Source organism: Actinopolyspora sp. BKK2 (genome assembly GCF_011291845.1).
Taxonomy (GTDB): domain Bacteria; phylum Actinomycetota; class Actinomycetes; order Mycobacteriales; family Pseudonocardiaceae; genus Actinopolyspora; species Actinopolyspora saharensis.
Genome location: NZ_JAANTE010000010.1, coordinates 56,980 through 112,954, shown reverse-complemented (window position 1 = coordinate 112,954; position 55,975 = coordinate 56,980). Strand labels below are relative to the sequence as shown.

The 55,975-nt window shown below is 70.1% G+C and carries 53 protein-coding genes (2 of these 53 running past the window's edge); 39 read left to right on the top strand and 14 right to left on the bottom strand.

Going from position 1 to position 55,975, the window contains the following annotated elements:
* Nucleotides 1-357: the 3' portion of a hypothetical protein gene (locus G9Q41_RS18685; protein ID WP_092524066.1), read on the top strand. It extends 291 nt beyond the left edge of the window; only the last 357 of its 648 coding nucleotides appear in the window; its start codon lies off the left edge, out of view; its stop codon occupies nt 355-357.
* 317 nt (nt 358-674) lie between these two features.
* Here the strand turns inward: G9Q41_RS18685 and G9Q41_RS18680 are convergent, their stop codons facing one another.
* Nucleotides 675-1,127: a gamma-glutamylcyclotransferase gene (locus G9Q41_RS18680; RefSeq protein WP_092524064.1), complete on the bottom strand. Its 453-nt coding sequence runs from the start codon at nt 1,125-1,127 to the stop codon at nt 675-677.
* A gap of 375 nt (nt 1,128-1,502) precedes the next feature.
* Here G9Q41_RS18680 and G9Q41_RS18675 point away from each other — a divergent pair, with 375 nt between their 5' ends.
* From G9Q41_RS18675 to G9Q41_RS18660, 4 genes are all read left to right on the top strand, one after another.
* Nucleotides 1,503-2,906: an NAD(P)H-quinone dehydrogenase gene (locus G9Q41_RS18675; protein WP_092524062.1), complete on the top strand. Its 1,404-nt coding sequence runs from the start codon at nt 1,503-1,505 to the stop codon at nt 2,904-2,906.
* Nucleotides 2,907-3,072: 166 nt separating this feature from the next.
* Nucleotides 3,073-3,471, top strand: a complete 399-nt coding sequence (locus tag G9Q41_RS18670; RefSeq protein WP_092524060.1) for a DUF393 domain-containing protein — start codon at nt 3,073-3,075, stop codon at nt 3,469-3,471.
* Between the two features lie 156 nt (nt 3,472-3,627).
* Nucleotides 3,628-4,152 (top strand): neutral zinc metallopeptidase, encoded by a 525-nt coding sequence (locus G9Q41_RS18665; RefSeq protein ID WP_165638175.1) that lies wholly within the window; start codon nt 3,628-3,630, stop codon nt 4,150-4,152.
* A 77-nt stretch (nt 4,153-4,229) separates the two neighbouring features.
* Entirely contained in the window at nt 4,230-5,117 is an 888-nt protein-coding gene (locus G9Q41_RS18660; RefSeq protein ID WP_165633615.1) for an MIP/aquaporin family protein, read from the top strand.
* A 66-nt stretch (nt 5,118-5,183) separates the two neighbouring features.
* Here G9Q41_RS18660 and G9Q41_RS18655 read toward each other — a convergent pair whose 3' ends face one another.
* Nucleotides 5,184-6,488: an aminodeoxychorismate synthase component I gene (locus G9Q41_RS18655; protein WP_165633616.1), complete on the bottom strand. Its 1,305-nt coding sequence runs from the start codon at nt 6,486-6,488 to the stop codon at nt 5,184-5,186.
* Between the two features lie 82 nt (nt 6,489-6,570).
* On the opposite strand from G9Q41_RS18655, the gene G9Q41_RS18650 reads away from it, so the two are divergent.
* The 9 genes from G9Q41_RS18650 (at nt 6,571) to G9Q41_RS18615 (ending at nt 14,933) form a co-directional block, all read left to right on the top strand.
* A complete protein-coding gene (locus G9Q41_RS18650; RefSeq protein WP_165633617.1) occupies nt 6,571-7,209 on the top strand; it encodes a Maf-like protein in 639 nt (212 codons plus the stop codon).
* A gap of 401 nt (nt 7,210-7,610) precedes the next feature.
* Entirely contained in the window at nt 7,611-7,706 is a 96-nt protein-coding gene (locus G9Q41_RS22775) for a putative leader peptide (RefSeq protein ID WP_347567604.1), read from the top strand.
* A gap of 162 nt (nt 7,707-7,868) precedes the next feature.
* Nucleotides 7,869-9,269, top strand: a complete 1,401-nt coding sequence (locus G9Q41_RS18645) for a dicarboxylate/amino acid:cation symporter (RefSeq protein WP_165633618.1) — start codon at nt 7,869-7,871, stop codon at nt 9,267-9,269.
* 268 nt (nt 9,270-9,537) lie between these two features.
* Nucleotides 9,538-11,328 (top strand): acetyl/propionyl/methylcrotonyl-CoA carboxylase subunit alpha, encoded by a 1,791-nt coding sequence (locus G9Q41_RS18640; RefSeq protein ID WP_165633619.1) that lies wholly within the window; start codon nt 9,538-9,540, stop codon nt 11,326-11,328.
* 5 nt (nt 11,329-11,333) lie between these two features.
* Nucleotides 11,334-11,717 carry a DUF1707 domain-containing protein gene (locus G9Q41_RS18635; protein ID WP_165633620.1) on the top strand — a complete coding sequence of 128 codons (384 nt, stop codon included), beginning with the start codon at nt 11,334-11,336 and terminating at the stop codon, nt 11,715-11,717.
* Between the two features lie 45 nt (nt 11,718-11,762).
* Nucleotides 11,763-12,401, top strand: a complete 639-nt coding sequence (locus G9Q41_RS18630) for a DUF3558 domain-containing protein (RefSeq protein ID WP_092527469.1) — start codon at nt 11,763-11,765, stop codon at nt 12,399-12,401.
* A 334-nt stretch (nt 12,402-12,735) separates the two neighbouring features.
* Nucleotides 12,736-13,119, top strand: a complete 384-nt coding sequence (locus tag G9Q41_RS18625; protein ID WP_092524046.1) for a hypothetical protein — start codon at nt 12,736-12,738, stop codon at nt 13,117-13,119.
* A 111-nt stretch (nt 13,120-13,230) separates the two neighbouring features.
* Nucleotides 13,231-14,115, top strand: a complete 885-nt coding sequence (locus tag G9Q41_RS18620; protein ID WP_165633621.1) for a PPE domain-containing protein — start codon at nt 13,231-13,233, stop codon at nt 14,113-14,115.
* Nucleotides 14,112-14,933, top strand: coding sequence for an ESX secretion-associated protein EspG (locus G9Q41_RS18615; RefSeq protein WP_092524043.1), 822 nt, complete (start codon nt 14,112-14,114; stop codon nt 14,931-14,933). Before G9Q41_RS18620 ends, G9Q41_RS18615 begins: the two co-directional genes overlap by 4 nt.
* Nucleotides 14,934-15,139: 206 nt before the next feature.
* Here the strand turns inward: G9Q41_RS18615 and glpD are convergent, their stop codons facing one another.
* Both glpD and G9Q41_RS18605 read right to left on the bottom strand, forming a co-directional pair.
* Nucleotides 15,140-16,879, bottom strand: coding sequence for a glycerol-3-phosphate dehydrogenase (glpD, locus tag G9Q41_RS18610; RefSeq protein WP_092524041.1), 1,740 nt, complete (start codon nt 16,877-16,879; stop codon nt 15,140-15,142).
* A gap of 145 nt (nt 16,880-17,024) precedes the next feature.
* Nucleotides 17,025-17,813 (bottom strand): DeoR/GlpR family DNA-binding transcription regulator, encoded by a 789-nt coding sequence (locus G9Q41_RS18605; RefSeq protein WP_242687642.1) that lies wholly within the window; start codon nt 17,811-17,813, stop codon nt 17,025-17,027.
* A gap of 326 nt (nt 17,814-18,139) precedes the next feature.
* Here G9Q41_RS18605 and G9Q41_RS18600 point away from each other — a divergent pair, with 326 nt between their 5' ends.
* The 3 genes from G9Q41_RS18600 to G9Q41_RS18590 all read left to right on the top strand — a co-directional run bounded on the left by G9Q41_RS18600 (nt 18,140) and on the right by G9Q41_RS18590 (nt 20,831).
* Nucleotides 18,140-18,883: an MIP/aquaporin family protein gene (locus tag G9Q41_RS18600; protein ID WP_092524038.1), complete on the top strand. Its 744-nt coding sequence runs from the start codon at nt 18,140-18,142 to the stop codon at nt 18,881-18,883.
* Between the two features lie 104 nt (nt 18,884-18,987).
* A complete protein-coding gene (gene glpK / locus G9Q41_RS18595; protein WP_092524036.1) occupies nt 18,988-20,493 on the top strand; it encodes a glycerol kinase GlpK in 1,506 nt (501 codons plus the stop codon).
* A 131-nt stretch (nt 20,494-20,624) separates the two neighbouring features.
* Entirely contained in the window at nt 20,625-20,831 is a 207-nt protein-coding gene (locus G9Q41_RS18590) for a hypothetical protein (protein WP_092524034.1), read from the top strand.
* Between the two features lie 332 nt (nt 20,832-21,163).
* On the opposite strand, the gene G9Q41_RS18585 is transcribed toward G9Q41_RS18590, so the two are convergent.
* Both G9Q41_RS18585 and G9Q41_RS18580 read right to left on the bottom strand, forming a co-directional pair.
* Complete coding sequence (locus G9Q41_RS18585) at nt 21,164-21,451, bottom strand: acyl-CoA carboxylase subunit epsilon (RefSeq protein ID WP_092524032.1); 288 nt, start codon at nt 21,449-21,451, stop codon at nt 21,164-21,166.
* Between the two features lie 190 nt (nt 21,452-21,641).
* The gene (locus G9Q41_RS18580) at nt 21,642-23,279 is read right to left on the bottom strand and encodes an acyl-CoA carboxylase subunit beta (protein ID WP_165633622.1); all 1,638 of its coding nucleotides are present in this window, start codon (nt 23,277-23,279) and stop codon (nt 21,642-21,644) included.
* Nucleotides 23,280-23,431: 152 nt separating this feature from the next.
* On the opposite strand from G9Q41_RS18580, the gene G9Q41_RS18575 reads away from it, so the two are divergent.
* From G9Q41_RS18575 to G9Q41_RS18540, 8 genes are all read left to right on the top strand, one after another.
* Nucleotides 23,432-24,265, top strand: a complete 834-nt coding sequence (locus G9Q41_RS18575) for a biotin--[acetyl-CoA-carboxylase] ligase (protein ID WP_165633623.1) — start codon at nt 23,432-23,434, stop codon at nt 24,263-24,265.
* An 89-nt stretch (nt 24,266-24,354) separates the two neighbouring features.
* Nucleotides 24,355-24,861, top strand: coding sequence for a PH domain-containing protein (locus tag G9Q41_RS18570; RefSeq protein ID WP_092524027.1), 507 nt, complete (start codon nt 24,355-24,357; stop codon nt 24,859-24,861).
* A 59-nt stretch (nt 24,862-24,920) separates the two neighbouring features.
* Nucleotides 24,921-25,871 (top strand): hydroxymethylglutaryl-CoA lyase, encoded by a 951-nt coding sequence (locus G9Q41_RS18565; RefSeq protein ID WP_092524025.1) that lies wholly within the window; start codon nt 24,921-24,923, stop codon nt 25,869-25,871.
* Entirely contained in the window at nt 25,868-26,533 is a 666-nt protein-coding gene (locus G9Q41_RS18560; RefSeq protein WP_165633624.1) for an adenosylcobinamide amidohydrolase, read from the top strand. The genes G9Q41_RS18565 and G9Q41_RS18560 overlap by 4 nt, the downstream gene beginning before the upstream one ends.
* Nucleotides 26,534-26,682: 149 nt before the next feature.
* On the top strand, nt 26,683-27,183 hold the full coding sequence (locus G9Q41_RS18555; protein ID WP_165633625.1) for a YbaB/EbfC family nucleoid-associated protein: 501 nt from the start codon (nt 26,683-26,685) through the stop codon (nt 27,181-27,183).
* The gene (locus G9Q41_RS18550) at nt 27,180-27,503 is read left to right on the top strand and encodes a hypothetical protein (RefSeq protein ID WP_165633626.1); all 324 of its coding nucleotides are present in this window, start codon (nt 27,180-27,182) and stop codon (nt 27,501-27,503) included. The genes G9Q41_RS18555 and G9Q41_RS18550 overlap by 4 nt, the downstream gene beginning before the upstream one ends.
* 14 nt (nt 27,504-27,517) lie before the next feature.
* A complete protein-coding gene (locus G9Q41_RS18545) occupies nt 27,518-29,863 on the top strand; it encodes a glycohydrolase toxin TNT-related protein (RefSeq protein WP_165633627.1) in 2,346 nt (781 codons plus the stop codon).
* Nucleotides 29,860-30,174, top strand: coding sequence for a hypothetical protein (locus tag G9Q41_RS18540; RefSeq protein WP_092524017.1), 315 nt, complete (start codon nt 29,860-29,862; stop codon nt 30,172-30,174). Before G9Q41_RS18545 ends, G9Q41_RS18540 begins: the two co-directional genes overlap by 4 nt.
* A 15-nt stretch (nt 30,175-30,189) precedes the next feature.
* On the opposite strand, the gene G9Q41_RS18535 is transcribed toward G9Q41_RS18540, so the two are convergent.
* A complete protein-coding gene (locus G9Q41_RS18535; RefSeq protein ID WP_165633628.1) occupies nt 30,190-30,969 on the bottom strand; it encodes an inositol monophosphatase family protein in 780 nt (259 codons plus the stop codon).
* Nucleotides 30,970-31,506: 537 nt separating this feature from the next.
* Between G9Q41_RS18535 and G9Q41_RS18530 the strand changes: the two genes are divergently transcribed.
* From G9Q41_RS18530 to G9Q41_RS18515, 4 genes are all read left to right on the top strand, one after another.
* Nucleotides 31,507-32,181, top strand: a complete 675-nt coding sequence (locus G9Q41_RS18530; protein ID WP_092524013.1) for a response regulator transcription factor — start codon at nt 31,507-31,509, stop codon at nt 32,179-32,181.
* A gap of 22 nt (nt 32,182-32,203) precedes the next feature.
* Entirely contained in the window at nt 32,204-33,478 is a 1,275-nt protein-coding gene (locus G9Q41_RS18525; RefSeq protein WP_092524011.1) for an ATP-binding protein, read from the top strand.
* 217 nt (nt 33,479-33,695) lie between these two features.
* Nucleotides 33,696-35,738 carry an alpha-L-arabinofuranosidase C-terminal domain-containing protein gene (locus G9Q41_RS18520; protein WP_165633629.1) on the top strand — a complete coding sequence of 681 codons (2,043 nt, stop codon included), beginning with the start codon at nt 33,696-33,698 and terminating at the stop codon, nt 35,736-35,738.
* Nucleotides 35,739-35,764: 26 nt separating this feature from the next.
* The gene (locus G9Q41_RS18515) at nt 35,765-37,252 is read left to right on the top strand and encodes a family 43 glycosylhydrolase (protein ID WP_092524007.1); all 1,488 of its coding nucleotides are present in this window, start codon (nt 35,765-35,767) and stop codon (nt 37,250-37,252) included.
* 408 nt (nt 37,253-37,660) lie between these two features.
* Here G9Q41_RS18515 and G9Q41_RS18510 read toward each other — a convergent pair whose 3' ends face one another.
* Nucleotides 37,661-38,266, bottom strand: a complete 606-nt coding sequence (locus G9Q41_RS18510) for a GtrA family protein (protein WP_165633674.1) — start codon at nt 38,264-38,266, stop codon at nt 37,661-37,663.
* A 142-nt stretch (nt 38,267-38,408) separates the two neighbouring features.
* Nucleotides 38,409-40,895, bottom strand: a complete 2,487-nt coding sequence (locus tag G9Q41_RS18505; protein WP_165633630.1) for a sigma-70 family RNA polymerase sigma factor — start codon at nt 40,893-40,895, stop codon at nt 38,409-38,411.
* 177 nt (nt 40,896-41,072) lie between these two features.
* Here G9Q41_RS18505 and G9Q41_RS18500 point away from each other — a divergent pair, with 177 nt between their 5' ends.
* A complete protein-coding gene (locus G9Q41_RS18500; RefSeq protein ID WP_092524001.1) occupies nt 41,073-41,963 on the top strand; it encodes a hypothetical protein in 891 nt (296 codons plus the stop codon).
* A 155-nt stretch (nt 41,964-42,118) separates the two neighbouring features.
* Entirely contained in the window at nt 42,119-43,303 is a 1,185-nt protein-coding gene (locus G9Q41_RS18495; RefSeq protein WP_092523999.1) for a 5-(carboxyamino)imidazole ribonucleotide synthase, read from the top strand.
* An 80-nt stretch (nt 43,304-43,383) separates the two neighbouring features.
* On the opposite strand, the gene G9Q41_RS18490 is transcribed toward G9Q41_RS18495, so the two are convergent.
* A complete protein-coding gene (locus G9Q41_RS18490; RefSeq protein WP_165633631.1) occupies nt 43,384-43,584 on the bottom strand; it encodes a hypothetical protein in 201 nt (66 codons plus the stop codon).
* Nucleotides 43,585-43,713: 129 nt separating this feature from the next.
* On the opposite strand from G9Q41_RS18490, the gene G9Q41_RS18485 reads away from it, so the two are divergent.
* From G9Q41_RS18485 to G9Q41_RS18455, 7 genes are all read left to right on the top strand, one after another.
* Complete coding sequence (locus G9Q41_RS18485) at nt 43,714-44,577, top strand: helix-turn-helix transcriptional regulator (RefSeq protein WP_165633632.1); 864 nt, start codon at nt 43,714-43,716, stop codon at nt 44,575-44,577.
* Nucleotides 44,561-44,758, top strand: a complete 198-nt coding sequence (locus G9Q41_RS18480; protein ID WP_165633633.1) for a DUF397 domain-containing protein — start codon at nt 44,561-44,563, stop codon at nt 44,756-44,758. Before G9Q41_RS18485 ends, G9Q41_RS18480 begins: the two co-directional genes overlap by 17 nt.
* Before the next feature lie 318 nt (nt 44,759-45,076).
* Nucleotides 45,077-45,538, top strand: coding sequence for a DUF2599 domain-containing protein (locus G9Q41_RS18475; RefSeq protein WP_165633634.1), 462 nt, complete (start codon nt 45,077-45,079; stop codon nt 45,536-45,538).
* Between the two features lie 239 nt (nt 45,539-45,777).
* On the top strand, nt 45,778-46,269 hold the full coding sequence (gene purE, locus G9Q41_RS18470) for a 5-(carboxyamino)imidazole ribonucleotide mutase (protein ID WP_165633675.1): 492 nt from the start codon (nt 45,778-45,780) through the stop codon (nt 46,267-46,269).
* A 137-nt stretch (nt 46,270-46,406) separates the two neighbouring features.
* Nucleotides 46,407-47,585 (top strand): DUF262 domain-containing protein, encoded by a 1,179-nt coding sequence (locus tag G9Q41_RS18465; RefSeq protein ID WP_207631405.1) that lies wholly within the window; start codon nt 46,407-46,409, stop codon nt 47,583-47,585.
* Nucleotides 47,578-48,702 (top strand): DUF3696 domain-containing protein, encoded by a 1,125-nt coding sequence (locus tag G9Q41_RS18460; protein WP_165633636.1) that lies wholly within the window; start codon nt 47,578-47,580, stop codon nt 48,700-48,702. The genes G9Q41_RS18465 and G9Q41_RS18460 overlap by 8 nt, the downstream gene beginning before the upstream one ends.
* 21 nt (nt 48,703-48,723) lie before the next feature.
* Nucleotides 48,724-49,638, top strand: a complete 915-nt coding sequence (locus G9Q41_RS18455) for a hypothetical protein (RefSeq protein WP_165633637.1) — start codon at nt 48,724-48,726, stop codon at nt 49,636-49,638.
* Between the two features lie 91 nt (nt 49,639-49,729).
* Here G9Q41_RS18455 and G9Q41_RS18450 read toward each other — a convergent pair whose 3' ends face one another.
* From G9Q41_RS18450 to G9Q41_RS18435, 4 genes are all read right to left on the bottom strand, one after another.
* A complete protein-coding gene (locus tag G9Q41_RS18450) occupies nt 49,730-50,515 on the bottom strand; it encodes a thioesterase family protein (RefSeq protein WP_165633638.1) in 786 nt (261 codons plus the stop codon).
* A gap of 103 nt (nt 50,516-50,618) precedes the next feature.
* Nucleotides 50,619-51,344, bottom strand: a complete 726-nt coding sequence (locus G9Q41_RS18445) for a TIGR03089 family protein (protein WP_165633639.1) — start codon at nt 51,342-51,344, stop codon at nt 50,619-50,621.
* 75 nt (nt 51,345-51,419) lie between these two features.
* Nucleotides 51,420-52,877, bottom strand: coding sequence for an LCP family protein (locus G9Q41_RS18440; RefSeq protein ID WP_165633640.1), 1,458 nt, complete (start codon nt 52,875-52,877; stop codon nt 51,420-51,422).
* Nucleotides 52,878-53,045: 168 nt separating this feature from the next.
* The gene (locus G9Q41_RS18435; protein WP_165633641.1) at nt 53,046-54,506 is read right to left on the bottom strand and encodes an LCP family protein; all 1,461 of its coding nucleotides are present in this window, start codon (nt 54,504-54,506) and stop codon (nt 53,046-53,048) included.
* 573 nt (nt 54,507-55,079) lie between these two features.
* On the opposite strand from G9Q41_RS18435, the gene rfbB reads away from it, so the two are divergent.
* On the top strand, nt 55,080-55,975 hold the 5' portion of the coding sequence (gene rfbB / locus G9Q41_RS18430) for a dTDP-glucose 4,6-dehydratase (RefSeq protein ID WP_165633642.1). 94 nt of this gene lie beyond the right edge of the window; 896 of the gene's 990 nt are visible here — the first part of the coding sequence; its start codon is at nt 55,080-55,082; its stop codon lies off the right edge, out of view.

Sequence of the window (55,975 nt, the reverse complement as noted above, 5' to 3'; positions counted from 1 at the left end):
GCGGACTCGCGGACCACCCACGTGACCGTCCCTTACCACAGGCAGCTGCGCCGCGAGTCCGGACTGGTGGTCCGGCAGGGCAGGGTGCGCGAGCGGGAGGTGGTGGAACTCGACGGGCTGCGCGCGCAGGTTCTCGACGTGGCGCTGACCGAGGTGCTGTGCACGGCGGAGGAGCAGTTGGCCGTGGCCTGTCTGCGGCAGGCCACGGCCCTGCCCGACGTGGAGCTGGGCCGCGGACTGTGGGCCATGGTCGAGCAGCGGCTCGTCCGCAGGAGCGATCGCCGCGGAACGCGGCGGGCGCGCTCCCTCCTGGAGGCGGTGCGCGCCCCCGGCCGAGTCACGTCCCTGCCCGCTTGACGGGGTTTCGCGGTTCCGGTTCGCGCACTGCCCTGGCACTGGGAGAGGCTGATGGTTATGCGCAGCGTGTTTTGGTTCGCTGTGCATCAGATGTATGCGCACTGCGCTCCGCTTGGACGATGACGTGCTCGCCGCGGTCCAGGAGCGGGCTCGTCGGGGAAACGTTCGGCCGGGCAGGTGCTGTCGGAACTCGCCCGTCAGGCACTCACCCGGTCGGGGCGTCCGAGCGAGACACGGGGGCTCCCCATCACGGTTTCCGTGTCGTGCGGAGGTGGTCAGCCTGCCTGGGGCGCCGCTGGACCGACCGGCGGGAGTGGTCAGGGACCCACGTTGGTGCAGGGCTTTTTGCGCAGTTCGGCCACGTAGTCCTCGGGAGCTCCGGCGGATTCGGCGGCGTCGGCGATCAGCCCGAGATAACGCGCGGAGGGCAGACCGCCCTCGTAGGCGTCCAGCACGTACAACCAGGCGATGGTGGGGCCGTCGAGGGTGTGGATGCGCAGCCGCAGCTTCTTGTGCAGGCCGAGCTCCGAGCCCTCCCAGCGGTCCAGTGCCGTCTCGTCGTCCGGGCTGACGTCGTAGAGCACGGTGAACACGTGCGAGCCGGGCTCCTCGACGACCGTGGCGAGCGAGCCCTCCCAGCCCAGGTCCTCACCACCGAAGGTGAGCCGCCAGTCCATCAACCATCCGGTCCCCGCGACGGGCGAGTGCGGGGCGCGTTCGAGCATTTGAGCCGGGTCCATGTTGGATCCGTAGGCGGCGTATAGCGGCACGAATCACAGGGTAACGACCTGGGGAGCCGTTGTCCCTCCCCGCGACGTGTGGGGATCGGAGGTAGCCGTGGTGTGCGGACTCGCTCCTCGGAACCGGTGGCGCGGTTCGCCCGCTCGGCCGCGTACCGTTGAGCCGGTGGGTGCGAGCCCGAAGGTGAAGGGGTGTGTTAATGGTCTACACCTTGCTTCGGGGCGGTGTGTCCCGCGACCGGGCGACAAGAACGCCGCGGGGCGGGGGAGGTCGGTGCCGCCGCAGCACGTCTCGAGCGTGGACGGCGCGGAACCGAAGAGCGTGATCAGCTGCCGTGCCGCTGTCAGCGGTCGCCCAGCCACCACCTGACCGAACTCCCGGACGGATCCTAGGAGGAGAGCGAAGTGACCCGCATCGTAATCATGGGAGGCGGACCGGCTGGATACGAGGCCGCCCTCGTGGCAGCGCAGAACGGGGCGGACGTCACGCTGGTCGAGGCGGAGGGTCTGGGCGGGGCATGCGTGCTCTACGACTGCGTTCCGTCGAAGACCTTCATAGCCTCCGGCGGTGCGCGCTCCTCCATCCGCGACGTCCAGGAACTGGGAATCCGGGTCAAGGAGGGCTCCACCGAGGTGGACACGGGCGTGGTGCACGGCCGTGTCAAGGGGCTGGCCCTGGCGCAGTCGGCGGACATACGCTCCAGGGTCCACCGCGAGGGAGTTCGGATCCTGGGCGGGCGCGCCCGTTTCGTCGACGAGACCCCCGGGCTGGCCCAGCACCGCATCCGGGTGGATCTCAGCGACGGCGGTCAGGAGGAGCTGGTCGCCGATTCCGTGCTGATCTCCACCGGTGCCACTCCGCGCATCCTCCCCGGGGCTCAGCCGGACGGCGAACGCATCCTGACCTGGCGTCAGCTCTACGACCTGCCGGAGTTGCCCGAGCACCTCGCCGTGGTCGGCTCGGGAGTGACCGGTGTCGAGTTCGCCTCGGCCTACGCCGAGATGGGGGTCAAGGTCACCCTGGTCTCCAGCCGGGACCGGGTGCTGCCGCACGAGGACGCCGACGCGGCCGCCGTGCTGGAGGAGGTCTTCTCCGAACGCGGTGCCAGCGTGGTCAAGCACGCCAGGGCCGACCGGATCGACCGGACCGACTCGGGGGTGTTGATCCACCTGAACGACGGACGGCAGATCGAGGCCAGCCACGCCCTGATGACCGTGGGGTCCGTGCCGAACACCTCGGACATCGGGCTGGATCGCATCGGCGTGGAGGTCGACCGCGGCGGCTACATCCCGGTGGACCGGGTCTCGCGGACCAGCGCGACCGGGGTTTACGCCGCGGGGGACTGCACCGGTGTGCTGCTGCTGGCCTCGGTGGCCGCGATGCAGGGGCGGATCGCCATGTGGCACGCCCTGGGCGAGGGGGTCACCCCGATCAAGCTCAAGACGGTCGCGGCCAACGTGTTCACACACCCGGAGATCGCCACGGTCGGCATCAGCCAGCAGTCCATCGAGTCCGGCGAGGTTCCGGCGCGGAGCGTCGTACTGCCCCTCTCCGGGAACCCGCGCGCGAAGATGGAGGGGGTCCGACGGGGCTTCCTCAAGGTGTTCTGCCGTCCCGCGACCGGTGTCGTGGTCGGCGGCGTCGTGGTCGCGCCGAACGCGAGCGAGCTGATCCTGCCGCTGGCGCTGTCCGTGCAGAACCAGGTGACGGTGGAGGACCTGGCGAACACCTTCTCGGTGTACCCGGCCCTGTCCGGTTCGCTGACCGAAGCGGGCAGGCAGCTGATGCGGCACGACGACCTCGACTGAGCGCGCTCGGGAACCGACCGGGTTCGGGACTGCGCGGTGCGGGCGGCGCGGGCGGTGAACGTCGGGAACGCACCCCCGGCCGCCCGCTCCTCCGGAGAGCTCCGGGCACGCGCCGAGCCGACCGGGCGAGCTGTGCGACCGGAAGCTCCGCGTGCACAGTGAACCCATGAGCGAATCCTGCGTGCTCGTCTACGACGGTGATTGCGGGTTCTGCACCCGCAGCGTCCGCCTGGCCGAACGTCTGCCCGTCCGCGTGCGCGTGGTGCCCTGGCAGGAGGCGGACCTGGCCCGCCTCGGTGCTTCCGAGCAGCGGGCGCGGCGCGAGGTGCTGTTCGTGGAACGCGCGGGTGGCCGGGTGCACGGCGGGGCGGCGGCCGTGGCCGCGCTGCTGCGGAACTGCGCGGGTCCCTGGCGATTCGTGGGCGGGTTTCTCGCGGCCCCCGGAGTGCGCTCCTGCGCGGAGGCGGTCTACCGCGCGGTCGCCCGGAACAGGCACCGGTTTCCCGGCGAGACCCCGGCGTGCAGCCTGCCTCCCGAGCAGCGTCCCGGAGGGAACACCTCGTGATCCGGTTGCTTCGTGGTTACGGTGCGAGGAGTGCTCGACGACGCGGGCATGGAGCACGGGATCCCCGAGATCAGTTTGGGCTCCCGGGCCGGCGAGTGCGCAACAGAGTAAGAGGAGGTCCGGCCGACGGTCTTCCACTGCGAGGGCACCATCCACATGCCCCGGCAGTGGGTGCTGTCCGATCTCGGCGTGAACGAGGAATCCCACCTGGTGCTGCTGGCGCACGAGTACGGGCACCACGTGCAGCGCCTCTCCGGGATTCTGCGGGCCTCCGCGGAGCGCGCCGACGAGTCGGCGGAGTCCTCCCCGGCATCCCTGCGGGTGACCCGCAGGAAGGAGCTGCAGGCCGAGTGCTTCGCCGGGATGTTCGTGGCCCGCGCCGTCGAGGACGGGCTGCTGGATCGCCGGAGGGGTGTGCGCCTCGTCGAGACCCCGGGAAGCGCGAAGATGGCCGACACCCACGGTTCTCCCGCGAATCAGCGCCGGTGGAGGAAGGCCGGGTTCCGGGAGGGGAGCACGAGCGCCTGCGCCACGTGGACGGCCTCGAACGACGCGGTTCGGCGAGCCCGCGCGCACCCCACCCGTCCGGCCGGGCCCGGCCGCTTCGGCCCGCCTGCGCGGGCGTGTCGCCTCCCCGGCGACACCCGGCGTCGTCGGTTACTCTTTGTCCGGAACCAGTGACTTTCCGCGCGCGGCGCCGTGGAGCGGCCGAGCGGCGGCGGAGCGGATCGCGCACGATGTCGGGGCGAGGAGGGGCGATGCCCGAAGGCGCGGCACCCGGACGTGCCCACTGGCGCTACCGCAGGGGACTGGGCGGAGAGCTCCTCGCGGAAGTGCTCGGGACCTTCGTGCTGATTCTGCTCGGATGCGGATCCGTGGCAGTCGCCCTGGCCGCGCTTCCCGAGTCCGGGCGGCAGACGGCGGAGTTCGGCGCGGCCAACTGGCTGATCATCATCTGGGGGTGGGGGTTCGGCGTCGTGTTCGGCGTCTACACGGCCGGAGGGGCCAGCGGCGCCCACATCAACCCCGCCGTGACCCTGGCCTTCGCGGTGCGCAGGGCCTTCCCCCTGCACAAGGTGGTGCCGTACTGGTTCGCCCAGGTGGTCGGGGCCTTCCTCGCGGCCGCGCTCGTCCACGCGGTCTACGCCCCCGCCATCGACGCCTACAACGCCTCGGAGGGGATCACCCGGGCGGAGTCGCTGGACACGTTCTCGATCTTCGCCACCTTCCCCGCCGAGTACTTCGGAGGGGGCTGGTGGGGGCCGCTGCTGGACCAGGTGGTCGGAACGGCGATTCTGGTGGGGCTGATCTGCGCCCTGCTCGACAAGCGCAACATGGCTCCCGGAGTGAACCTCGCGCCCTTCCTGATCGGGATGGTCGTCACCGTGGTCGGGCTGACCTTCGGCCCGAACGCGGGTTACGCGATCAACCCGGCGCGCGACTTCGGGCCCCGGCTGTGGACCTACCTTGCCGGCTGGGGGGACATCGCGCTGCCCGGAAGCTACGAGTGGTTCTCGTGGTACTTCTGGATCCCGATAGTGGGCCCGCTGATCGGGGGTGTGCTCGGCGCGCTCGTCTACGACCTGTTCATCGGCCAGGTGCTCGCGGTCCGGGACGCGCCGGAGTCCGGCCGGGTGCCCGAGTGACCCCGCGGGGCGCGGCCGGTGTCGATCCGCGAAGTTCCGCAGCACCCTTCCCGGCGGGGTCCTCGATCAGCTCGCCCGCCCGAGCAGGGACAGCAGCGGAGCGGCCTTGGTCAGGCACTCCTGCCACTCGGACTCCGCCTCGGAGTCGGCCGTGATGCCCCCGCCCACCCCGAAGGCGACCCGCCCCGCCGCGTACTCCACGGTGCGGATGGCCACGTTGAGCTCTGTTCCGGCGACGGGGGAGGACATTCCCACGGCTCCGCAGTAGACCTCGCGGGGCTCGGCCTCCAGCGCGGCGATGATCTCCAGCGCCCGCGCCTTCGGAGCTCCGGTGACCGAGGCGGGAGGGAACGTCGCCGCCAGCAGCTCGGCGTTCGAGGTGCCGACGGGCAGCTCCGCGCGGACCTCCGAGACGAGGTGCCAGACTCCGGGGTGGGGCTGCACCCGCAGGAGCCGGGGGGTGGTCACACCGCCGGTGTCGGCCACCCGCCCCAGGTCGTTGCGGGCCATATCGACGATCATCACGTTCTCCGCGATGTCCTTGAGCGACTCGCGCAGCACCTGCGCGTTGTGGTCGTCCTGCGGCCCACGCCGAGGGGTGGTCCCCTTGATGGGGCTGCTGTGGACCACATCGCCGTGGCGCGCCAGGAACAACTCGGGGGACAGCGAGGCCACGACCCCCCAGTCCCCGGAGAGGTAGGCGGCCCGCGCGGGGCGGAAGCGGGAACTTCCCGCGGCGAACAGCTCCAGTGGACTGCCCTCGAAGGGGAGGCTGAAGCGGCTGCACACGTTGGCCTGGAAGATCTCGCCCGCGGCTATCTCCTCCACGCAGCGCCGCACCGCCTTGCGGTGCAGCGCCGCGTCCGGAGCGTCGATCGGACCGGCGGCCGGGGCGGACCCGGGCGGCTCCGCGGCGGCGCTGCGCACCAGCTCGGCCAGCTCCGCGCCGAGCTCGCGGGGTTCCTGCCGGGCCAGGGCCTCGAACCACCACTGCCCAGCGGAGTCCAGGCGGAGCACGTGGTCGGCCCAGCCCCAGGCGGTGGCGGGCAGCCGTCGACGTGGCAGGCGCTCCGCGTCCGCCGGGTCGGTCAGGCCGTACCCCAGGTAGCCGAACCAGCCGCCGCCGACGGCCCCGTCCGGCGCTGCGGGGTCCGTGCTCACTGCTGGGTGGTCGTCGAGCTGTTCGAAAGCCGCCTCGGAGGCGCGGCGCTCGACCCGCACGGACGGAGCCAGCACGGCCCCGCCGCCGAACCAGTCCCCGGTCAGCGCGGCGGGGGAGGCGAGCCCGTGGCGGCGTGCCCGTCGGTCGAGGGCGCGCAGCACGTCGGTGGCAGCGGCGTCCCCCTCGACGGGCCGGATGAACAGTCGCACACCGCCAGTATGCAGCCGCGGGGAGGTGCTCCCACCCACTCACCCGATCCGAGTAACTTCGCTCACCGCTACAGTCGTGGACGTGCGTTTCGTGCTCGCTTCCGCGTCCCCCGCCCGTCAGTCCGTGCTGCGCGCAGCCGGGATCGAACCGGTGGTCCGGGTTTCCGGGGTGGATGAGGACGCCGTGCGGACCTCGCTGACGGACCCGGCTCCGGACGAGCTGGTCACCGCGCTGGCCACGGCCAAGGCCGAGGCCGTCGTCGAGCAGGTGGCCGCCGAGTTCGCGGAGGCCGTGGTCGTCGGCTGCGACTCGATGCTGTGGACCGGCGGGCCCGACGGACACCAGCTGGTCGGCAAGCCCCCCACCCCGGAGGAGGCCGCGCGCCGCTGGTCGTGGATGGCGGGCGGAACCGGGGAGCTGCTCACCGGGCACGCGGTGCTGCGGGTGAGCAACGGCGGCGTCGTCGCCCGCAGCAGTGATCACCTCTCCACGACCGTGCGCTTCGGCGAGCCCTCCGATCAGGAGCTGGACAGCTACATCGCCACCGGCGAGCCGCTGCGGGTGGCCGGCGGGTTCACGTTGGACGGCCTCGGGGGCTGGTTCGTTACCGGAGTGGACGGCGATCCCTCCAGCGTGATCGGGATTAGCCTCCCGCTCACCCGCGACCTGCTGGCCCAGGTTGGGGTCGGGGTGGTTTCGATGTGGGAGCACGCGAGCTAGCGGGGCGTGCCCCGTGACGGAGCTCTGCGCGGGTGGCCGGGTAGTCGGTGTCGTTTCCCCGGTGGTCGGGGATGCGCGGTTTCGCGGGCGGGGTCATGGGGTCGGCCGGGTGTGCTGCGGGTGGCGTGGTCCGGTGTTGGTCGCCGTGTCGGGGCGGGATGGCCGCTCCCCTCCGGCTGAGCAGGGGACGGCGGCGGTGCAGCTACTTTCGGTCGAACCGGCCGCGGTCGGTGCTGGGTCGTTCCCGGCGGAGGCCGCGCGGACGGAGCTGTGCCGCTTGCCCGTCGAGGGAGCTCGCCCCCGCGGACGGATTCGCGGGGATAACCACGAGAAGTGAAGCTGTTCACATGTTTCTCGGGTTCGGAACAAAGATCCCCGCGGATCTGTTGATGCTCAGCGCGATGACAGCCCGAAGTGACCGGGGCACCGCCCGGTACCTCACGCAACGCCTGCACGTCGACCTGCGACGGCAGGCCAGCTGTATTTGTCGCCGGTGAATTACCGGGACAGGTAGAGTCCGCCGACCGGAGGCGTGCTGCTTCCGGCGCAGGATCCAGCGGACTCCCGTCACCCGGACCGAATCCGCGTACTCGCATTCCCCGCAAATCGGGGCGCGTGCCAGCGTGCCCCGACGAAACCGTGTTTTCCGGGAGACAACAGTGTCCGAGACACAGGCCGAATCACCACGCCGACGCCCGTCCCTCTTACGTTTTAACCCGAAAGTGTTCGCAGTGGCGGTCCTCGCCTCGTTGCTGCTCGGTGCCCTCCTGGGGTGGCTGGCCGACTCCACCGGCGCGGGATGGCTGGTCACGACGTTGGACACCATCGGATCCACGTTCACCAAGCTGCTCACCTTCACGGTGCTGCCGCTGATCTTCACCGCCATAGTGCTCGGCATCACCAGCCTGCGCTCCATGGGCGGCGGGCGCGCCGCGGCCAGGCTCGGCGGCAAGACCGCCATGTGGTTCGCGATCACCTCGCTGATCTCCGTGCTGATCGGCATCGGGGTGGCCGGGGTGCTGCGGCCGGGTCAGGGGGTCGATATCAGCCCGGACCAGCAGCGCGTGAACGACGTGAACGAGATGAGCTCGGGAACGTGGCTGGACCTCATCCAGGGGCTGGTGCCCGAGCACCTGGTCGGCGCCTTCGCCGAGGGCGAGACGCTGCAGGTCGTGTTCGTCTCCCTGCTGGTCGGTGCTGCCGCCTACAGCCTGGGGGACAAGGCCAAGCCCTTCGTCGAGTTCAACCAGGCGGTCTTCGAGATCATCCAGCGGGTGCTGGGGTGGATCATCCGCCTCGCCCCGCTCGGCACGCTCGGGCTGATCGGCAACGCGGTGGCGACCTACGGCAACGAGTTCTTCGCTCCGCTGCTCAAGCTCACCGGAGCCACCTACCTGGGGTGCGCCCTGGTGCTGTTCGGGGTCTACCCGCTGCTGCTGTGGTTCGTGGCCAGGGTTAGCCCGGTGAAGTTCTTCGGCAAGGCCTGGACGGTGCTGCAGTTCGCCTTCGTCTCCCGCTCCTCGGGAGCCAGCCTGCCGCTGAGCCGTCAGGCCGCGGTCAACCTCGGCGTGGATCGCTCCTACGCGAGCTTCGCCGTCCCGCTCGCGACCACGACGAAGATGGACGGCTGCGCGGCCGTCTACCCGGCTGTCGGTTCGATCTTCATCGCCAACCTGTTCGGCTTCGAGATGGGGATCGCCCAGTACCTGACGATCGTGGCGGTGGCGGTGTTCGGCGCGATCGCCACGGCAGGGGTCACCGGCTGGTTCACCATGCTGACCCTCACCGTGGGTGCGCTGGACTTCCCTCCGGCCATGATCGCCACCGGCATCGCTGTCGCGTACGCGGTCGACCCGATCATGGACATGATGCGCACGATGACCAACGTGGCCGGGCAGATCGCGGTGCCCACGGTGGTCGCCCGCGGCGAGGGGATACTGGACGACGAGGTGCTGAAGGCTCCCAGCTCGCCGCTGCTGATCAACGGTGACGAGGAGGCGGACCAGCCGGAGGAGCGCCGGGACGCCTCGGAGGAGGAGCCCGCCCTGGCGAAGGCCTGATCCCGGGGCCGCCGGAGAACCAGCAGCGGCACGACCGCCCCGGTCACGCGAGAGCGTGCCGCGGGCGGAGCCGACCGCGCCGGTGGACGGCGGGGCTCCCGCGAAGCCACGCCGGGAGCCCCGCCGTCCACGCGAACCGATACGACGAAGTTCCAGCAGCGGTTCGACCGGGGAAGTCGAGAGGGATTCACGACGACCACCTGCCCGGGTGCACTCGCGAGCTCCTAGACTCTCTACCGGTCCACGCTGTCGTGACAGGAGGTACGGGGTGCCCGAGCAGGACTCGACCACGCAGAACCAGTTGCGCAAGGTACTGATAGCGAATCGTGGGGAGATCGCGGTTCGCGTGGTGCGGGCGTGCGCCGATGCGGGGATCGCGAGCGTGGCGGTGTACGCCGAACCGGACGCGCAGGCCCCGTTCGTCCGCCTGGCCGACGAGGCGTTCGCGCTGGGGGGAACCACGGCGGCGGACAGCTACCTCGACATCGGCAAGGTGATCGAGGCGGCCCGGCGCAGCGGAGCGGACGCGGTGCATCCCGGTTACGGCTTCCTGTCCGAGAACGCCGACTTCGCGCAGGCCGTGCTCGACGCGGGGCTGGTGTGGATCGGCCCCACGCCGCGAGCCATCCGCGAGCTCGGGGACAAGGTCACCGCCAGGCATATCGCCACCAAGGCGGGAGCTCCGCTGGTTCCCGGCACGCAGGACCCGGTGTCCGGCTCGGACGAGGTCGTGGAGTTCGCGAAGGAGCACGGGCTGCCCGTGGCGGTCAAGGCCGCGTTCGGCGGTGGTGGCCGTGGTCTGAAGGTCGCCCGCACCATGGAGGAGATCCCGGAGCTGTACGACTCGGCCGTCCGGGAGGCCGAGGGAGCCTTCGGGCGGGGCGAGTGCTTCGTGGAGCGCTATCTGGACCGGCCGCGCCACGTGGAGGCCCAGGTGCTGGCCGACCAGCACGGCACCGTGATCGTGGTCGGGACCAGGGACTGCTCGCTGCAGCGGCGGCACCAGAAGCTGGTCGAGGAGGCCCCCGCGCCGTTCCTGTCCGACGAGCAGCGCGCCCGGATCCACGAGGCGGCCAGGGCGATCTGCTCCGAGGCCGGATATCACGGTGCCGGCACGGTGGAGTTCCTGGTCGGTTCGGACGGGACGATCTCCTTCCTCGAGGTCAACACGCGGTTGCAGGTCGAGCACCCGGTCTCGGAGGAGACCGCAGGCATCGACCTGGTGCGTCAGCAGTTCCTCATCGCGGAGGGCAAGCCGCTGGAGATCACCTCCGATCCGGAGCCGCGCGGTCACTCGATCGAGTTCCGCATCAACGGTGAGGACGCGGGGCGCAACTTCCTGCCCACACCGGGCGCCGTCACCCGTTTCGTTCCCCCGGAGGGCCCCGGTGTCCGCGTCGACGCGGGTGTGGAGACCGACAGCGTCATCGGTGGTCAGTTCGACTCGCTGCTGGCCAAGGTCATCGTGACCGGTGCCGACCGCTCCGAGGCCCTGCAGCGCTCCCGCCGCGCCCTCGACGAGATGACCGTGGAGGGCATCGCCACGGTGCTGCCGTTCCACAGGGTGGTGCTGCGCGACCCGGCTTTCACCGGTGCCGACGGCTTCACCGTGCACACGCGCTGGATCGAGACCGAGTTCGACAACAACATCGAACCGCACACCGGCGGGGCCGCCCCCGCGGAGGAGGAGCAGCGGCAGCGCTTCACCGTGGAGGTCGGCGGCAGGCGCCTGGAGGTCTCCCTGCCCGCCTCGTTCGCCGTTTCCGCGGGTGGTCCGGACAGCTCGGGTGGTTCCCCGAAGCCGCGCAAGCGGCGCGCCACGGGCGGTGGTGCCGCCCCGTCGGGTGACGCCGTCACGGCTCCGATGCAGGGCACGGTGGTCACCGTCGCGGTGGAGGACGGCCAGCAGGTCGAAGCCGGGGAGAAAATCCTGGTGTTGGAGGCCATGAAGATGGAGAATCCGGTTACCGCCCACAAGAGCGGGACCGTCACCGGGTTGAAGGCGCAGCCGGGTGATTCCATAAGCCAGGAAACGACCCTCTGCGAGATCAAGGACTAGCTTTCGTGGCCGGGCAGGGCAGCAGGATCCGCATCGGTGACCGGGACCGTGACCGGGCGGTCGCCCTGCTCGGCGAGCACTTCTCGGCCGGGCGGCTGGAGATCGACGAGTTCGACGAGCGCTGTCGACGGGCCACGGCCGCGCTCTACCGGGCGGACGTCGCCGCGTTGTTCTCCGACCTGCCCGAGCCGCACCCGGAGGTGCTGGCCGCCCCGGTCGAGGTGGGCTCCCGGGGTACCGGGGAACGGGTTCCGCGTCGGGTGCGGGCGAGCGTGGTCGGGATCTCGGTCGTGGTGGCCCTGGTCGCTCTGCTCGTGGTCACCAAGCAGGTCTGGATCGTGCTGCCGATGTTCGGCTTCTGGTTCGCCTGGTTCGCCACGCGGAAGTGAGGCGGTTTTCGTGCGCTGTGTACACGGTTGACTACGGTGTACGGCATGCGCGGCCGAATAACCGCTGCCCGGCACTTGCTACCGGGATTGCTCAGTTTGCTGCTCCTGCTCAGCGGGTGCGCCGTTCTGCCGACCCGCAACGCGACGGACAGCGGCCCGGTTCCGCCCGAACCGGTGCCGCTTCCGGAGGCGAGCTCGTCCTCCTTGCCACCGCGGCCGTTCGATCTGCCGTTGCGGGGAGTGGATCCGTGCGGTGTGCTCACCGAGCGGCAACGCGCCGCACTCGGTTTCGACCGGGATCCGCTTCCCGGGGTCGAGGAGGGGTTCGACGACGCGGGGACCTGCAGCTACCGCAACAGCAGGGCGAAGGTGGGGGCGCGGATAGCCCTGATCACGGAGGAGGGCGTCAACGTCTGGACCAGCGACACCGCCCAGGTGAAGGCGACACCGGTGAAGGTGGAGGGGTTCCCCGCCCTGGTGATCCGCACTCCCGGGCTGCGGTTGGCCTGCAACGTGGCTGTCGACGTCGCCGGGGGGCAGCACCTGAGCGTGCTGTACCGCGACGACGGCGCGCAGTCCCCCGCGTCGCTCGACCAGTTGTGCGCGGGAGCGCGCCGGGTGGCCGCGGAAGCGGTGCGCAGCCTGCAGGAGAAGTCCGGAACCGCCACGGACGAGCCCGGCTGAGCACCGGATCCGTCCGAGGCGCCGCGGGGCTTCCGGTCCGCGGGTCGGAGCTCGCCAAAGCGGCCCGGAGCGCGTTGGCCGATTGTCGATTACTCCAAGTGCTCGCAATGGCCCGCGATCGGAGGACTCCTCACACCTCCGTCGAGTTATTAGAGTGTTGCGGCAGCTGCTCGAACACGGCTGTCCGATGTTCGTGGGGTGGTCGCGTGGCGACACCTCTCGTTGCGGTGCAGGGGCGGAGTGGGCGTTTCCTGTGCTGCCCGCACCGAGGCGACGCCCCCGAACACGGCCGACAGCTCGACCGGAAGAGCTCTATCGGGACTGGAGGGAAATCTTGCCGGAGAGTTCCCAGCGGGAAGACGCGGCCGGTTCGCTCTCGTCCACCGAAGCGGCTTCGTTGAGCGGATCCGTGCGCGTCGAGTCCTCAGCGATCCCGGACCTCGTCGAGGCCCTGCAATCCTCATTGGACCGCGTGGGAAAGCAGATCGAGCACGCGATCACCGAACTCCGCATACGTCCCTGGGCCGGCGACCCCGTCAGCACCGGTACGGCGGAGAAGTTCAACGAGCACTCGGTCGGTGGTGATCGGGCCGCGCTCACGGCGTTGTACGGCTATCGCGACAGACTCCAGGCCGCGTCCGACGCGTTGCGGGACGCCGAGGCCCGTTACCGGGACGACGAGGACGCCAACGTGACGCGCATGCGGACGGGGTGTTGATTCCGAGCCGCGCCTGCGCGGCGCCGCTCGGGGCGCGTGCGGTTCGCGCGAGCCCCCGGCTGGGGGTCACCCCACCAGACCCACCAGGCAAGCCGATCCGGGAACCCTCTTATGAGTGATCACCGTTGGCAGGGCTACACCCACGCCGAGTTGTTCGAGATGCTGCACCAGGGCCCCGGGCCGGAGGCCTCCGATCCCCCAGCTCGCCGGTGGAGCGAACTCGGACGGGCTCTGGAGGACATAGACAGCGGCATGACCGCGGCGCTGCGCGCGGCGGCCGAGGGCTGGGAAGGGCGTGCGTCCGAGAGCGCGCGGGCAGCGCTCTCCCCGCTCGGCGAGTGGGCGGGACGGGCGCGGGAAGCCGCGGAGCGGATGCGGAGCTGTTCGGAGCAGCAGGCCGAGTGCGTGGCCAAGGCCCGTGCGGAGATGCCCCCACCCGTCGAGGTGCGCGCGGAGGAGCCCAGCGGGCTCACTTCCGCGCTGGTCCATCTGTTCGGTGGGCAGACCGATTACGAGCAGCAGGAACGTCAGCAGGACGCCGCCGAGCAGCGGGCCTTCGACGTGATGCGGACCTACCAGGCCTCCTCCGAGGCCAACGCGACCTCCCTGGCCTCCTTCGAGCAACCGCCGCAGCTGGTGGTGGACGTTCCCCGGCAGCCGGGTCCGGCGGGAACGTCGATGCGGGACGTGACCATCTCCTGGGGAGCTCTCCCGTCCGGGGGAACGGCTTCCGCGCCGGGAAGCCCCACCGGAGCGGGTGGGAGCCGCTCCCCGGGGCCCGGCCGGGACCCGGGGACCCACTCCTCCGGTGCGACGCGCGGGGACCCCGCCCACGCGCGTGGCGGGCACGCAGGCGGCCGGGTGTCGAGCGGGCGCGCCGGTGACGAGGAGGACGGCGAACCGGTCGTCGAAGTGACGGAAACGGCGGGTGAGGCCGGGCCGTTCGACGAGCAGCGCACCTACGCGCGTCCGGTGATCGGTGGTGACTCCGGTTGATCGACGCGGTGGAGGCAGCGGGCGGGAACGTGCGGGCCGACCCCGTCGAACTGTCCTTTTCGGAGTTGGACGTGCTGCGGGAACACCTCGGGATGGAGCGCCTCCCGCTCGTGCTCAAGGTCCCCTCGCCGGGCAGGACGCACGCCGAGCGTCGTGAGCTGGTCGAGCTGGTGTGGCGCGGTCTGGAGGAGCGCGGGCTGTGCGGTCCCGGAGGGTTGCACGAACGGCTGGAGCGGATGCTGCGGATGCTGGTGGCACCGCGCCACGAGGTCGACGGGCGTTGCTGGTTCGGGCGCAGCGTCCGGGTGCTCGCGGCCGGGAGCGGACGCTCCGAATCGGACGAGGCGGTCGTGGTGACCAAGAGGGACGAAGCGGTTTCGCTGCGCCCCGCGGCTCCGACCGGGCTGGTGCGGGAAGCCGTCTCCGCCGTGCTGCCCGCGGTGCCCGCGGGGGCTGGACGTTCGGTCACGCTGCCCAGCGAGACGTTGGACGCGGCGGCCGCCGAGGCCGCCGACGACCTCCTGCGGCTGCGTGAGTCGCTGCGCTCGCGGGGACTGCGGGACGAGGACGCGGAGACGCTGGCCCGGATGCTCGAGGGAGCACGTTCCCAGGGGCAGTTCGGCGTCGCCGTGCAGCGGCCGCGCTCCGGTCGGCGGAGGGCGGAGCAGGTGGTCGGCTTCTTCGACGCGGAGCGGGGGCGCTACACCCAGCTGCGCGGCGTCTCCCCCTCCGGTGAGTTGTGGACCACCGTGGCCCCGGCGGACCAGCGCGGCCTGATCGGCAGGCTGGAGAGCCTGCTCGGCGAGCTCGAGCAGTGACGGGTCGGGCCGGTTGACGCGGAGCGCGGAGACGCCGCGACGCCTCACCCGAGCGGTCGGCACCGCCGCGGGGGCTTTCCGCGTTGTTCTCGCGAGGAAGGGCAGGCGTGGCGCAGGTGGTCACTCGGCGTCGGGCACCCGGAGCGAGAGCTCGCGGGAGGTTCCGCCGAGCAACCACCTGCGCGGCAGCAGCAGTGAACTCCGAATCAACCCACCGATTCGACGAGCTCGTCCCGCACCTCCGGTGCCGTGCCCCGCGTGGCGTCGGCGGCCTGGTCGTCGGGCTGGTCCTGCGACTCGCGTTCGGCGCGCACGCGCTCGGAGTACTTCTCGACCTCACTGGTGATGCGCTGCTCGTCCCAGCCCAGCTCCGCGCCGATCAGCCGTGCGACCTGGTCGGCGCAGTCGACGCCCCGGTGGGGGTACTCGAACGAGATCCGGGTGCGCCTGGTCAGGACGTCCTCCAGGTGCAGCGCCGCCTCGTTCCGGACCGCGTAGACCACCTCCGCCTTGAGGTAGTTGGGGGCATCGTCGATGGGCTTCAGCAGCTCGGGGTTCTCGTCGCAGAGGGCGAGCACCTCGTGCACCATCGAGCCGTAGCGGTCGAGCAGGTGCCGGACCCGGTAGGGGTGCAGGCCGTGCGCGGCGGCCAGCTGGTCGGCCTGGTTGACCAGCGCGTGGTAACCGTCCGCGCCGAGCAACGGCACCCGGTCCGTGATGGACGAGGCCATGCGCCCCGAGACGTCGTTGCTGACCGCGTCCACCGCGTCCTTGGCCATCACCCGGTAGGTGGTGTACTTGCCGCCGGCGATCGCGATCATGCCGGGGGCCACCCGCGCCACCGCGTGCTCCCTGGAGAGCTTCGAGGTGTCGTCGTTCTCCCCGGCCAGCAGCGGCCGCAGACCGGCGTAGACGCCTTCGATGTCGGAGTGCTGCAGCGGCGTGGCGAGCACGGTGTTGACGTGGTCGAGTATGTAGTCGATGTCCTTCTTGGTCGCCGCGGGGTGGGCGAGGTCCAGGTACCAGTCGGTGTCGGTGGTCCCGATGATCCAGTGGTTGCCCCACGGGATGACGAACAGCACCGACTTCTCGGTGCGTAGGATCATGCCGCTGTCCGCGACGATGCGATCGCGCGGCACGACCACGTGCACGCCCTTGCTCGCGCGCACGCGGAAGTGGCCGCGGCCCCCGGACAGCCGTTGCAGCTCGTCGGTCCAGACACCGGTGGCGTTGATCACCGACTTGGCGCGGACCTCGGTCTCCCTGCCGTCCTCCACGTCGCGCAGCCGCGCACCAGCGATCCTGTCCGCCTCGTGGACGAAGTCGACCACCTGGGTCGAGGTGCGCACCACGGCTCCGTAGCGGGCTGCGGTGCGGGCGACGGTCATGGTGTGCCTGGCGTCGTCGGCCTGCGCGTCGTAGTAGCGCACCGCGCCGATCATGGCGTCGCGCTTGAGGGCGGGAACCATCCGCTGCGCCCCGGCGCGGGTCAGGTGCTTCTGGCCGGGGACGGAACGGGCTCCGCCCATGCGGTCGTAGAGCAGCAGCCCGGCAGCGGTGTAGGGGCGCTCCCAGAACCTGTGGGTCAGCGGGTAGAGGAAGCTCACCGGTTTGACCAGGTGCGGGGCGAGCCGGTTGAGCATCAGCTCGCGCTCGTGCAGCGCCTCGCGGACCAGCGAGAACTCGAGCTGCTCCAGGTAGCGCAGTCCGCCGTGGAAGAGCTTGCTCGAGCGGCTGGAGGTTCCGGCCGCCAGGTCGCGCGCCTCGACCAGCGCCACGCGCAGACCGCGCGTGGCAGCGTCCAGCGCGACTCCGGCCCCGGTGATGCCGCCGCCCACGACGACGACGTCGAACTCCTCCTCACCGAGGCGTCGCCAGTTCTCCTCGTGTTCTTCCGGGCCGAGTTTGGCCTGTCGCTCGGCGGTTCCCGGTTTGTCACTGGACACTTGTGTCCTCCTCGCTCGTTTCGCAGCCCAACCGCCGAAGGCGGAACGCCTCACCGCGAGTGCATCCGACAGCGGTCATGATGCCGGATGAGCACGCGATGCGCGTGGTGTGCGACAGGCGGTTCGCCGGTGCCCGAACGCCGGATCACCCGGATCGCCGCACCGTGGCTCCTCTGTCGCGCAGCGCTTCGACCTCGGTTTCCGGTGTTTTCGAGTCGACGATCACCGTGTCGAAGTGCTCCGCGGGGGCGACCGCGTGCAGTGCGCGTCTGCGGAACTTGGTGTGGTCGACGTAGAGCACACGGCGGCTTGCCGAGGCGAGCATGGCCTTTTTGAGCTGCACCATTTCCTGTTGCGGGTAGAAACAGACACCGTCGGTGACGGCGGAGACGGACATGATCGCGAGGTCTACTCGCATTCCGCGGAGCGCATCCAGCGCCATGCCGCCGACGAAGGCGTCCGCCCAGGGCAGGAAGTCGCCTCCGACGCAGATCAGGTGGATTCCCTGCTGTCCCGCGAGCTCCCCGAACACACCGCGGTGGTTGGTCACCACGGTCAGCGGTGCCCGGTCCGGCAGCAGGCGGGCCAGGTACACCCCGGTGGTCGAGTCGTCGAGCATCAGGGCCTGTCCCGGCTCGACCAGCTCGGCTGCGGACTTGGCCAGCTCGACCTTCTCCGTCTCGTTCTGCTGCATCCGGTACTCGGAAGCCGCTTCGTACAGCAGTGAGGAGGCGGCCGAGACCCATCCCCTGTTGCGATGCACCAGCCCCTGGGACTCCAGCTCGGCCAGATCCCGGTAGACGGTCATCGCGCTGGCTTCCACGGTCGCGATCAGATCGTCGATGCGCAGGGTTCCCTCGGCCATGACCAACTCGGTGATCTTGCGCCTGCGGTCCTGCTGTCGTCCGGACGGGCGCCTGCCCTGCGTGGCCATCGTCATTCCTCTCGCGCCACTCCGGCTACACGGACAGGTGCCATCATCCACCGCCTCCGAAGTGTCCGTCCGCTGTGCGGGCCGGCTCGCGTGATTCGGTGAGTCGTCCCGGACGTCTCAAGTAAACCACCTGAACCGATAAAAACATCAAGCTGGGGTTATTGCAATGTTTATTTTCACAGGTCTAGTGTGACCCAATCTTCAACCGGCAGACACGCGAAGTCTCATGCGGAGGTGGTACCGGCTATGCGGTGGCACACGACACACGAAACTCCCGCTGGGCGGGTTACGGCGCTCGCGGGCAGGCCTGAGAGGGGAGGTCCGCGATGAGTGCGGCAACGATCTTCGTCTTCGAACTGCTCGGCACGGCCACGCTCACCCTGCTCGGCTGCGGCGTAGTCGCGAACGTGACCCTGAGTCGAACTCTCGGCAGCAACGGTGGTTGGTTGCTGGTCAACTTCGGCTGGGGCTTCGCGGTCTTCGCGGGTGCGAGCATCGCCGCCCCGACGGGCGCCCACATCAACCCCGCCGTGACCATCGGGATGGCCGTGAACGGCCAGCTCGAGTGGTCCGAGGTGCCGATCTACCTCGTCGCGCAGGTGCTCGGCGGTCTGCTCGGCGCGGTCGTGTGCTGGCTGGCCTACAAGCTGCAGTTCGACACGCACGACGACCCGGCGAACACGCTCGGGATCTTCGCCACGGGTCCCACCGTCCGCAACGGCGCGTGGAACCTCCTCACGGAGATCATCGGTACCTTCGTGCTGGTGCTGTGGATCCTGCTCAGCCCGGGGGCCTCCACCGGAGCGAACGGGATCCCCGACTTCGGCAACGCCGCTCTCGGCTACGCGGGCGTGGCCTTCGTCGTGATCGGAATCGGGAGCTCGCTCGGCGGGCCCACGGGGTACGCGATCAACCCGGCTCGTGATCTCGGGCCGCGCATCGCCTACGCCTTGCTGCCGATCCGGGGCAAGGGCGCCGCGGACTGGGGCTACGCCTGGGTGCCGATCGTCGGCCCGCTGGTCGGCGGTGCGCTCGCCGGTGCGCTCGCGCTGGCGCTGCCGGCCACCTGAAAAACCCGGCGGATACGTTCTGCCCGCAGGGCGTGTAGCGGGCATTCTCGAAACAGACACTCCCGTATCCGTCCAACGAACGTGCGGATTGGAAGGTAGCGAACATGGGTTCCTACATCGCATCCATCGATCAAGGGACCACCTCGACCCGGTGCATCATCTTCAACCACGCGGGCCAGGTGGTCTCGGTCGATCAGGTCGAGCACCAGCAGATCATGCCCAAGGCCGGGTGGGTCGAGCACGACCCGATGGAGATCTGGACCAACACCAGGCAGGTTTGCGCCGGGGCGCTCGCCAAGGCCGACCTGGTGCTGTCCGAGGTGGCGGCGGTCGGCATCACGAACCAGCGGGAAACCACCGTGGTGTGGGACCGCAAGACCGGCGAGCCCGTGTACAACGCGATCGTGTGGCAGGACACCCGCACCGACGAGATCGTGAGCCAGCTCGCCCAGGGAGAGGGAGGTCAGAGCCGGTACCAGTCCCGGACCGGACTCCCGCTGGCGACCTACTTCTCCGGGCCCAAGATCCGCTGGATCCTGGACAACGTGGACGGAGCGCGGGACAGGGCCGAACGCGGGGAGCTGATGTTCGGCACCATGGACACCTGGGTGCTGTGGAACTCCACCGGCGGCACCGATGGCGGGTTGCACGTCACGGACCCGACCAACGCCTCCCGCACCATGCTGATGAACCTGCACACCCTGACCTGGGACGAGGACATCTGCGCCGAGTTCGGCATCCCCATGTCGATGCTGCCCGAGATCCGCTCCTCCTCCGAGGTGTACGCCCACTTCAGGCAGCGCGGCGTGCTCGGCGGCCTGCCGATCTCCGGCATCCTCGGCGACCAGCAGGCAGCCACCTTCGGGCAGGCGTGCCTGACCCCCGGGGAGGCCAAGAACACCTACGGCACGGGCAACTTCCTGCTGCTCAACACGGGAACCGAGCCGGTGCTCAGCCAGAACGGCCTGGTCACCACGGTCGGCTACAAGATCGACGATCAGCCCACCGTGTACTGCCTGGAGGGCTCCATCGCCGTCACCGGCTCGCTCGTGCAGTGGCTGCGGGACAACCTCGGCCTGATCGGCAGCGCGCCCGAGGTCGAACAGGTGGCCTCCGAGGTCGAGGACAACGGCGGGGCCTACTTCGTCCCGGCCTTCTCCGGGCTGTTCGCCCCGCACTGGCGCGCGGACGCGCGCGGCGTGATCGCGGGGCTGACCAGGTTCGTCAACCGAGGACACCTGGCCCGCGCCGTGCTGGAGTCGACCGCCTTCCAGACCCGCGAGGTCGCCGAGGCGATGAACGCGGACTCCGGGGTGGACCTGAAGGCGCTCAAGGTGGACGGCGGCATGGTCAACAACGAGTTGTTGATGCAGTTCCAGTCCGACATCCTCGGCGTGTCGGTGATCCGCCCCACGGTCAACGAGACCACGGCGTTGGGCGCGGCCTACGCGGCCGGACTCGCGGTCGGCTTCTGGTCCGGGGAGAAGGACATCCGCGCGAACTGGGCCGAGGACAAGGTCTGGGAGCCGAAGATGACCGAGCAGGCTCGTGAACAGCAGTACCACGAGTGGCAGAAGGCCGTGACCAAGACCTTCGGCTGGGTCGAGTAGCAGCTCGGCGGGAACGCCCCGGTCTCCGCGAGGGGGCGGGGCGCAGTCCCTCCTCCCCGCCCGGAGCGGTACGTTTCGCGCGAAACTGTAGGACTCGGGTGCGGTGGAGCACCTCTGCGAGGTGGGCGGGCATGACCGAGAAGCGATCCGTGGACTTCTCCCGAGGTCCGAACACGGTGTGTTTCACCTGCGGCGGCTTCCGCAAGGTCAGCGAACCGCGGCTGTACGTGATCCAGGCGACCGAGGACACCAGAGCCGGAATGACCCTCGGTGAGTGGCGGGACTGCCCCGACTGCCGTGGGGGCGGACTGTTGCCCGGGATCAGACCGCCGGTTTAAGAGAGTGCGCGGACTTGGTCTGCGTGGGTGGTTCCGTGGCGGAACCTCAGTCGGCGCCCGGCTCCGGGTGCCCGACATCGAGTAGCCACCTACGCCACGTCGGGCCTTCCTCGCCGGGCACTCGACTGAGAACCCGCGGCAGTGCCGGTTGCGTAGGCTCGAAAGCACCTGCGTTGAATGGATCCTTTGGTCGGAACTCCCGGTTGGGAGTTCGGCGGTGCCGACTGCTCGGGCTCGAAAGCGCTCACGTTGAGCGGCGCCCTTCTGCTGGAAGTTCCCGGCGGAAGTGCGGCGGCGGGCGGGTGGTGCCGCGACCCCCGCCCGCCCGCGGGTCACATCGGCAGGGCGGAAGCCCGCCACGCGTTGGGCCCGGGACGCAGCGGCCTGCGCCCACCCGGGTAGCGCAGCGCGGCGGCCCGATCCGCCCACATCGACATGCGGGCGGGCCGCTCCGGAGACGCGGGGGCCGACTTCGCCAGGCCGACGAGCGCGGCCGTCAGCGCGGCGATCTCGGCCTCGTCCGGGTTGCCCCGCTCCACCCGCAGCAGCGGCTGCGCGTCCGTCTCCGCGGGCGCCGCGCAGTCCGCGGCTTCGTGCTCGGCACCACTGTCGTCTTGCATCGTCTACCTCCGTACGGCGGGGCCGCCCCTGGAAGGACCGCTCACCCCGGTCGGCTGATCGTCGAGGCGGGCGCGGGCAACGCCATCGTCCCCTCCCGGAAGTCCCCGGGCCACCGCGCTCGCCTGGGAACGCGGTGGCCCGGACCGGTCGGCGGTGCCCGTCGTCCCGAACTCCGCGGGCGAGCACCGGTCACAGCGGGATGTTGCCGTGCTTCTTCGCGGGGATCGACTCCTTCTTGTTGCGCAGCATCCGCAGCGAGCGCGCCAGGTGTCCCCGCGTGTGCGAGGGGGGAATGACCGAGTCCACGTACCCGCGCTCCGCGGAGACGTAGGGGTTGCACAGCGTGTCCTCGTACTCCTGCTGGAGCCCGGCCCGCACCGCCTCGACGTCGTCGCCGCGCTCGGCTGCCTCGGACAGCTGGCGCCGGTAGAGGATGTTGGTCGCCCCCTGCGCCCCCATGACCGCGATCTGGGCGGTGGGCCAGGCGAGGTTGACGTCGGCACCGAGGTGCTTGGACCCCATCACGTCGTAGGCGCCGCCGTAAGCCTTGCGAGTGATCACGGTGGCCAGCGGCACGGTGGCCTCGGCGTAGGCGTAGAGCAGCTTGGCCCCGTGCCGGATGATCCCGTTCCACTCCTGGTCGGTACCGGGCAGGAAACCGGGAACGTCGACGAAGGTCACCACGGGGATGTTGAACGAGTCGCAGGTGCGGACGAACCGGGCGGCCTTGTCGCTGGCGTCGATGTCCAGGGTCCCGGCCAGCTGGGTCGGCTGGTTGGCGACGATGCCGACGCTGTGCCCCTCGATGCGTCCGTAGCCGACGACGATGTTCGGCGCGAACATCCGGGAGACCTCGCAGAACTCGCCGTCGTCCAGCACCCGGTTGATGACCTCGTGGATGTCGTAGGGCTGGTTCGGGGAGTCGGGGATCAGGGTGTCCAGCTCCCGGTCGGCGTCGGTGAGGCCCTCGAGCACGGACCCCTGCTCGGCCGGGGTGTCCAGCACCGGCGGCTCGGCGAGGTTGTTCGACGGCAGGAAGGACAGCAGCTCCTGCACGTAGGAGATCGCGTCCTGCTCGTCGGAGGCCATGTAGTGCGCGTTGCCGGACCTGGAGTTGTGCGAGTGCGCACCCCCCAGCTCCTCGAAGCTGACGTCCTCACCGGTGACGGTCTTGATCACGTCGGGGCCGGTGATGAACATGTGCGAGGTCTCGTTGACCATGACCGTGAAGTCGGTGATCGCGGGCGAGTACACCGCGCCGCCCGCGCAGGGGCCCATGATCAGCGAGATCTGCGGGATGACCCCGGAGGCGTGCGTGTTGCGCTTGAAGATCTCCGCGTAGAGTCCCAGCGCGGCGACGCCCTCCTGGATGCGCGCCCCGCCGGAGTCGTTGATGCCGATCAGCGGGCACCCCGTTTTGAGCGCCAGGTCCATGACCTTGACGATCTTCTCGCCGAACACCTCGCCGAGCGAACCGCCGAACACGGTGAAGTCCTGCGAGAACACGCACACCTGGCGGCCGTCCACGGTTCCGTATCCGGTCACCACCCCGTCGCCGTACGGGCGGGAGGCGTCCATGCCGAAGTTCGTCGAACGGTGCCGGGCGTGCTCGTCCAGCTCGATGAACGATCCCTCGTCCAGCAGCATGTCGATCCGCTCGCGCGCGGTTTGCTTGCCCTTGGCGTGCTGCTTCTCCACCGCGCGCTCGGAACCGGCGTGCACTGCCTCGTAGTTCCGCTGGTACAGGTCGGCCAACTTCCCGGCCGTGGTGTGGATGTCCGGTTCGCCGGTGGGTGGCTCCCCGATCGGTTCGGTCGCACTGCTCATGCCAGGCAGCCTAGCCACGCCTCGCGAAGGACCACGAACAGGTGGTCGGTGACGCGCCTCACCCGGTCCGGTGAGGCCCAACCGCGCGGGGGCCGACTTCGGACGGGAGGTGACCCGACCGGCTGCGTGCGCGCACCGCATAGTCTGGGCGCATGAACACCCCGCCCCCGTTGGACGCCGAGACCCTGCGTGCGCGTCTGGTCGACGACGGCCCGTACAGCGCCCTCGACGTGGTGACCGTTACCGGTTCGACGAACACCGACCTGATCGCCGCGGCCAACGCCGGTTCGGCGGACCGGACCGTGCTGATCGCCGAGGAGCAGCAGGCGGGGCGGGGGCGGATGAGCAGGTCCTGGGTCTCGCCGCGGCACTACGGCCTGCACGTGAGCGTGCTGCTGCGTCCCGTGGTGACCGCGCGCTCGGCGCTGTCGTGGATACCGCTGCTCGCGGGCACGGCGCTGGGCGAGACCGTGCGCGAGGCCACCGGCCTGGAGGCCGTGCTGAAGTGGCCCAACGACATGCTGCTCGACAGCGAGCGCAAGGCGGCGGGGATCCTGGCCGACGTGGTGTCCACGCTGGACGGAATGGCCGTGGTGCTCGGCATCGGGGTCAACGTGCACCACGACGCCGCCGATCTTCCCGCCGGTGCCGGTGGTCTGCCCGCCACCTCCCTGGCGGCCGAGGGGGTGCGGGTCGACCGGGGGGAGCTGCTGTCCCGGCTGCTGGAGCGGCTCTCCGAGACGGAGGCGCAGTGGCGCGCGGGCGATCCCGGAACCGCGGTGGACTCCCGGCTGCTGGAGCGCTACCGGAGCCTGTGCACGACGCTCGGCAGGCGGGTGCGGGTGGAGTTCGGCGGTGACCGGGTTCTGGAGGGCACGGCTCGCGACATCGACGAGCACGGCAGGCTCGTGGTGCGCGGGCGGGACGGCAAGCGGATCCCGGTGTCGGCGGGCGACGTGGTCCATCTGCGCTCGGCCGAGCGGTGAGCCCCGCCCGTACGGGTGCGCGGGAGGGTGGGGAGGTCGACTACCGGTACGGTGATCGATACTCGCGGCTGACCCGAAGGGGGTAATCCATGGCCTACCCTGACGATCTCCTCGGCGAGGGTGAACACGTGCTGCTGCACCGGCACCCGCACTGGCGAATGCTGATCCGGCCGTTGCTCGTGCTGCTCGTCGTCGGTGTCGGCGGCGGGTATCTCGCCGTGCTCGCCGCCTCCAGCTCGTGGCGGACCCCGCTGTGGGGCGCGCTCGGGGTGATCGGCGGAGTGCTGTTGATCTGGCTGTTCCTGACTCCCCTGCTGCGCTGGTGGACGACCCACTTCGTCGTCACCAGCCAGCGGTTGATGGTCCGCGAGGGCGTGCTCACCCGGTCCGGGGTGCACATCCCGGTGGACCGGATCAACAGCGTCCGCTCCCGCCGCGGACTGATCGACCGCCTGCTGGGCAGCGGGACGTTGATCGTCGAGTCGGCCTCGGACGAGCCGCTGGAGTTCGACGACATATCCGACGTCGACCGGGTGCAGTCGTTGCTCTACGGCACGTTCGACGAGGACTCGGAAGGGCAACACCCCGCCGGTTGACCCCGCCGGTCGAACTGTCGGGACGAGGACCGCCGACCACCGATGGAAGGAAATTTGTGATGGGTGTGCGCGAGATCGGACTGCCGGAAGTGACGCGCTCGCCGGAAAGTCCCGAACTTCCGGAGAAGGTGACGATCTGGGAGGTCGGTCCCCGGGACGGTCTGCAGAACGAGAGCGAGGTCGTTCCCACGGCGGTGAAGCTCGAGTTCGTCAACCGGCTCAACGCCGCGGGGCTGCCGGTCGTCGAGACCACGAGCTTCGTCCACCCGAAGTGGGTGCCGCAGCTGTCCGACGCCGCCGAGGTCCTCGACGGGCTGGCGCGCAAGCCGGGAGTGCGCTACCCGGCGCTGGTGCCCAACGAGCGCGGTCTGGAGCGGGCGCTGAGCGCGGGGGTCGAGGACGTGGCGGTCTTCGCCTCGGCCACGGAGAGCTTCGCGGAGCGCAACCTCAACAGCAGCTTCGACCAGCAGTTCGCCGCGTTCCGCCCCGTGGTGCGCAAGGCCCTGGAGGCAGGCGTGCGGGTGCGCGGCTATCTGTCCATGGTCTTCGGCGACCCGTGGGAGGGGCAGGTCTCCGCGGAGCGGGTGGTCTCCGCGGGCAGGCGCCTGCTGGAGATGGGCTGTGACCAGATCTCGCTCGGCGACACCATCGGAGTGGCCACGCCGGGCCAGGTGGAGGCGGTGCTGCGTGCCTTCCGCGCCGCCGATGTCCCGATCGGACGGATCGGGGTGCACTTCCACGACACCTACGGGCAGGCGCTGGCCAACACCTACGCGGCGCTGCGCATGGGCGTGAGCACCGTGGACTCCTCCGCGGGAGGACTCGGTGGGTGCCCCTACGCGGGTTCGGCCACCGGCAACCTCGCCACCGAGGACCTGGTGTGGATGCTGCAGGGCCTGGGCATCGAGCACGGGGTTGACCTGAAGATGCTGGTCGACACCAGCACCTGGATGGGCGAGCAGCTCGGCAAACCCAGCCCCTCGCCGGTGGTGAAGGCGCTCGCGCGGTGACCCCGGCGGAGTGGGCTTCCCTCCCGGAGGCCGTCGTCCGCACCGTTCGGGGCGGTCCGCTGCTGCTGTGGGAGTTCCGACGGCCGTGGTTGGCGGTTTCCTCCGCCGTGCACGGGGGTGGGCTGGGCCTGCGCCACTGGGTGGTCAACGCCACCGTGCCCAGCGGGTACGATCGCTCCGATCCCGAGCTGCATGTCGCCGAGCTCGCGGAGGAGCTGGAGTTGAGCGGGCAGGGGAGCGGATTGCTGACCGCCGTGGACGTGGGCCACGCGGCCACCGCCACCGATTCCGGGGTGCGGGCGAGCGTGACCACCGGAGTGGGGCATCCGGTCTGGGCCGCCCACGAGGGCGCGCGGACCGAGCACCTCGTCCGGCACGCGCCCGGGACCATAAACGCGGTGTGCTTCTCCCCGGTCCGGCTGGAGGAGTCGGCGCTGGTCAACCTCGTAGCCACTGTGGCCGAGGCCAAGGCTCAGGCGCTGGTCGAGGCGGGCGTTCCGGGAACGGGAACCTGCACGGACGCTACCGTGGTGGCGTGTCCCGTCGACGGCGCGGCCGAACCGTACGGCGGGCCCCGCTCCGTGGTCGGGGCCCCGCTCGCCCGGGCCGTGCACAGCGCGGTGACCGCGGGGCTGCGCGTGCGGGATCCCCGCGACCGGTGAGGCTTCTCCGGAACGGCGGCGGATCGGGTGTCCGCGGGAGCGGAACCGTTCCGGGCTTCGGAACGTCCGAGCTTCGCGAGCGTCCCCGTCGGGGCCGGGTGCTTCCCGCCGTGCGCGTGCGGCGGGGCAGGAGAGCGGAAGGAAGGTGAGTGTCCGTGGCCGTCGAGGACCGGGCGCGGGTCGAGGAGCTGGTCGCCGAGTACCGGCGCAGCCGCGAGCGGACTTCCGCGCTGCGGGACGAGTTGGAGGCCATGGAGGAGACGGTCACCAGCGAGCGCGGGGCCGTCTCTGTGACCGTCGGCTCCGCCGGCGCCCTCCGGGACCTGCGACTGTCCGAACAGGCCTATCAGCAGCACCGACCCGCGGAGCTGGCCGAACTCATCGTGCGGCTTTCCGGGACGGCCGCGGACAGGGTGGCCCGGCGAGCAGAGGAGGCCGTGGGCGAAGTGCTGCCCGCGGGAGCCGACCCGGTCGCGCTGTGCGGTGGGCGGCGGCAGGGCGACGACGAGCAAGCCTCGCGGAGTGCGCCTTCGACCGGAGCGACGGCGGGCTCGGCGGCGGGCGACGACGAGCAGTGGGACGAGGAGGAGCCGTACGAGCAGTGCGGTTGGTTGCGGAGCTGGGGGCCAGAGGAACGAGGTGGGCGATGAGCGGATTTCGTGGTGACCCCCGGCGACTCACCGAGCAGGCCGGTGCCTTCGGCGAGCACGCGGCGGAGGCGGAACGCACCGCAGCGAAGCTGCGTGACGCGCTCGAGAGCACCCGGGGCTGCTGGGGAACCGACGAGGTGGGCGAGCGGTTCGCGGACCTGCACCTTCCCGGAGCGCAGCGGGCTCTGGTCGCTCTCGAAGAGCTGCCCGCGCGTCTCGGGGAGTTGGGAACGAAGTTCTCGGAGACCGCGGAAACCTACCGCAGGGTCGACGACGCGGCCGCCGAGCGGGTGGACGGTGTCGACGGCGGTCAGCGCTGACGGGAGTGAGTCGATTGGGAATCGAACTGCCCGCGGAGCTGCGGGAAGTCGCCCGGCGCACCGGAACCCACTGGCCGGAGGCGGATGAGGACGCGATGCGTGCCGCGGCGCGGGCCTGGCGCGATGCGGCGGAGTCCGTGGGCGGGCTCGCGCGCGCTTCGGACGCCTCCGCGCAGCGGGCGCTGGCCGCGGTCGAGGGCGAAGCGGGCCGGGCGGCCCGCCGCGAGTGGGACGAGTTCATCGAGCCGGAGTCCGGTCACCTGCCGGTTTGCGTGCGCGAGTGCACGGCGGCCGCCGACCGGTTGGAGCACGCCGCCGCGCAGGTCGGGGCGGCCAAGGTCAGGATAGTTCGGGAGCTGGTCACGCTGGCCAAGCAGCTCGACGCGGCCGAGTCCGCGGCCGCTACCGGCAATCAGGCCTCCGGGGCGGAGACGGAAACTCTCGTCCGGGCCACGGCCGCCAACGTGGCCGAGCTCGACCGCACCCTGGCCGCCGCGGTGGACGGCGGCTCGGGCGTCACGGTCGAGGGAGCGGACTCCCCGGTGTCGGGTGTTGCCGCGGAGGCGCGGTCCTCCTCGGCAGCGGTGGTGCCGGATTCCTCCGCTGCGGGGGGTGCTCCCGCGAGCTCGGGCGTGTCCGGGGTCCCCGGTCTGTCCGAAGTGGTCGGCGGTCCCGCTGTCTCCGGTGCGTCCGAAGCGGTCGGCGCGTCCGAGGTCTCCGAAGTCGTGCATCGGGAGGGGGAGCTGCCCCCGGAGGAGCAACCGCCCGGTCCGGAGCGGGCCGGAGAGGGCGAGGAGCCCGGCGGGAACGCGAGCATCGCGGAGAAGCTGTTCACCCGGCAGCCCCCGGAAGTCACCCCGGAACCAACCGCGACGGCAGACTCCTCCGCACCGGAGGGCCCTTCCGGCGGGCAGCCCGGCAGCGGAGAATCCGACCGGGAGTCGACGGGACCGGTCGCGGCCGAGACGGTCCGGAAGGCCTCCGAAAGCGCGGGGAACGGTGTCACGGACACCTCCGGAACCGGGCCGATCCCCGCCGGCGGCGGAAGTGGTGGAACGGGCGCGGACGGGCGAGATCCGGCGACCGCTCCGCAGGCCGTGCACCAGGCCTGGGCGGGCGATGCGGGAGGAGGGAATCAGCCCTTCCCGCAAGGAGCGGGGGCCGGTGGCTCGGCCGGGCCGTTCCCCCAGACGCAGCAGCCGGGCCCGGCGGGCCAGTACGTTCGTCCGGAGCAGCAGCCGCCCCCCGGAGGCGCCCGGCCGCAGCAGCCCGGTGCTCCGGCCCAGGGAGCGGGCCCTCTCGGCGCGGGGCGCCCTCCGGCGCCCGCCGCGGGAAACCCGGGGTACGGCGGTGCGGCCCCGCCCGGAGGCTCGGCACAACCACCTCGCGGGGCCGGCGGGAGCCAGTATTCCGGGGCGGCCCAGCCGGGGAACCCACCGGTCGGTCCGGCGGTCCGCGGTGCTCACCCCGGCGCTGCGGGTGGCGGAGGAGTGCCGCAGCCCCCGGCGCAGCAACCACCGGCGCAGCAGCCAGGGGACGGCAGGCGTCCACTGCGCAACAACGAGCGGGACTCGGCCGTGGTCGCCTTCGTGCTGCACCAGTTCCCCATCGGACACATGCCGGTCTCCAGCGGGCGACCGAGCGAGCAGTGGTCCGGAACGGGCGGGGCGACCGAGTCGGCCCCGGCGGGCTTCCCGCCGGGAGACCACCCCAGTTCCCACCTCGTCGAGCGGGCGACGTTCGCCCCGGGAGGCGACCACCTCGCGGAAGCCGGACGGCAGCCCGGAGCGGTACCGGAGACGACGACGCGCTCGATGCCGGAAGAACTGCTCGAGGACTACGACCCGCTCGGGACCGACCCGGGGCTGAGCGAGTACGAGTGGGAGCTCCGCTACTGCCCGCGGGCCACTTCGGACACAGGTGGCCACTACGACTGGCCCGCGCGGCACGGCTACCCCGACAACGTGGTCGAGGAGGGCGAGCCCGTGGTCCTGGAACCGGGGACCGTGCTCGACCGGCTCGGCGAGGAGCACGGCAGAGTGCTCGCCCCCGCGGGTACTTCTTTCGCGGCCCGTGCGCTGCCCCCCGAGTTCCGGCTGCGTTCCTACCGGCGCTACCGCGTCACCCGCGCGCTGCCGGTGTGGCGGGGACTGTCCGTGTCTTGGTTCGAACAGCCCGGAGGTGGGGTGCGGTACCGTGCCACCCACCCCGTCGTCGAACTGGTCGCCTCCGGAGCGCTGCTCGAACTCGACGACGAGCGGGAACCCGCCGAGCAGGACAGCGCGGAGAGCACCGTGCGACTCCGTCCGGAGGCAGTGGGCGGCGACTCGGCGGAGGAACCGAATCGGGAGGCCGGATGAACACCGAATCGTTGGCGGGCTGGCTGGAGTCGATGGGGGTGCCGCCGCAGGTGGTGTCCCTGGGAGCCGAGGCGGAGGACGCGTGGTGCCTGCTGCGCACCGACTCCGGAGGGCAGCAGGTTTGGGACGTCTTCTGGCGCGAGCAGGGCAACCGCTACGACTGGGCGCGGTTCACCTCCGAACAGGTGGCCTGCTTCTACCTGTTCGGGCGGTTGACCTGGACCCAGGCGCTGCGCGGTGCCGTGGGCCAGCTCGACACCGGCAGCACCCCGCCGAAGGGCTTCCGGATGCCGGAGGCGTCCGACTCCTGACGGCGCGGGCGCCGGTCAGCCGCCCAGCAGCTCCAGCGCTTCACGGTGCACGGCACCGTTCGAGGTCAGCGCCTCGCCGCCGTCGAAGCGCCGCTGCCCGGACAGGTCGGTGAGGCTGCCTCCGGCCTCCTCGACGAGGATCTGGACGGCGGCCAGGTCCCACTCGTTCGCCAGCGGCTCGGCGGCCAGATCGATCGCTCCCTCGGCGACCAGGCAGTGCTGCCAGAAGTCCCCGAAGGCCCGGCTCTCCCAGCAGGCGTCCACCAGCCGGAGGTATTCGGCGCGCAGTTCCCGCTCCGTCCAACTGCCCAGGTGGGTGGTGGACAGGTAGGAGTCGGCCAGCTCGGACACCCCGGAGACGTTGATCCGCTCGGCGGCACCGTCCGCGCCGATCCGCCGGTACGCGCCCCCGCCGGCGGAGGCCCACCAGCGGCGGTGCAGGGCCGGAGCGCTGACGACTCCCGCGACCGGCGAGCCGTCCTCGACGAGAGCCGTCAGCGTCGCCCAGACGGGCAAGCCGCGCAGGAAGTTCTTGGTCCCGTCGATCGGGTCGATGATCCAGAAGCGCCCCTTGGTGAGGTCCCCGCCGCGCTCCTCGCCGACGACGAGGTCGTCCGGGCGGTGCTCGGCCAGCTCGGCCCGCACCGCGTCCTCGACCGCCAGGTCCGCGTCGGTCACGGGGGTCCGGTCGGGCTTGCTGTTCACGCGCAGGTCCGCGGAGCGGAAGCGCGCACCGGTGATGGCGTCCGCGCGGTCGGAGAGGAGGTGGGCCAAGGAGAGATCAGGTGTGCTCACAGCAGTAGCTTAGTAGGACTTCGTCGGTTCCCTCTGCGTGGCGGTGCGGGTGGCGGAACCTCAGTCGGCGCCCGGCTCCGGGTGCCCGACATCGAGTAGCCACCTACGCCACGTCGGGCCTTCCTCGCCGGGCACTCGACTGAGAACCCGCGGCGGTGCCAACTGCGCAGGCTCAAAGCGCTCGCGTTGGAGCGACAGGCTTTCCGAGGACTCAGGTTTTCCGGGAACTCGAGTTGCGCGGCTGGTCGGTTAGCCGGCACGTGAGTCGGCGCCTTGCTGTGTTGGGCCGCTCTTGAGTAGCGACCTACGCGGCGAGCGGCCCGGCCGTGCAATGCATCCGACTCACGCACCGGAGCTTCTCCTCCTGGTCAGGCTCAAAGCGCCTGCGTTGGAGCGACAGGCTTCTCGGGGACTCGCTTGTCGTGGGTGGTTGCGTGGCGGAGGCCGCAGCCGGGCGATGCGCCGCGTGCGCACTCGTGCGGATGGGACAAAACCACCAAAAGTTCGGCCTTCTCGAGTGCAACTAGGCTGGGACAGGTGAGCGTAGTGCTGCTGGCCGAGGACGATCCAGCCATCGCGATGCCGTTGTCCAGAGCTCTGCAACGGGAGGGATATTCGGTCCAGGTGCTCGAGGACGGCAACGCGGCGTTGAGCGAGACGTGCTCGGGAAGTGTGGATCTGCTGGTACTCGATCTCGGGTTGCCCGGGATGGACGGTTTGGAGGTCTGTCGTCGCCTCCGTGCCCAGGGGCGGGGGACTCCTGTGTTGATGCTCACGGCGCGGACCGACGAAGTCGACTTCGTGGTCGGGCTGGACGCGGGCGCCGATGACTACGTCGCCAAGCCCTTCCGCCTGGCGGAGCTGATGGCTCGGATCCGCGCGTTGCTGCGGCGCGGGGCTCCCGAAACCCTGGAGGCGGGCGGCGTCCGCCTGGAGCTGACCGCCCGGCGCGTGCTCGTGGACGACCACGAGGTGCAGCTCGCCAACAAGGAGTTCGAGCTGCTGCGCGTGCTGATGTGGCACGCGGGAGAAGTCGTCACCAGGGAGCAGATCCTGCAGCAGGTGTGGCCGGAGCCCGGCAAGAAGGGCAGCAAGACCCTGGACATGCACATCTCCTGGTTACGGCGCAAGCTCGGCGACGGGCACTACCGCACGGCCGAGCAGCGGATATCGACGGTACGCGGGGTCGGTTTCCGCTTCAACATCGACTGAATCGGTTTCGGGGGCCTTTCGAATGCGCAGGCGGCTGCTGCAGGCGACCTTGCTCGCCGTCGCGGTTACGGCGTTCGTGCTCGGGATACCGCTCGCCGTCAGCGCTCTGAAACTGGTCGAGGACGTCAAGCGCGGCGATCTGGCGACCAGGGCCCAGCAGATCGCCACCCGGCTGGACGAGCAGATCGCCGCGGGCAACCCCATAGACCTCACCAACGTGCGGCTGGTGGTGCCCAACGACGCCAGGTTGACGGTGCGGGTGCGGGACCACGAGTACACCTACGGGGCGGATCCGGGCGAGGATCCGCTGGTCGAGCAGGTCTCGATGGTGCGCAGCGGTACCGTGCGGCTGGCACTGCCCAGCGGACCGGTGCGTACCCAGCAGGTCCAGGTGGCTGGCGGTGTGCTGCTGCTGGCGGTGCTCTCGGCCGCCGCGGGTGGTTTCGTCGCGATCCTCACCGCGCGCAGGCTCGCCGAGCCGCTGCAGCACGTGGCCGATCGGGCGAACAGGCTGGGTGCGGGCGACTTCCGGGCCGACCCCAGACGCCACGGCGTGCCCGAGCTGGACCGGGTGGCCGACGCGCTGGACGCCTCCGGGGCAGCGCTGTCGCAGCTCATGCAGCGGGAGCGCGAGCTGGTCGGGGACGTCTCGCACCAGTTGCGCAGCAGGTTGACCGCGCTGCAGCTGCGGTTGGAGGCCTTGACCGAGACGGACGACCCCGAAACGGCGGAGGAGGCCGGGGCCGCCCTGGAGCAGGCGGAACGTCTTTCCGGAGTGCTGGACGACCTGCTCGCGGCCGCCACGGCCGCGCGCGCTCGGGACGCCGAGCCGCTGGACGTCTCGGCCGAACTGGCCGACGTCGCGGAGGAGTGGCGCGAGCAGTTCCGCACCGAGGGGAGGACCCTGCGGCTGCGCATAGCGGACGGTCTGCTGGCGCGGGCGACTCCGGCGCGGTTGCGGGAGACCATCGGAGTTCTGCTGGACAACGCGCTGCGCCACGGGGAGGGGGCGGTTTCCCTGAGCGCGCGGTACGGCAGCGGGACGGTGCTCGTGCAGGTGGGTGACAGCGGCAGCGGGGTGCCCGACGAGCTGGTGCCGCACGTCTTCGCCCGCGGGTTCTCCGGTGGCGGTTCCACCGGGGTGGGGCTGGCGCTGGCCCGTGCGCTCGTCGAGGCGGACGGGGGACGTTTGGAGCTCAGTTCGGCCCGTCCCGCGACGTTCGAGGTCTACCTGCCCGTGGCCAGGGCGGATGACGTGCTGGGCGTTCCGTGGAGGACCGACTCGACGCCGCGCTGAGTCACCGCCCCGAGTTCCGGCGCTTCCGCGGACGTGGGGCCGTGGTGGTGCGGCGCTGCTGACCGCTCGTCGTTGCCCGTTCGTCATCGCTGTGCTCTCCGGTGGACACGTGCTGTTGACCGGTGACGTGATCGTGGTTACATTTCCGGAATGTCGAACTTGGTTCGATATGTCAGACGTTGTGAGTCACGGTCATCGGAAACCACCTGGAGCCCGCATGTCCCGATTACAGCCGGCGTTCGGTCTGATCACGGCCGCGCTGCTCGGCGCGACCCTGGCCCCCGCCGCGGCCGGTGCCTCCGAGTCCCCCGCCCCCGAGCACTCCCTGCGGATAAACACGTCCGGTGAGACGACTTCCATCCCCGAGACCATGCACGGGGTCTTCTACGAGGACATCAACGACGCGGCCGACGGAGGCCTCTACGCGGAAAAGGTCCGCAACCGCTCCTTCGAGTACGACGAGGTGGACAACCCCTCCTACACCCCGATGACGGCGTGGGAGCCCACTTCGACCGGCGGCGCCTCGGGAACCACCGAGGTGCTCGACGACTCCGAGCGGCTCAACGAGAACAACCGCCGCTACCTGCGGCTGGAACTGAACGGTGACGGACGGCGCGACTCCGCCTACGGCGTGACCAACGCCGGGTACCACTCCGGGATGTCGCTGAAGCGCGGCGAGAAGTACGACTTCTCGATCTGGGCCCGCAGCGACCAGCCCGGCGGCACCCCGCTTAGCGTCACGGCCACCGACGGTTCCGGCTCCCCGGCGGGGCGCACCATGCGGCTGCAGGTCCGGGGCGACGAGTGGACCGAGTACACCGGCACCTTCGTGGCGCACAGCGACACCGACACCGGTGGGCTGCGCGTGCTCGCGCACGGCTCGGGAACCGTGCGGATGGACATGGTCTCGCTCTTCCCGCGCGAGACCTTCAAGGGCGAGCCCAACGGGCTGCGCAAGGACCTGGCCGGCAAGATCGAAGCCCTCGACCCCGGTTTCCTGCGCTTTCCCGGCGGATGCCTCGTCAACACCGGCAGCCACGAGTCCTACCAGGCCCCCGACTGGGAGCGGCGCCGCTCCTACCAGTGGAAGGACACCGTGGGCCCGGTCGAGCAGCGCCCCACCAACGCCAACTTCTGGGGCTACAACCAGTCCTACGGACTCGGCTTCTACGAGTACTTCCGGTTCGCCGAGAACATCGGTGCCATGCCGCTTCCGGTGGTTCCCGCGCTGGTCACCGGTTGCGGTGAGGACAAGGCCACCCACGACCCGCAGCTGTTGCAGCGCCACATCCAGGACACCCTCGACCTGATCCAGTTCGCCAACGGGTCGGTCGACACCGAGTGGGGCGCCAAGCGCGCGGCCATGGGGCACCCCGAGCCCTTCGGTCTCACGCACCTGGCCGTGGGCAACGAGGAGAACCTCCCCGAGGACTTCTACGAGCACTTCGAGAAGTTCCGCGACGCCATCGAGCAGCGCTACCCCGGGATCACCGTGGTCGCCAACTCGGGGCCCGACGACAGCGGAGCCACCTTCGACCGTGCCTGGGAGCTCGCCCGCGAGCAGAACGCGGAGATGGTCGACGAGCACTACTACAACAACCCGCAGTGGTTCCTCGAGAACACGGAGCGGTACGACTCCTACGACCGATCCGGGCCGAAGGTCTCGTTGACCGAGTTCGCCTCGGAGGGCAACAGGTTCGAGAACGCGCTGGCCGAGGCGGCGTACATGACCGGACTGGAACGCAACGCCGACGTGGTGCGCATGAGCTCCTACGCCCCGCTGCTGGCCCACGAGGACAGTCCGCAGTGGACGCCGGACATGATCTGGTTCGACAACGACGAGTCGTGGGGCTCGACGAGCTACGAGGCCCAGAAGCTGTTCGCCAACAACGTCGGCGACGAGGTGGTGCCCAGCGAGCTCGCGCGGTCCGACGAGAAGAACGGGGTCAAACCCGTCTACCAGGTGGTCACCCGCGACGAGCGGACCGGAGAGCTGATCGTCAAGGTCGTCAACGCGCGCGACGACGCGGCACGGGTGCGGTTGAACATCGAGGGCGCGGACAAGGTCGCCCCAGCGGCGGAACTGACCACTCTGCACGGTGACCCGGACGCGGTCAACACGAAGGGCTCGCAGCCGATCCGGCCGGAGCACTCCACCGTGCAAGGCGTGAGCCAGCAGTTCGAGCACACGTTCCCGGCCCACTCGATCAGCTTCATGCGGATCAAGACATCGGGCAACCAGCCGCACACCGATTCGTGAGCACCCCCGGAAAGGAACCCAGGCACATGACACCGCACAACCCGAACCGCCGCGCGCTGCTGCGGGGAACCGGCGCACTGGCGGCCGGGGCCGCCCTCGTCTCCCCGGCCGCCGCCACGGCCGAGACCGGTCATCCGGGAAACGGTCGACCCCAGGAGAAGGCGGGGCCCGCGCTGACCACCCGTGACCCGTTGATCGAGCAGCGTGCCGATCCGCTCATCACGCCTCCGCACCGCGGGATGTACTACATGACCGGCTCGGTGCCCGAGTACGACCGCATCGTGGTGCGCGGGGCGCCCACCATCGACGGCCTGGCCCACACCAGGGAGAGCACCGTCTGGAGACGCCCGAAGTCGGGGAAGATGGCCGGCCACATCTGGGCACCGGAGCTGCACCGCATCGACGGGCGCTGGTACATCTACTTCGCCGCGGGCGACTCCGACGACGTCTTCCGGATCAGGATGTACGTGCTCGAGTCCCGGGCGGAAGACCCCCGCGAGGACGCCTGGCAGCTGCGCGGACAGGTCGAGACGGCCTGGGACACCTTCGCGCTCGACGCCACCACGTTCGAGCACGCGGGCACCCGCTACTACGTGTGGGCCCAGGAGGAACCCGGGATCGACACCAGTAGCAACCTCTACATCGCCGAGATGGACTCCCCGCTGAAGATCAAGGGCGATCCCGTGCGCATCGCCGTGCCGACCGAGGACTGGGAGACCAGGGGCTTCAAGGTCAACGAGGGCGCGTACGTGCTGGTCCGCAACGGGCGGGTCTTCATGACCTTCTCGGCCAGCGCCACCGACGCCAACTACTGCGTGGGGCTGCTGACCGCCGACGCCCGCTCCGACCTGCTCGACCCGGCCTCCTGGACCAAGTCGCCCCGGCCGGTGATGGAGACCAACGAGGCCAACAGCAGGTTCGGCCCCGGGCACAACTCCTTCACGGTGGCCGAGGACGGCGAGACCGACGTGCTCGTCTACCACGCGCGCTCCTACCGCGGGATCGAAGGCGATCCGCTGTACGACCCGAACCGGCACACCAGGGTGCAGAAGCTGAACTGGTACCCGGACGGAACGCCTGCGCTCGGGGTGCCGATCGCGGAGGGCGAGCCCGTGGTCCGGCTCTCACCGCTGGACAGCCCGGACTCGTTCGTGCGGCACGGGGAAGGCGGCCGGCTCGTCGTCGACCGGGTCGACGACCGGGTCGAGCGGAGCCAGTTCCGGATCGTTCCGGGGTTCCTCGACCCGGGCAGGGTGGCGCTGCGCTGCGTCGACCTCCCCGAGCACCACGTCCGAGTCAGCGAGGGCACACCGGTCGTGAAGCCCTACGCGGACAGCGACGAGTACCGCAGGGCGAGCGGGTTCCTCCGCGAGGAGGGGTTGGCCGGTCGCGGCGGGGTGTCCTTCCGGCTGTCGGAGGATCCGCACAGCTACCTCGCGCACCGCGAGGGCAGGCTGGTCGTCGAACGGCCGCGGAGCAGGGCCGATCGGGAGCGGGCTACCTTCCGGATTTAGTGACAGGAGATCGGCGACTCCCTCTGCTTGGTGGGTCGCCTGGCGGAACCTCAGTCGGGGTCTCGCTGCGGGATCCTCGACATCGGGTAGGCACCTACACAACGTCGGGCCTTCCTCGCCGGGCACTCGACTGAGAACCCGCGGCGGTGCCGGCTGCGCAGGTTCGAAGCGCCTGCGTTGGCGTGAAGCTCTGGTGGGGAGTTCCTGTCCGGGGTTGGTGTCGGTTCGGTCGACTCGCGGTGGTGTCGGTTCGGTCGCCCTGTGGTGGTGCCGGCTGCGCAGGTTCGAAGCGCCTGTGTTGGTGTGAAGCTCTGGTCGGGAGTTCCCGGTGGGGCTGCTGCGCCTGCGGCTCCGCTGGGCCGACGCTGCTGAGGGGCCTGCTCACGTCGAGCACCACCACGAGCCGTGCTAGTGGAGGTTTTCCGCGCCGGTGGTCGGGACACCCGTTCCCGCCGAGCCCCGGGTGGGTTCGCGTGACGGGGGCTCGGCCACCGGTCGGTCCGCGCCCTCCCACGGAGCCTCGGTCCTGCCGCCGCTGCGGGAGGTGCCCCGGTCGGCGGGAAAGACCCACTTGCGGAAGGCCCACCAGCGGAAGGCCATGCCCAGCAGGACGCCGAGCAGCTGCCCGGCGGTGAAGTCGGCGATCTCCTCGACCAGTCTGCTCGTGTGCGGCGTCTGCAGGTGCAGGGCGTAGCGGGAGATCCACAGCGGCGCCGCGTAGAGGGCGACGGCTATTCCGCTGAACAGGAAGTACAGGCTCGCCTCGTGGCGACGTTCCCGCCCGCCGCGCGTGCGGAAGGCCCACTCCCTGTTGAGGAGGTAGGACACGATCGTCGCGATGAGCACGGCGAGGACCTTGGCGGTGACCGGCTTCGGCGCGAGCACGGTCCACTTGAGCACGTAGAACAGCGACGTGTCGATGACGAAGGTGCTCGCCCCGACGAAGGTGAACTTCAGCAGCTCGCGATGTCTGACCGCGACCGTGCGTACCGGGGTGGGCAATTGCGCGAGCATCGTATCGACTACCGACACCCGCCGAGTGTACGGAGTGCCGAGCCGCTCACCGGGCCCTCGGTCCGGTTCTCGCCCGAGCGGGTGGCGCACTTAACACCCCCGGAGCGAGCTCGGGAGTTCGCGGTTCGGCACTGCGCATCGCTCACTGCCCGAGCAGCTCCGTGAGTCGGTTCTCGTCCATCCAACGGGAGAGCGGATCGGTTCCGCCGGTCCCGCGGTCCTCCTGCTCGCTTTCCGGTTCGCCGGAGGGGGTGGCCTCCCGCCGCTGGTGCGTGGCGGTCTCCTGCGGCGCGTCCTGCTGCTTCCCGCGGTGTTCGCGGTGTTCGGCACCACCGTCGTCGTCGGGGGAGGGCTCCGTGCTCGCCGGGGAGTCCTGCCCGGTGGTCCCCGGTGCCGGCCGCTGCTCCGCGGAGTCCGAGCCGCTTTCCGGCGTCCGCTCCGGTGCTGATTCCGGAGCGCGGGGTGGTTCGGGGGTTTCCCGCGGCCGGTCCTCGTTCGGTCGCCGGGTCTCCGAGGAGGGGCCCTGCCCGGTGTCCGGCGAGTGCTCGCCGGGGAGGTCCCAGCTGTCGGGGAAGTCCCAGTGGTCGGGCAACCGCGAGCACCAGGACTCCAGCTTCACGAGCTCGCTGTCCCGCGCCAGGTCCAGCGTGGCCGTCACCGACATCCGCGTGGGCTCCGTCCACTCGACCGCGGGCGTGGACGGCAGGTCCTCCGGTGTGGGGGTGCGCAGCGAGAACCAGCGCGCGTCGCGCAGCCACACCGCGAACTCGGTCCGCTGTCCGGGGGACAGCTCTTCGGTGCAGCGCACCTTCGACTCGACGTGCTCACACCCCTCGGGGAGGTGCATCGGCCTGATCCCTTCCGGCAGTTCGAAGGAGAGCCGGGCGGGGCCGGTCGTGTCCCCGGTGTTGCGCACGCTGGCGTGCACCCGCGAGGCCAGCCACGGAACCCCGGACCAGCTCCGCGCGGTGACCCGCACCCCGGGCTCGTCGTCGGGGGCCACGTGGACCCGCACGTCGGCGAGCGAAAGTGACATCCCCCCTGCCGTGGTGAGGTCGACCCCGATCTCGCCGTTCCGGGCGTCCTCGCCTGCCCGCAGCGAGAAGCTCGGCTTCATCGTCTCCCCGGGGCGCAGTCCCCGGTTCGTGGTGCAGGTCAGCACGGCGTCGGCGCGGGCGCAGTCGAACCGCGGTTCCCGCTGCTCGGCAGCGGCGGCGGCCGTGGTGGTGGAGTCGGTCGTCACCCACGCGGGGCCGGTGCTCGCTGGTTCGCTGCTCGCGGGTTCGGGGTCGGCCCGCTCCGCGGGGGAGTCGCTCGGCAGCGTGGCCGTGATGCCCTCCGGCAGGGAGAACTCGGCGGTGATCGGGTCCGAGACGGCCGCGCCGTTGTTGCGGAGCTCGATCGGCAGCGTGGCCGGATCGCCTCCCGCGACGAGCCGTATCGGTTCGCCGGGGCCGCTGGCGACCAGATCGGGCTCTTCGGGCGCGGGAGGGGGTGACCGGTCCGGTTCCGCGGGCTGCGGGGGCGGCTCCGGCGGTGGTGAGGAGGGCGACGGGGGCCGGTCCGGTTCCTCGGGAGCGGGTTCGGACGGTTCGGGCGGAGCCGGGGTGGTTTTCTCCGGGGGAGGCTGGGCCGCGCTCGGGGTGGACTGCTGACCACCCGCCGCGAGGCCGACGGCGACTGCCACGACGAGGGCCACGGTGGAGGCGACCGTCCCGGCGAGCTGCCGGGGCAGGGAGCTCGCCGCGCTCGCTGCCCCGGCAGCTCCACCCGCGGCGCCTGCTCCGGCGGCTGCCGCCGCTCCGCCGGACTTGCCCGCCAGGTAGCCCGCCGCTCCGGCGCCGAGCAGGAAGGGCGCGACGACGAGGCGGAGACCGCCGTTGATGTCGCCCAGTTCCTCGGCCAGCGCGGTGCAGCGATCGCAGGAGTCCAGGTGGTTGTCGACCTGGGCGGTTTCCCGCTTGGAGAGCCCCTTGCGGGTCCAGGCGCCCAGACGTTCCACGGTAGCCCGGCACCGTTCCAGGTCCTGCCCCGAGCTCTCGAGGTTGCCCAGGTGGACCTGCAGGTAGGCCTGCCGCAGTCCCTCGCGGGCGCGGTAGGCCAGCGCGGAGACCCCGTTCGGGGTCAGCCCGAGCAGCGGGGCGACTTCGGCGGGGGACTGCCCCTCGACCTCCAGGTGCCACAACACGGTTTGCCAGCGCTCGGGGATCCGGTTGAAGGCCTGGGTCGCCAGGGAGCGTTCGAGACCGGCCACGGCCGTGTCGGTGAACGGGACGCGCAGATCGGGGTTCTCCTCGGCCGAGATGTCGTCCGAGTACTGCAGTTTGCGGTCCTTGCGCGTGCGGTCGTAGGCGGTGCGGCGGATCGTGGTGAGCAGGTAGGCCCTGAAGGCGGTGTTCGGTCCCTGGCCGGAACGTAACCCCGTGAGCACCTTCGCGAAGGCCTCGGACACGAGGTCGTCGGCTTCGGCGGAGGAACCGGTCAGTTGCCTGGCCATGTTGTGGGCGGCGGAGACGTGCCGTTGGTAGAGCACGCCGTACGCCTCACCAGAACCACCGCGCACGGCTTCGATGAGCTCGTTGTCACCGGCGTCCTCGAAGTCCTCGAATGCGCCCGGGGCGGTTCCCACGCTAGTGCTCTCCCCTCGTTCGGTCCCCGACAGTCGGTCTGGTTTGCACGCGGTTCGGCCGACTCTACTCAGCGGGGATTCTGATCGAAGCCTTCGGGTGAACGCTATTCGCATCACCGTCATGGGGGACGGATCCACACGTCTCCACTCACGGGAGTCACGAGTTTTGGAGGCCGGATGAGACCGTCCGACGAACTGTCCCGGTGGCCGAGCGAGGAGGACGCGGGCGCCGCTGCGGAGGCAGCACACTTGGCTTTCGGCGTGCGTGAGCGCAGACGAGCGCTCCGGGCGCGGTGGAGGAGCGCGACGCTGGCCGCCGGGTGGCCGTTCCCGGCCGATTGGTCCTGCTCCGGGGTGGACCGGGTTTGCGACGCAGTGCTGGGGGAGGAGGAGCTGTCCGACGCGGTGACCGAGCTCGGTGAGCAGCGCGCCGCGGCGGGGATCGGGCTGGACGAGACGTTGCGGGACCTGGCGGTGCTGCACGCGGTGTCCCTCGGGGAGCAGACCGGAGACGCCCTGGTGACCGGCGACTGTTCCCGGCTTCCTGCCGAGCTGCTGCACCGCACGGCCGTGGCCTGGGCGGATGTGGTGGCGGGGCGTTCGACTGCCCGGGAGGTGGTCGATGCCCTGACCGGGCTGACCACGCAGGCCTACCTCCGGATGCGGCTGCACGAGGTGTACTGCGAAACCAGCGGGGACGGGAACCGGGGACAGGTGTGGGAGGCGGACCGCTACGAGCTGCTCGCGGTCACGTTGCCGCTGTCGGAGCGCACCGGCCGCTGGGCCAGGATGATGGGGGTGGTGCTCGCCGCCGACGTCCTCCGGAGCGTCTTCGACTCGGGGGAGACGCTCTCCCTGCTGCGGGAGTCCACCCCCGTGGTGCTCACCAGGATCCGCAGCGGACTCGCCGAGCGGCGCGCCTGGGCCGAGCTGATGATCGCCGACCGGCTGCGGGCCGATCCCGAACTGCGGACGGGGTGCGTCTCCGCGGAGGAGGTGCGCCTGCGGCAGCTGCGGCTGCCCTCCGAGTACGCGGAGGCCTGCGAGCTGCTCGACACGCTCGGCTGACCAGGGCTCTCGAGTCCGGGCTGCGGGATTGCCGCTCGGCGGGAGAAGTCCCCCGCGCTGGCCGTCGTCCCTGGGGAGACGGCGCGGACCTCGGTGAGCCGTTGAGCTCCCTCGGTGCGGGGGCGTTCACCCGGACCGGGTAAAGTACCCGGGCTGTGGACCACCGCACCGCAACTCCCGTCGTCGGCATGGTCGGTGGTGGCCAGCTGGCGCGCATGACGCACCAGGCGGCCATCGGACTCGGCCAGTCGTTGAAGATACTGGCCGCCGCTCCCGGCGAGTCGGCGGCTCTCGTGGCGCCGAACGTGGAGATCGGTTCGCACACCGATCTGGCCGCCCTGCGCGCGTTCGCGAGCGGGTGCGACGCCGTCACGTTCGATCACGAGCACGTTCCCTCGGAGCATCTCCGGGCGCTCGCGGCCGAGGGGGTCGCCGTGCACCCGGGGCCGGACGCGCTGCTGCACGCCCAGGACAAGCTCGTCATGCGCAACAAGCTCGCCGAGCTGGGGCTCCCGGTTCCGCCGTTCGCCGAGGTGAACGGTGTCGGGGACGTGCTCGAGTTCGGAGCCGAGCACGGTTGGCCGTGCGTGCTCAAGGCCGCTCGCGGCGGTTACGACGGCAAGGGCGTCTGGGTGCTGAACACCCCGGACGGGGCGCACCGCACGGTCAACGAGCTGCTCGAGGCGGGCACCCCGCTGATGGTCGAGAAGAGCGTGGCGCTGCGCAGGGAGCTGGCCGTGCTGATCGCGCGTTCGCCGTTCGGCCAGGGGGCGGCCTGGCCGGTGGTGGAGACCGTGCAGTCGGAGGGGGTGTGCGTGCAGGTGCTCGCCCCGGCCCCGGACCTCTCGGAGGAGCTCGGGCAGCGCGCCCAGAACATCGGGCTGCGCATCGCCGAGGAGCTGGGGGTCGTCGGGGTGCTCGCCGTCGAGCTGTTCGAGACGGCCGACGGGCTGGTGATCAACGAGCTGGCCATGCGGCCGCACAACTCCGGCCACTTCAGCATCGAGGGGGCGCGCACCTCGCAGTTCGAGCAGCACGTGCGGGCCGTGCTGGACTACCCGCTCGGCAGCACCGAACTCACCGCGCCGGCCGTGGTGATGGGCAACGTGCTCGCCGCCCCGACCGAACCGAGGATGAGCGTGGACGAGCGGGTGCACCACCTGTTCGCCCGCTACCCGCACGCCAAGGTCCACCTGTACGGCAAGACGGAGCGGCCCGGTCGCAAGGTCGGGCACGTCAACGTGCTCGGCGACCGGATGGACGAGGCGCGCGAGCAGGCGCGGCTGGCCGCGCACTGGCTGGCGCACGCCGAGTGGCTCGACGGGTACTCGATCCACTGAACCGGGCGATTCTTCGCAGGTTCGACGCCCCCCGGCGGTGCCGGTGGCCGCGTCCACCGGCACGAGGGGTGCGCAGCCGCTCAGCCGTGCTGCTTTCGCCGGAGCTCGTGGAGCGCTGCGGTGCCGTTGTGGAGGAGGTTGTCCAGGCCCGCTTCGGTGGCGACGAGTTCCACGCCCGATCCTCGGCCGCCGAGCTCCATTTCCACGAGGTCGCCGCACACCGCGTAGCGGATCGGGCAGTCGTCCACCTCGACCCAGACTCCCGTGTCGATCCCGTTCATCGTGGCTCCTTCCGTAGATGAGGTTACTTGAATTCAAGCAAAATTGATTCAAGTGGAACAAGAGGAGATGCAGGGCCCGATCAGGTGAGAGTGCGCAGGTGCGATGATCCTTCCTCAGGAGGTCCGCAGATGATCACATCGTCATCTCCCGCTGCCGTGCGCTACTATCTCGCGCTTCGATTGGGGCGGCTTCGGGATGCAGCGGGGCTGACCAAACAACAGGTGGCCAAGCGTATCGGGCGTACCGGGCAGACCGTTGCCAATATCGAGAAAGCCGTCAACGCGCCAACTCAGAGCGACCTGGAGAAGTTGCTCGAGATCTACGAGGCTTCCGAAGACTTCTCCGAACTGCGTGATCTGCTACCCATCGCGCGACGCAGCGTTCCGAAAAGACAGGCTCCCGTGCCTGAGGACTACGACCTTCGGCTGAACCTGGAGGTCGGTATGGCGGAGCTGGACATCCTCAGTGGTTCGCTGGTTCCGGGGTTGCTGCAGATATCCGCCTACGCTGCTGCCGTTTTCCGGGCCAATCCGAACCTCTCCGACGAGGAGATCGACCAGCTCGTGGAGGCCCGGATGAGCCGGAAGGAAATCTTCACCAGGCAGGAAGATCCCGTTCGGCTGTACGTGGTCGTGGACGAGAGCGTGCTGTACAGGCCTCGCGGCGGTGCTGCCGTGATGCGGGATCAGCTCGACTACCTGCTGGACGTGGCCCGCACACCGGAGGTGGATCTGCAGGTCCTCCCGCTGGACGCCGGATCCTACCTGGGCGAGGGAACGTCGTGGACGATCATGAACTTTCCCGCTCCGCTGAAAGGGCATCCCGGGCTCGTTCATCTGGATTTGCTTGGTGAAGCTCGTTACATCGACGACAGCTACATGGTGGAGCAGTATCAGCGGGCGTGGCGCCACATCATCGCCACCGCAGCCTCACCGGAACGATCTCTGGACATGATTCGGGAAGCGAGAGGAAAGTATGTTCCCCGCAGTTGAGCAGCTGTCCCTGGAGTGGTGCAAGTCCAGTTACAGCGACCCGGAACGCGACTGCGTCGAGGTGGCCGGTTCGTCCGATGTGGTCGGTGTGCGGGACGGCAAGCAGGGGGACGGTTCGCCGGTGCTGGTGTTCGGTGCCGCTCGGTGGCGGGACTTCCTGGCCGCGCTGCGGAACGGTTGATTCCACGACCCCCGTGCGAGGACGGTCCTCCGCGCGTGGGGCGCTCGCGAAGCAGTCCTGTCTGCTCTGTCCGAGTTACCCGGATCGGGTGGGATTGTCGCGTGGGCGGCTCGATGTTTCGCACGTGGTTTTCCGGGCGCTTCGGAGTTGGTACAACCAGCGACGACTACCGAGCGTTTCGGTTGGGTGACTCGGAGTTTCGGGCCCGTCGTGCGTAACGACCACGTGCGCGAGCGGCGGGCGGAGCCCGCTCCGACGGCTCGCCCGCGGCTCGGTGGGCGGCAGTAGACCGACTCCGTCGCGAGTGGAGGATCGAGGATGTTCAGTACCACCACGGCAACCCGTTCGACCAGACGGCTCGCGCTGGCCGCGGCCACCGCCCTGGCCGCCTCCGTGCTGGGGATGGGAACCGCCACGGCCCAGGAGCACACCGCCCAATTGCCGCCGGACCAGGGCTGGCGCTCCTGCGGCAGCCTCCTGATCAACAAGGCTTCGGTGCAGAACGAGGGCGACATGTTCAAGGTCAACCTGGTTCCGGGCCACGCCCTGCGCGTCCCGCACCCCTCGGTCGGCGTGGCCTGGGGCGATCTGCGGAACTGCGTGACCTTCCCGAACGAGGACACGCTGCGCCAGCAGTTCGACTGCCACGCCGCCTTCGCCCGCAAGGAGAAGGAGTGGAACATGGAGTCCGACCGGCCGTCCAACCCCGGCTGGAAGTCGGACAACCCCCAGCAGCACCAGTGCAACTGGGGCAGCAGTGACGGCGGCGGTTCCTCCTGATCGAGCTCCTCCGCTCCCCGCGTCCGAGGGCGGGTGAGGGCCCGTGTGGCCGGGGAGGGGTCGGGGCGGTCACGAGTCGCCACGAGCCACCTCCCCGCCCCGGGCGCACCGGGTGCTACTTCCACCGGGGCACGGCCGACCGTCTAGGCTCTGCGGTGAGCAATCCAGCCGCGTATCGGGAGGAAGTCTTGGCGGAGTCCGGTGAACAGCGTTCCGGGGAGCCACTGGTCGGCCTGGTCATGGGCAGCGACTCGGACTGGTCGGTGATGCGGGAAGCGGGTCGGACGTTGACCGAGTTCGACGTCCCCTACGAGGTGGGGGTGTACTCGGCGCACCGCACTCCGCAGCGGATGCTGGACTACGCGCGCGGTGCGGCCGACCGCGGCATCAGGGTGATCATCGCGGGTGCCGGGGGAGCGGCGCACCTGCCCGGCATGGTCGCCTCGGCCACGGTGCTTCCCGTGATCGGGGTTCCCGTGCCGCTGAAGCACCTGGACGGCATGGACTCGCTGCTGTCGATCGTGCAGATGCCCGCGGGCATCCCGGTCGCGACCGTCTCGGTCGGCGGGGCCGGCAACGCGGGACTGCTCGCGGTGCGCACCCTCGCGGCGGACTCCGGTGAGCTGGGCAGCAGGCTGCGCACCCGCATGGCCGAGTACCAGGACGGGCTGGAGAACAAGGTGCTGGACAAGCACTCCGCGCTGCAGGAGCGGGCCGGTGGTGACGACTGAGTGCGCTCGCGTGGGACGGAGTAAGTTCCCTGATCCGGTGTTACGGCCCCGGAACGGCCCACGAGCATGCGAACATCGATTGTCGTGAACCCGATCAGGAGCGAGCCGACGAACCGCGACGGTGCATGGTGGATACGATGAACTCGACCTCTTACGGCCAGCAGGTCTCGTGGGGCGATCTCGACGAGGAGTTCCGGATCGACTCGGGTGGGTACAGCCTGGACCTGGACCGGGAAATGACCGAGGATCGGATTCAGGAGCCCTTCGATCCGGAGCGGATCGATGTGCGCACGCGCAACATGACGGTCGATCTCCTGCTGGCGCGCCTCAGAAGGGGTGTCCTGGACCTGACCCCGGACTTCCAGCGCCGTGCCGGTATCTGGAAACCCGAGGCGCAGAGCAGGCTCATCGAGTCACTGTTGCTGCGCATCCCGCTGCCGAGCTTCTACGCGGCCGAGAACGAGAACGAGGAGTGGGCGGTGGTGGACGGGGTCCAGCGGCTGACCACGATCGCCCGTTTCATCCAGCCCGAAAGTCTCGGTGCGGAGCCGCTCGTGCTGCGGGACTTGGAGTACTTGGGCTACGAAGGGTTCACCTACCAGGACCTCCCCGGGCGTTTGCAGACCCGGCTGGTCGAGACGGAGGTGTTGATTCACCTGATCGGGAAGGCCACTCCCGAAGAGGTGAAATTCAACATCTTCGGCCGGATCAACACTGGAGGGCTGCCGCTGAGCCGCCAGGAACTCCGGCACGCGCTGATCCGGGGCCGGGCGCGGGAGCTGCTCGCCGAACTGGCGGAGTCCACCGCTTTCCAGCAAGCCACTCAGGGCAGCGTCAACGATGCCAGGATGTCCGACCGCGAGATGGTGCTCAGGTTCCTGGCCTTCCGGATCACGGATCTGGACGAGTACGACTCCACGAATCTCGACGACTTCCTGCGTGAGTCGATGAAGAAGCTCAACCACCTGAGTGAGGAGCACATCGAATCCCTGAAGAGGGACTTCGTCACCGCCATGAACTCGGCGGTGGAGATATTCGGCGAGCACACCTTCCGCAAGAGTCTGCGTGGGCAGGCCGGCAAGAAACCCATCAACAAGGCGCTGTTCGAGACGGTCTCGGTGAACCTGGCGATACGTTCCGCGGAGGAGCGTCGGTTGCTCGCCGAACGTCATGACAGTATTGCCTCAGGTCTCGGGAAATTGCTCAATGACAAAGAGTTCAACGATGCTGTGTCGGGAGCGACCGGTTACCGCAAAAGGGTGCGCAAGCGTTTCCAGGACGTGAACAAGCTTTTCGCCGAGGTGATCGATGCTTGACCGGGTCGAACTCGTCAACTTCAAGGCCTTCCGGGAGGAGGTTGTTCCGCTCGGCAACCTGACCCTGCTGGCCGGGCTGAACTCGACGGGCAAGAGCACCGTGATGCAGGCCTTGGCTCTGCTGCGTCAGTCCTACGTGTCCGGAGCGCTCGTGGACGACGAGCAGGCGGGGCTGCTGCTCAACGGCGATCTGGTCGGGTTGGGCACCGGAAGGGACGTGCGTCACGAGAACTATGCCCACGCCGGTCCCGGGGGCGAGGGCATCGTGATCGGCTTGCATGAAGGCGGTGGCGAGTACAGGTGGAACGCCCGCTACGAGCGGGAGAGCGATCTGCTGGAGCTGGACTCGGGCCCCGTCGAGCACGCGGAGTTGTCCTCGCTCGCCCCGTTCGGAAAGGGATTCCAGTACCTCAGGGCGGATCGGATATTCCCCTCGGTGCGGTATCCCAGGTCGCACGATGTGGCCATCCGACGTGGTTTCCTCGGTGCGCAGGGCGAGCACACCGTGAACTACCTGCGATATCACCAGGACGACATCGTCGAGGACGAATCGCTGCGCCATCCGCGGGCGAACTCGACCACACTGCTCGCACAGACCGAAGCGTGGATGCGGGAGTTCTGCCCCGGAGTCAACCTGGAAGCCGAGGAGATCACCGACACCGACTCGGTCCGACTGGGATTCCGCTTCGGAACCGCCGGCTTGTCCTCCTCCAATCGCCACCGTCCGACGAACGTGGGGTTCGGGCTCACCTACACCCTTCCGATCGTGGTTGCCTGTCTCACGGCGGGTTCCGGCGGACTCGTGCTGCTCGAGAACCCCGAGGCCCACCTGCACCCACGAGGTCAGACCAGGATCGCTTTTCTGGCCTGCCGTGCGGCCGCCGCCGGTAGTCAGCTGATCGTGGAAACCCACAGTGATCATATACTCAACGGTGTTCGCCTCGCCGTGAAACGTGACAAGATTCCGGCTTCCGCGGTGCGGATGCACTACTTCCGTCGTGAGGGGGACGGAGTGGAGTTCGTAAGTCCCGTGGTGGGAGAGGACGGGATGCTTTCGCAGTGGCCCGAGGGCTTTTTCGACGAGTGGGACGAGTCGCTGGACGCGCTGTTGGACTGAATCGAAAGGATACTGGGGGCATTGCGCGTACTGCTGTTCTTCAACGAGTTGTCCTGCGCCAACGAGGCGAGCGAATCGGAGATCGACGAGCGCATGGTCGAGTTCGTCGAACTGGTGAGGCAGGCCCGTGGGAAGCGCAGGGATACGGCCCTCGTCACTACCTCTCCGTTCAAGGACATGGAGCTGGGTGACGATTACCACGTACGACAGTGGATCAACAAACGGGAGAACAGGGACAGATGGCGTCTCCTGCAGAGCGCTCGCAACGTGTCCCCGGTTTCCTCCGTTCTGCCCGAGTCCGCCTCCGCCGAGGTCGAGTATCATCACCAGGGCCGTGCTGCGGAGGCCATCGGAGGGGCGCACCTGGCTGATGGGCTGGCCGTGAGTCTCGCTGTCGAGTCCACCTGGCACAGCCCGTGGGTAGTGGTGGATCGAACGCAGGCAGTCGAGGATGCCGATGGTTCGCTCTCCCTGGAGAAGGACGTCGTAGGAGTCCGGCACGCCGCCGGTTCCGCGGATCTCCGTTCACACGACGAGTGGTTGGTCTCCTCCGGACTTTCCGGGATAACCACAGGTGGGCAGCTCTGGCAGGCACGTGAGGACTTCTTCCCGCATCTGAGATTCCTGCCTCGAACGAAGGACGACCTGGAACAACTCGAAACTCACAGACTCCGGGCAGTTCGCGAGCGGTTGCTGGAGCTGGAGGCGGCCATGGCCGAATGGCGTCCCGAACTGACCGCCCAACCCGCCTGGAAGTCGCACGTGACTCCGGAGAGCGCCACCCGCAAATCCCTGTGTGAGTTCCGGGATACGGACGGTGCGTTGCGGACTTTCGACATGCACGCCCGCTTCACCCCGGGGGCTGGAAGGCTGCACTTTCGGCTCGTTCCCGGTGAGGGAGTGCTGACCGTGGCCTACATCGGAAAGAAGCTCTGAAAAGTCCGTTCGAGCTCTCGTGCTTCTGTCTCGTCCACGCCAATCGGCAACACCCGTGCGACCGACCAGCCGCACCGGGAGACCGGCCGCCTCAGCCGAGCTCGTTGACGAGCACGGCCTCCTGGGCGCTGCCCACCGGCCCGTGTGGGTCGAACAGCCGCGCGCGGGCCAGGCCGATGCCGCTGGTCTCGACCTCGCGCCTGATCTCCATGCCGAGCCACTCGCCCGCGGGTTGCCGGTGCAGGTAGCAGGTGATGTCGGTGTTGATCCACGGGCCGAACAGCTCGCCGACGGGGCTGGCCGCGCTGATGCAGTCCACGAGCGTGGCGGTGTGCACCAGGGGGGTGAGCGTTTCCCCGGGCAGCAGCGGCACGGGCATGCGCATCCACACCCTGCTGGCGTCGGGGCTGCTCTGGTCGTCGATCCAGCGGACGTCGACCACGTCGTGCACGCCCCAGCGCAGCCCCAGCTCGGGAGGGATCAGCGAGCCGTCGGCGATTCCCTCGGGCCCGGGGAAGGGCGCGCCCGGCTCGTCGGAGGGCCCCTCCAGCTCGGTGGGGCGCAGCGCCTGAACGGTCGCCCGCGTGCGGACCTCCCCGTCGCAGACCAGTTCGGCCTGGACCACCTGGAGTCTCTTGCCGGAGCGCAGCGTCGTCGTCGACACGGACACCTCGCGGCGGGGAACCGGGCGCATCAGGTCGAAGGTCATCCGGGCGACGAACAGCTCGGGATCGGTGAGGCTCCGCTCTACGGCCCTGGCGAGCAGCCCGGCGACGGGGCCGCCGCCGGTCAGCTCTCCCCACGGGTTGCCCGCCGCCTCGGTGGGCAGGAACCGGTCTCCCGCGAACTGGAACAGCGACTGGGTGGTATCGGACACACGCAGATGCTACTTGCGAGTAAGGCAAATTGCGATACGGGACGGGGTCGTTTTTCACGGGCGTCGAGCGGGTGCCCGTCCCCCGACGCCCGCGCCCGCCTCGTCAGCCGGTGCCCAGCTCCACGGTGGTCCGCTCGTCCCCGCGCCGCTTGTCCAGCAGCTGGGAGGTGTCCGCGGGAAGTCCCGTGAGCTGCACCAGCGAGGCCTGGGCGGCGATCACGGCCAGCAGCCCGTCCAGCACCCCGTCCGGCAGCGTCCAGTCCAGTGCGGACAGCACCCGGTCCTGCTTTCCGATCCCCAGGGACTCGGCGCGGTTCCGCGCGGCCTCCACCAGCTCGTCCACCGTGCGGTCGAGCAGGGCCGGGGTGTCACCGGGCACGGGGATCACGGGCGAGAACTCGTCGCCGCGGATGCGCACCTCGGAGGCGAAGTCCAGCACCCCGTCCTCCAGACCGGAGACGGAGCCTCCGAGCGCGTCCAGGCCGACCGCCACGGCGGTGTCCGCCCCCTCGGCCTCGGAGATCCGGTCCCCGGGGACGAAGGCCGCTTCCGCGCCCGCGGCGGAATCGACCACCCTGGCCCCGCACCACCAGGCCCCGAGCAGGATCCCCGCCGTCTGCCAGTGCGCAGGCAGGCGCACCGCGACGGGGGTGCCCGGTTCGGCGTCGAGCTCCTCGGTCAGCCAGTTGGCGGTCTTGGCGGCCCAGTTGCCCAGGGTGGCCCTGGAGAGCTCGACCCGCCCTCCGGCGGCTTCGTCGTAGTGCGTGATCAGCGGTCGCGAAGCTCCGCTCGCCAGCATCGGAGCCAGCAGCGTTTGCGTGACGCTCATGAGGGCAGGCTAACGGACGGCGTCCGCACCGGAGGCGCCCAGGAACGTCGAAGCCGCGACTGAGGACGGCGTTCCCTAGTAGACGCAGGGAATCCCGTCGGCAGTGATCTTGTCCGGAGCGGAGTCGCTCTGCCCGGCGGCGTCGGCCCCGTCCAGCATCAGCGAGCGGCTGCCCGTCAGCCGGTGCGTGGGCTGCTCGGAGGTGCTGCCGGGGGCGCTGCCCGAGGTGGTTCCGGAGGTCTCCGGGGCGGAGGACGTGGCTCCGGGGGCGTCCCCGCTGTCGACGTCGCGGCCGAGTTCGGAGAAGAACCGCCGCACGCGCCGGTTGTCCACGGACACGACGCTGCGCCCCCGCTCGTCCCTGGCCGCGGGGTCCTCCACCGGGATGGTCGTGAAACCTATCCGTCCCGAGGCCAGCGACTGCATCCTGCTCACGAAGTCCATCAGCTTCCAGTCGCTGTCCAGCACCACGGACTTGCGCGCGGCGTCGACGAGCCGGTTCAGCTTGGCCGTGTCCGTGAGCGTTCCGGTGGACAGCAGCTTGTCGGTCACCGCGGCCATGAACACCTGCTGCCGCACGACGCGGTCCAGGTCCCCGTCGGGAAGGCCGTGCCGCTGCCGGACGAAGGCCAGCGCGTCCGCTCCGGAGACCACCTGCGGCCCCGCGCGGAAGTCGGCCCCGGAGTCCTTGTCGCTGGTGGCGCGCCGCAGGCACACCCGCACCCCGCCCAGGGCCTTGGTGACCTCGTAGAAACCGAGCAGGTTGACCTTGGCGTAGTGATCCACCCGCACCCCGGTCAACTGCTGCACGGTCTGGACCAGGGCCCGCTGGCCCGCCCGGTTCGCCCGGTCGGCCACCTCCTCGGCGGTGTGGCCGCCCGCGGCCCGCAGCTCGTCGGCCCGCTCCGACCTCGCGAGCCCGTAGACCCCGTTGATCTTCTCGGTTCCACCGGAGCGGCTGACGGCCGTGTCCCGCGGAATGGACACCGCCGTGGCCGCGCTCCCGTCGTCGGGGATCCGAACCAGAATGATCGTGTCCGTGTTGAGCCCGCTGGTGGATTCCGTGCGCAGGAGCTTGAGCACCTCGGGCGGCAGCGGGTTGCCCTGGGCGTCGGTCCTGCTGTCGCTGCCGACGAGCAGGATGTCGGTGGCCGTGTCCTCCGGAACGCTGCCGGTGACGTCGCCGCTGAGCACGTCAGTCGTGCTCAGCCCGCTCCGGAAGAACTGCACCGCGCTCCAGCTCGCGGCGGTGAACGCCAACGTCGTCACCGACACGAGCACGACCAGGCTGCGCAGGGCGATCCGCGCCGCGCGGCGCGCGGTCCCGCCGCGTCGGCCGCGAGCACTCCGCTCCGGAACGGTGTCCCCGCGAACGATGGTCCCGCCGAGGGCGACCTCCTCCGCGGAGGAGGAGCGCTCCGCGCCCGCCTGCTCCGCGGGACTCGCCTCGTCACCCGGAACGACCTCCTCCGGAGGGCCCGCCCGCTCGCGCGAGCCCGCCGGAGGCGGGACCTGTTCGTCGGGCTCGTCCACGTGGTCCTCCTTCGGCCCGGCCTGGCGGGACGGTGTCGTCGGATGCCGAACCGGGTGCTGGCCGAGCGGACGCAGCGTTCCGGCCCGTTCGAAAAGATCGACTCGGGCCGGACACTAACGTCCGCGCTCCACGGCCTCGCGGAACTCACCCGGTTCGGGGGTGTCTGTTCAGTTCACGCAGGGGATGCCGTCGGCGGTGATCGGTCCGTCCCCGCTCTCGCTCGACGAGGAGCTCTGGGCGGGAACCGTCTGAGCGGCACCGTCGAGCTGCAGACCACCGTCCCCGCTGAAGTTCCGCGCCCCGGGACCCGCGTAGTCGTCACCCAGGTAGACCGAGATCTCCCCGGTCTCGGTGCTGCCGCCCCGTTCCACGTCGAGCCCGCCGAGATCCTCCGCGGCCAGCTCGGCCGCCTTCTTGTTGCCCGCGGAGTAGCGGACCACCGAGCTCGTCATGCTCTGCTCGGCGTTGGCGGCCTCACCGCTGTCGAAGCCGCGCTCGGCCAGGTCCTCGCGGACGCGTCCCGCGAGGCCGGAGACCCCGGAGGCGTTGTAGACGTCCACCTCGGTCGCGGAGCGCAGCTCCTCGGCCCGCTCCTGCTCGCGCTGGGCCTGCTTGCGCTTCTCCGGAGAGAGCAGGATGTTGTCCACGAACTGCTTGACCTCGGTGGGATCGGCCTGCAGTCCGGAGCTGGGGCCGGTCATCTCCACCGGGATCGTGTCGAACTTGATGTTGCCCGCGGCCATGCCCTGCATCTGCTGCGCGAACGAGGTCACGTCCCAGCCCTTGTCCAGGGTGACCGAATCCTGCATCGCGTTCATCAGGTCGGACAGCTTGGCCGGGTTGCCGAGCATGTTCGCCGAGAGCATCTTCCTGGCCAGACCGGACATGAACACCTGCTGGCGCACGATGCGGTCGAGATCGCCACGGGGGAGGCCGTGCCGCTGCCGGACGAAGGCCAGCGCGTCACCCTTGGAGATGGTCTGCTTCCCGGCGGGGAAGTCGGCTCCCGAGTTCGGGTCGTCCACCGGGTTCTTCAGGCACACCTCGACTCCGCCCACGACCTTGGTGAGCTTGTAGAAGCCGAGCAGGTTGACTTCCGCGTAGTGCTCGATGGTGAGCCCGGCGAAGTCCTCGATGGTGTCCATCAGGAACTGCTGCCCTGCGGCGGTGGATTCCCTGGCCAGCCTTTTCTCGTCGGTGACCCCCTGGGACTTGAGCTCCTCCAGCTTGGCGACCCGCTTGTTGTTCAGGGCCGAGTTCAGCTTGTTCTTGCCGAACTCGCCCATGTCGACCATGGTGTCCCTCGGGAAGGAGACGGCCCGCGCCCGGGAGCCGTCGTTGGGGATGCGCAGCAGGATCATGGTGTCGGTGAGGTGGCCGCCCGCGTCGCTGGCCCGGAGCTTGTTCAGCATTTCCTGCGGCAGCGGGTTGCCCTGCGCGTCCGTTCGGCTGTCCTGGCCGACCAGCAGGATGTCGGTGACCCCGTCCTTGGCGTCCTGGGTGTTGTCGATCGTGAGGTGGCCGCTCACGCTCGAGTTGAAGCCGCGCAGCGTCCCCCAGGCGTAGCCGGTGGAAGCCAGCACGATCACCGAGAGCAGCGCCACGCAAAGCTGGGTGACACGCAGCACTCCGCGCCCCCGGCGGGCGGGTGGCTGGGAACGGCGCCGTTCACCGGACCAGGTGTCATCGGGAGGTGGGGCAGCCCTGGCGGACTCCTGCCGTGAACCGCGCCGCTGCTCGCGCTGGCTCCCCCGCGCCCCTTCCCGGGGGCGCTGCTGGCCGGGTTGTTGCGCTCGATCCCGCTCGCCCCGTCTGCCCGGCTCGAGAGGACGCGGCCCGTTGTTCCCGCGGGCGGGCTGGTCGTGGGGCCGCCGGGAATCGGGCCTTCCGGATTGCCCGTGTGGGCCACCTGGTCGTCGCGGCCGGTTGTCCACGCCGGTTCCTCCTTGGATGCCTAACGAGCCGGGGGGATTCTCGGGAGAGACTTATCCTCTCCGGGGCAGGTTAACTCTGATCACGGAAACGCGTTGTGTGTATCAGGTAAGACAGTCTCCATTACCCTTTCAGGGGACGTGTTTCGGTTACGTTGGGTTGCGTAGCGGTCGGACTTTCCCGCGAAGCGCATGGCAGACTCCCCGGAGCTGCCGCGAAAGGTCCGTCCGGGCCGTTCGCGGAGGGAACACGGCGACAGGGAAGGCGCGATGAAGGTCCTCGTTACCGGTGGAGCCGGTTTCATCGGTTCGCACTACGTGCGGCAGCTGCTCGGTGGGCACTACCCCGCCTTCGACGGCGCCGAGGTCGTGGTGCTGGACAAGCTCACCTACGCGGGCAACGTCGCGAATCTGGCCGAGGTGGCCGAGCACCCGCGGCTGCGGGTGGTGCGGGGCGACGTCCGCGACTCCGAGCTGCTCGCCGAGCTGGTGCCGGGAACCGACGTGGTGGTGCACTTCGCCGCGGAGTCCCACGTGGATCGCTCGATCGCAGGGGCCTCCGACTTCGTGCTCACCAATGTGGTCGGCACCGACGCGCTGCTGCAGGCGGCCCTGTCCGCCGGGGTGAGCCGCTTCGTGCACGTGTCCACCGACGAGGTGTACGGCTCCATCGACGAGGGGTCGTGGTCCGAGGAGAACCCGCTGGAGCCGAACTCGCCGTACTCGGCCTCCAAGGCGAGCTCGGACCTGCTCGCGCGGGCGTACCACCGCACCCACGGTCTGCCGGTCTGCGTCACCCGGTGCTCCAACAACTACGGCCCCTATCAGCATCCCGAGAAGATGATCCCGCTGTTCGTGACCAATCTGCTCGACGGAGAGCAGGTCCCGCTCTACGGCGACGGCACGAACGTGCGGGACTGGCTGCACGTGGACGATCATTGTCGCGGTATTCAGCTGGTCGCCCAATCCGGCACGCCGGGTGAGGTGTACAACATAGGCGGGGGAACCGAACTCACCAACTCGGAGCTGACGGCCAAGCTGCTGCGGGCCACGGGCAGGGACTGGTCGATGGTCCGCCCGGTCACCGACCGCAAGGGGCACGATCGGCGCTACTCGCTCCGGCACGACAAGATCCGGGACGAGCTCGGCTACAGCCCTGCGATCGA

Bases quoted from the DNA above. Each gene is read 5' to 3' on its own strand.
- G9Q41_RS18670 (WP_092524060.1), top strand. From the start codon at position 3,073: ATGAGCGAATCCTGCGTGCTCGTCTACGACGGTGATTGCGGGTTCTGC.
- G9Q41_RS18665 (WP_165638175.1), top strand. From the start codon at position 3,628: ATGCCCCGGCAGTGGGTGCTGTCCGATCTCGGCGTGAACGAGGAATCC.
- G9Q41_RS18660 (WP_165633615.1), top strand. From the start codon at position 4,230: ATGCCCGAAGGCGCGGCACCCGGACGTGCCCACTGGCGCTACCGCAGG.
- G9Q41_RS22775 (WP_347567604.1), top strand. From the start codon at position 7,611: ATGACAGCCCGAAGTGACCGGGGCACCGCCCGGTACCTCACGCAACGC.
- G9Q41_RS18630 (WP_092527469.1), top strand. From the start codon at position 11,763: ATGCGCGGCCGAATAACCGCTGCCCGGCACTTGCTACCGGGATTGCTC.
- G9Q41_RS18620 (WP_165633621.1), top strand. From the start codon at position 13,231: ATGAGTGATCACCGTTGGCAGGGCTACACCCACGCCGAGTTGTTCGAG.
- G9Q41_RS18605 (WP_242687642.1), bottom strand. From the start codon at position 17,813: ATGGCCACGCAGGGCAGGCGCCCGTCCGGACGACAGCAGGACCGCAGG.
- G9Q41_RS18600 (WP_092524038.1), top strand. From the start codon at position 18,140: ATGAGTGCGGCAACGATCTTCGTCTTCGAACTGCTCGGCACGGCCACG.
- glpK (WP_092524036.1), top strand. From the start codon at position 18,988: ATGGGTTCCTACATCGCATCCATCGATCAAGGGACCACCTCGACCCGG.
- G9Q41_RS18590 (WP_092524034.1), top strand. From the start codon at position 20,625: ATGACCGAGAAGCGATCCGTGGACTTCTCCCGAGGTCCGAACACGGTG.
- G9Q41_RS18585 (WP_092524032.1), bottom strand. From the start codon at position 21,451: ATGCAAGACGACAGTGGTGCCGAGCACGAAGCCGCGGACTGCGCGGCG.
- G9Q41_RS18580 (WP_165633622.1), bottom strand. From the start codon at position 23,279: ATGAGCAGTGCGACCGAACCGATCGGGGAGCCACCCACCGGCGAACCG.
- G9Q41_RS18575 (WP_165633623.1), top strand. From the start codon at position 23,432: ATGAACACCCCGCCCCCGTTGGACGCCGAGACCCTGCGTGCGCGTCTG.
- G9Q41_RS18570 (WP_092524027.1), top strand. From the start codon at position 24,355: ATGGCCTACCCTGACGATCTCCTCGGCGAGGGTGAACACGTGCTGCTG.
- G9Q41_RS18565 (WP_092524025.1), top strand. From the start codon at position 24,921: ATGGGTGTGCGCGAGATCGGACTGCCGGAAGTGACGCGCTCGCCGGAA.
- G9Q41_RS18550 (WP_165633626.1), top strand. From the start codon at position 27,180: ATGAGCGGATTTCGTGGTGACCCCCGGCGACTCACCGAGCAGGCCGGT.
- G9Q41_RS18540 (WP_092524017.1), top strand. From the start codon at position 29,860: ATGAACACCGAATCGTTGGCGGGCTGGCTGGAGTCGATGGGGGTGCCG.
- G9Q41_RS18525 (WP_092524011.1), top strand. From the start codon at position 32,204: ATGCGCAGGCGGCTGCTGCAGGCGACCTTGCTCGCCGTCGCGGTTACG.
- G9Q41_RS18520 (WP_165633629.1), top strand. From the start codon at position 33,696: ATGTCCCGATTACAGCCGGCGTTCGGTCTGATCACGGCCGCGCTGCTC.
- G9Q41_RS18515 (WP_092524007.1), top strand. From the start codon at position 35,765: ATGACACCGCACAACCCGAACCGCCGCGCGCTGCTGCGGGGAACCGGC.
- G9Q41_RS18510 (WP_165633674.1), bottom strand. From the start codon at position 38,266: ATGCTCGCGCAATTGCCCACCCCGGTACGCACGGTCGCGGTCAGACAT.
- G9Q41_RS18500 (WP_092524001.1), top strand. From the start codon at position 41,073: ATGAGACCGTCCGACGAACTGTCCCGGTGGCCGAGCGAGGAGGACGCG.
- G9Q41_RS18490 (WP_165633631.1), bottom strand. From the start codon at position 43,584: ATGAACGGGATCGACACGGGAGTCTGGGTCGAGGTGGACGACTGCCCG.
- G9Q41_RS18485 (WP_165633632.1), top strand. From the start codon at position 43,714: ATGATCACATCGTCATCTCCCGCTGCCGTGCGCTACTATCTCGCGCTT.
- G9Q41_RS18480 (WP_165633633.1), top strand. From the start codon at position 44,561: ATGTTCCCCGCAGTTGAGCAGCTGTCCCTGGAGTGGTGCAAGTCCAGT.
- G9Q41_RS18475 (WP_165633634.1), top strand. From the start codon at position 45,077: ATGTTCAGTACCACCACGGCAACCCGTTCGACCAGACGGCTCGCGCTG.
- purE (WP_165633675.1), top strand. From the start codon at position 45,778: ATGGGCAGCGACTCGGACTGGTCGGTGATGCGGGAAGCGGGTCGGACG.
- G9Q41_RS18465 (WP_207631405.1), top strand. From the start codon at position 46,407: ATGAACTCGACCTCTTACGGCCAGCAGGTCTCGTGGGGCGATCTCGAC.
- G9Q41_RS18460 (WP_165633636.1), top strand. From the start codon at position 47,578: ATGCTTGACCGGGTCGAACTCGTCAACTTCAAGGCCTTCCGGGAGGAG.
- G9Q41_RS18445 (WP_165633639.1), bottom strand. From the start codon at position 51,344: ATGAGCGTCACGCAAACGCTGCTGGCTCCGATGCTGGCGAGCGGAGCT.